The sequence below is a fragment of the Bacteroidia bacterium genome (assembly GCA_033391075.1).
Classification (GTDB): Bacteria; Bacteroidota; Bacteroidia; order J057; family J057; genus JAWPMV01.
Window position 1 is genome coordinate 519,040 of the sequence record JAWPMV010000001.1, and the last position, 57,671, is coordinate 576,710.

The window sequence follows — 57,671 nt, forward strand, 5'->3', positions numbered from 1 at the left end:
GGACTTTGTGGTAAAGCTTCCATTGAGGCGATACGAGATTTGCATTGCGAATTCATTCCCCTGAAAAAAAACTGGATAAAGTCGGATTTGATTCATAGTCTGGGGGAAAAAGTACAAGAAAAACAACAAATTTTTAGCCATACAGGAGGCCTGCATGCAGCAGCCTTTTTCAATGAAGCCGGAGAATTCTTACGCTTGCGAGAAGATGTCGGGAGGCACAATGCCCTGGACAAACTTATCGGAGCAGAATTCTATGAAGGAAAATTACCAGCAGAGGACAAAATTCTTTTTCTTAGTGGAAGGATCAGTTTTGAGCTGGTACAAAAAGCCCTGGCAGCGGGCATAGCTTTGATCGTAGCAGTAGGTGCTCCTTCAAGCCTGGCTGTCGAATTGGCGGAGGAAAGTGGGATCAGTCTGATCGGTTTCGCCCGTCAACATCGATTCAATATTTATACACATTCTCAAAGACTACATCTATAAATGGCAATGGACCCAAAAGCCAATTCCTCAAAAAACAAAAAGACGATTGCCCAACCCCCCGAAAAACTGACGGGAATCAAGATCAAAAATCCCAAAAAAGTAGCAGGTGGGAGAGGGGCAATCAATAGTACGGTAAAGCATGTAGTGGAAGAAATGGGCCTCGCAAGAGGAACCAATGCTTTGCTAAAAATGAATCAGTTTACCGGCTTCGATTGTCCGGGCTGTGCCTGGCCTGATCCGGATGACAAACGTTCGGTTTTGGGAGAGTACTGTGAGAATGGAGCCAAAGCCCTGGCAGAAGAAGCTACCTTGAAACGAGTGGATCCCATTTTCTTCGCGGAAAATTCCATCGAGGATTTAGGGAAATGGTCAGATTATGAACTGGGGAAAAGTGGTCGCATCACCTATCCCATGTTTTTGGAGAAAGGAGCCACGCATTATCAACCCATCAATTGGTCCAAAGCTTTCCAACTGATTGGAGATAAACTGAAATCTCTGGCTTCCCCTGATGAAGCTATTTTTTATACCTCCGGACGTACGAGTAATGAAGCGGCTTTCCTCTATCAACTCTTTGTCCGCATGTACGGCACCAATAATCTACCCGATTGTTCTAATATGTGCCATGAGTCCAGCGGAGTAGCTTTGGGCGAGACTCTGGGAATCGGAAAAGGTTCGGTAACCCTGGAAGATATCCATGAAGCGGAAGTAATCATGGTCGTAGGGCAGAATCCCGGTACCAATCATCCGCGCATGATGACTGCCTTGCAGAAGTGTAAAAAGAATGGAGGTAAGATCATTACGGTCAATCCCCTTCCAGAAACAGGCTTGATGCGTTTCAAGCATCCTCAGTCTCCGGGAGATTTGCTGGGGAGTGGAACTCAGCTCACGGATGTATTTCTCCAACTAAAAGTAAATGCTGATGTGGCATTGGCAAAAGCCATGATGCTCATGCTCTTCAAAAAAGAAGAGGAGCACTCCGGGGATGTGTTTGACTGGAACTTTATCATTGGGAAAAGTTCGGGTTTTGAAGACTTTAAGAAAGATCTGCATAAGCAGGATTTAGATAAACTGATCGCTGAGACGGGGATAGAGAAAGCAAAGATTGAGGAAGCGGTCGAACTCCTGGCCCACAATAAAAAGATCATTATTTGCTGGGCAATGGGATTGACGCAGCATGAAAATGGGGTCGAAAATATCCGCGAATACGTCAATATTCTTTTGCTGAAAGGAAGCATTGGCAAAAAAGGATCAGGTACTTGCCCGGTCCGTGGACATAGCAATGTACAGGGAGATAGAACTATGGGAATTTGGGAAGCCCCGAAAGAGGCTTTTCTCGATAAACTCAAAGCCCACTTCAATTTCGAACCGCCTCGTCATCACGGTTATGCTGTGGTACCCGCAATCGAAGCCATGCATAAAGGCAAAGCCAAAGTATTCTTTGCTATGGGAGGGAATTTCATTTCCGCTAGCCCTGATACTGAATACACGGCTGAGGCTTTGAAGAAATGCGAGCTTACGGTCCATGTTTCTACCAAACTCAACCGAAGCCACCTCATCCATGGAGAACAGGCCCTGATTCTTCCCTGTATTGCTCGTTCAGAGTTAGACAAGCAGGAAAAAGGCAAACAGTTTGTTACCATAGAGAATTCCATGGGCGTGGTACAGATGTCCAAAGGGAGTTTAGCTCCTGCTTCTGAATCTCTTTTGAGTGAACCTGCCATTGTTGCTGGTTTGGCGAAAGCTACCTTTAAGGAGGAAGGAAAATGGGACGAGTGGGTTGCTAATTATGACAATATCAGAGACCTGATTGAAGCCTGTATTCCAGGATTTGAGAAGTATAATAAACGCGTTCGCAAAAAAGGAGGATTTTACCTACCAAATGGAGCGCGTGAAGGAAAATTCAACACTTCTGACGGCAAGGCCCAATTTTCCGTAAATAAAATCCCTGAGAATAAATTGCAGCAAGGAGAGTACATCATGTTTACCGTCAGGAGCCACGATCAATACAATACCACGATTTATGGCTTAGATGATCGTTATCGTGGCATTTATTCTGAACGGAGAGTGGTCTTGATGAATGTGGAAGATATGAACCATGCCCTTTTGTCAAAAGGGGAAGAGGTCGATCTCATCAATACGCATGGAGGAGTAAGGCGAGTGGCTGAGAAATTTCTGGTTGTACCTTTTGACACGCCCCAAGGCTGCGTAGCTACCTATTTTCCGGAAGCCAATGTGCTGGTACCTATTGATAGCTATGCCCATCGGAGCAAAACACCTGCATCTAAAAAGGTGATTATTCAGATTGAGAAGCGAAAGTAAGAGCTTGTCTTTTCGTGGCGTATTGAAATACAGCATTCCTCAGCGCGATAAGCCCTCTTTCATGTCAATTTCTAAATGAGCAGGCTTGACTCATGCCTCATAATCTTATTTCATGAAAATCCTCCTCGCTCCCGATAAATTTAAAGGTTCTCTATCTGCCGAAGAGGTATGCAGGGCTTTGGAAAAAGGACTCAAAAAAGTCCGACCAGAAGTAGAAATTATCGCTCGTCCCTTAGCCGATGGGGGAGATGGTTCGCTGGATATTCTCAGGCATTATTTTGAATTGCAAAGCCATACTTGCCAAGTTCAGGATCCTTTAGGCCGAACAATTACAGCCGATTATACTATGGCAAAAGGGGTGGCTTATATTGAAATGTCCAAAGCTTCAGGTTTGGTATTGCTTAAACCGGAAGAAAGGACTGCAATGAAAACTTCTTCTTTCGGGACAGGACAGTTGATTTGGGATGCTCTGAAAAAAGGAGCCAAAGAAATCTATTTATTTATCGGTGGAAGTGCGACCAATGATGGAGGGACGGGTATTGCAAAAGCTTTGGGTTATCGTTTCTTGGATAAGGCAGGAGAAGAATTGGATGCACTAGGTGAAAATCTCATTCATATAGATCAGATAGAGGATAATCAGGTTTTAAGGGGATTGAAAGAGGTCTTGGTGAAAGTAATCTGCGACGTTAACAATCCCTTTTCTGGGCCTCAGGGTGCCGCTTATGTGTATGCGGCCCAAAAAGGTGCGAGTTTGGAAGAAATCGATTTTCTGGATAGTGGACTGAAGCATTTAGCGGAAAAGCTGTCTGAACGAGGCTATGTGGATATCAATTCCATCCCTGGTGCTGGAGCTGCCGGAGGTGTGGGAGGAGGAGCGATTGCTTTTCTGGATGCAAAACTCATCTCTGGTATTGAGATGTTTTTGGAGATTAGCGATTTGGAGAAATGGGTGAAAGAAAGTGATCTGATCATAACGGGTGAAGGCAAGATGGACGCGCAGACGGAGCATGGGAAAGTAGTGAGTGGAGTGAGTGAATTAGCGCAGCTTTATGGCAAAGCTATCTTAGGCGTATGCGGAGTCGCAGATGAGGGAGTAGCTGAAAAATTAAAACTGAATCAAGTATATACCATCATAAGTCGCTCCCAGTCTATTGAGGAAGCGATGAATAAGGCTGCCGAAAAATTGGAAGAGATTGGCGAACTGATCCTTAGTAGGTCTGAATAATCCGAATGATTTCCTCTGCCACTTCATTTGTATGGGCTTTCCCGCCTAAATCCCTGGTTAGAACTTTGCCTTCAGCCGTCACTTGTTCGATGGCTTTCAAGACCTGAGCTGCTGCTTCCTTTTCCCCTAAATGATCCAACATCATCACGCCCGTCCAAATGCAGGCGATGGGATTGGCGATCTTCTTCCCGGCTATATCTGGTGCACTGCCGTGTACGGGCTCAAACATGGAAGGAAATTCCCGCTCTGGATTGATATTGGCGCCCGGTGCTATCCCCATTCCTCCAACAACAGCCGGACCCAAATCAGAAAGAATGTCTCCAAAGAGATTGCTGGCTACCACTACATCAAGCCAATCCGGATGCTGGACAAAATGGGCACAAAGAATATCTATATGGTATTGACTCCTTTCCACTTCAGGAAAACTTTGCCCTATATCTGCAAAGCGCTCATCCCAATAAGGCATCGTATGAATGATTCCATTGGATTTCGTTGCACTGGTCAGTCTTTTATTTCTGCTTTGGGCTAAATTGAAGGCAAATTTCATCACCCTGTCAACCCCTACCTTGGTAAAAATACTTTCCTGAATGACGATTTCTCTCTCTGTCCCTTCCTGAAACCTGCCTCCCATAGAGGAATATTCGCCTTCATTATTTTCCCTTACAATATAAAAATCGATTTCCCCGGGGCTTTTAAGGGGAGATTCTACCCCTTTAAGGAGTTTTACCGGACGAAGATTGATGTATTGTTGAAAGCCTCTCCGAATCGGAATCAATAAACCCCAAAGGGAAACATGGTCAGCTACCCCCGGATAACCCACCGCACCTAAGAATATACTATCGCTATCTCTCAATCTGTCTAGGCCATCCTCAGGCATCATCTTGCCATGTTTGAGGAAATGCTCGCAGGAATAATCATAATGGGTGTAAGAAAATGCGAAACCAAACCTGGCAGCTATGGCATCTAATACCTGGGTCGATGCAGGGATTACTTCTTTGCCGATTCCGTCTCCAGGTACTACTGCGATTTTGTAGGTATTCATGTTTTGTATGTTAATCTTTCTGTATGCCTTTCCCTTTTTAGAAAAGTGGGGCAAAAATCGGAACGAGAAGAGCAGCCCAACTCACATTCCGTCCCCTTGGTTCTCCTTCTATCTCCATCTTGCAAATTTGATGGCAATTTATGTCAGCTAAAAAAATCAAGTATGGCTTTCAAAGTCTCCTCAGCTGCTTCTTCAGGCAGATAATGACCGCAAGGAATTCCAAAACCCTGAACGTCATCTGCCCATTTTTCCCATTCTGCTACGACATCATACTTTTGTCCAACAAAACCTTTTTCTCCCCAGAGACAAAGCATCGGACAGTCAATTTTATTTCCCTTGTCTAAATCTATCTGATCATGTTCCAGGTCTATGTTGGCTGAAGCTCGATAATCTTCACAACTTGCATGGATAGTTTCAGGAGTCAGGCATCTCAGGTATTCATTGAGGGCTTCTTCGGTAAATGCTCCAGTATCTCTTCCCCATTGCCCAAATTTCTTTTTAAGAAACCAAACTGGATCAGCTCCTATCATCTTTTCAGGCAAATCATAGGGCTGGATCAGGAAAAACCAATGGTAATAAGCCTGGGCAAATTCCATGTCGGTGGTTTTGTACATGCTATAGGTCGGAGCGATGTCCATCACAATTAGTTTCTCAACTTTGCCGGGATGATCCAAAACCAGTCGGTGGGAAACTCTGCTTCCTCTATCATGCGAGGCCAGCAGAAAAGAGGAAAATCCCAATCTTTCCATCAACTCTACCTGATCCGCGGCCATTTTTCGTTTGGAGTAAGGACTATGCCTCTCGTCTGTTTCAGGTTTTCCACTATCTCCATAACCACGCAGATCACTGACGATGACGGTATATTTTTCTGCTAGCTTCGGAGCAATCTTATGCCACATGACATGGGATTGGGGATAGCCATGCAAGAGGAGGAGTGGAGGTCCCGATCCTTTTTTTACAAAATGAATTGCTGTCTCCTGGAGTTGTATAGTTTCGGCTTGAAATCCTTCGAACATTGATTTAGGATAAACCCTAAATTTCGAAGAATCTATGAGAGTTCAAAAGATTTGTTTAATACTGGCCGGTACGCAGCATAACTAATGTACAGGCAAAATTTACTTCAACTCCCGCTTCCTCCAATTCCCTCGCAAATGCTACATTTTCTGCTCCGGGATTAAAGATTACCCTGCGAGGATTCAGGCTTTTGATCCAGTCTTTGTATTCTTCCTGATTTCGTGCATTCAGGTATAGCGTAATCGTATCCACCTCCTCAGAAGAGATTTTACTTTTGTCTGTCAGGATTTCTACATCCCGTACAAAATCTTCTTTTTTTCCAAGTGCCAGGACTTTTTGCTCGATATCTCTCAGCATATGGATAGCCCTATTAGAATATCGATAAGGATTGGCAGATGCACCGAGTACCAGCGTTTGTTCTTTCATTGGGACGAAATTGCAAAAAAACGAAAAAAAAATTGGACGCTTGGGGGACAATTTTTCCCCAAAAGCGCATATTCCTTACTTCCTCAAGCCTGCTGCCAGGGGAGAGTCAGGTGTTCCCTTTGGTTTTCTGTTTTGAAGTTCAGGCATGGAAAATGTTTCAATTTGAGGGAGTACGTAGTTGGCAAAAAGCTTGCATTCGTCTGCATGGGGATAGCCTGAAAAAATAAAACCACGAATTCCCATATCCATATAGCGATTGATTTTGGCCAATACCTGATCGGGATTCCCAACAATTGCTCCCCCGCAACCAGATCTCGCTCTTCCAATTCCAGTCCAAAGCTGATCTTCAACAAAGCCATCATCATCTGCGATTTCCCTCATGGCAGACTGACGGGAAACGCCATATGACTTTGCATCGAGGGCTCTTTCTCTGATTTCTTTGCCTCGCTCATCATCTACATGACTCATCAGTTTTTTTGCTGCTGCTTTTGCCTCTGCTTCTGTTTCACGAACGATGACATGGATGCGCAAGCCAAAATCAACTTTACGCCCATATCCTGCTGCCTTGCTACTCATATTTTGCATGAGTCCCATAAGTTTTTCTTCCGTTTCCGGCCACATCAGGTACATATCGCAGTGTTCAGCGCAGAGATCAACTGCTGGAGGGGAATAGCCGCCAAAGTAGAGCAGGGGACCTCCATTTTGCTGATAGGTTTTAACAGGAGCCGTATTGTCAAGTTGGATATTGTAAAATTCGCCTTTGAAGTCGATATAATCCTGGGTCCAGCCTTGTTTGAGGATTTCGATTACTTCTCTTGATCGTTGATATCTGGCCTCAGAACTTAAATCTGTCCCGGGGAGGTTGGAGGAAATGATATTGATGGTCAATCTACCTTTGAGGATATGGTCCAAAGTTGCGATGGCCCTCCCTAGCATGGGGGGATGCACTTCTCCACAGCGAATAGCTGTTAGGATATTTATTTGAGAAGTGAGGGGGGCAACTGCTGAGGCAAAGGTCAGGGTATCCTGGCCGACCTGATAGGAGGAAGGACAAAGGATATTTCTATATCCTAGTCGATCTGCTGTCAATAGAACGTTTGAGGTATTGGACCAATCACTTTTGTATCGCAGATCATGTTTTCCGAGAAATTCATCATCGCCATTGCAGAGAGGGGCAAACCAGGCAACTTCGGCGCCTTTTACATTTTGTGAACGAATTTGAAAGGTAGTATTGTCCATTTTGTTTTTTTGATAGTCTTATGAGATTTTGCCAATTTTTACAGAAAAATTGGCGCAAAAACCGGCAAGATGTTAAACCAGCTGCACTTTCTGCCCCGATCACCAAATCTTGCGTGCCAGCGCCCTAAGGAACTTCTTCGCCTCGGGAAGCCTGAAGGAGTTCGTACCAATCTTCTCGACTAAGCTTGAGGTTAGCCGCTTTGGCTGCATGTTGTATGCGTTCAATTTTACTACTGCCTACGATGGGCACAATGCCGGAAGGATGTCTGAATAACCAGGCCAGTAAGATTTGGTCTATGCTGGCTGCATATTTTTCTCCTAGTTGGGCGGCGGTTTTTCTGATTCTTTGTACGCGGGGGTCATCTGTAGCAGAAAAAATGCTTCCCCCACCGAAGGGAGACCAGGCTGTAGGGGCTATGTTATGTTTGATACATTGATCCAGACTCCCATCAACCAGGGCATTGAGGTGGAGCAAGGATACCTCAATCTGGTTGGTTGCGAGGGGTGTGTAGGAATGTAAAAGGTCGAATTGTGAAGGGGTAAAGTTGGAGACCCCAAAGGCTTTAATTTTTCCCGCTTTCTTTAAGTCTTCTACTGCCTCGGCTATTTCCGCCGGATCCATGAGGTAATCAGGACGATGGATGAGGTATAAATCCAGGCAATCTACTCCTAGTTCCCTGAGGGAGTTTTCAGCAGAAGTAATGATATGTGCCTTACTGGAATCATAGGATTTGATCTTATGGGAGGGACGATTGTCAGATAGCATTTTGATCCCGCATTTGGTCGTCAGACGAATTTTTGATTTAAGATCCGGACGTCTTTTGACCACTCTTCCAAAACGCGCTTCTTCTGTGTAATGCCCATAGATATCCGCATGATCAAAATCCTGTAAGCCTAAATCCAAACACTGATCGATATATTTTTCCAAATCATCAGTTGACATATTGACTCCCCACACGCCTAGCCGCATTACGCCGACAATGATGGGAGAAAATTCTATCTGTGTATCTGTTTTTTGCATAAAGAGGAGGGTAGATAGCGATTATTTGAGGCAATAAAGATAAGAAAATACTGAAAATGTAAACGTTTACATTTAAATTGTGGAAAGAAAATATGTAGAGATAAATCTGGGCTATTTAACTTGAAAAAGTTCAAAAAAGCCTTGAGCTAAGGATGGAGACAGAACAGGATCTATAACTAAATGGACTACTCATGATTGACTTGCTAATTGTCATTGTTTATTTCGGAGCGATATTTTATGCGGCTATTTCTGCCAGGGCAGGGGAGGAGGTTACGGTAGAACAGTATTTTCTCAGTTCCCGAAATCTACGCTGGCCTTCGATTGCCTTATCTTCGATTGCAACCAATATCAATGGCTATCAGTTTTTGGGTATGATGGGTTCTGCCTATCTCTATGGGCTTGCGCAGGCAAGCCTGGAGATCAATGCAGTGCAGGGGATATTAATGGCGGCTTTCATTTTTGTGCCGCTCTTTCTTCGGGAGAAAGTGATTACAGTAACTCAGTACATAAAAAAACGGCTGGGAAGAACAGTTGCTCTGGCTTATTCCGCTGCGAACCTGCTCATCTTTTCTACCATTACATTAGGAGCTGCCCTTTTTTGGGGAGCATATGCTGCGGACCTGGTTTTTGCGGAATATTTATCCGTGATCAGCGAGGACAGGATTACGCGTATTTCTGTAATGATCCTAGGTCTGGGCATATTTTCAGCCGTTTATACCTATTTGGGAGGATTAGGGGCAGTGGTAAAAACAGATATCATTCAGTTTAGCATTCTCCTGACGGGAGGCTTTGTAGTACTTTTTGTGTCCATTTATCATTTAGGGGGATGGGGAGAGTTGTATAATAAAACCCCCGAACTCATGCATCTGTATTTACCCGCCGATCATGAAAAACTCCCCTGGATTCATATGTTCGGTCTTTTTCTTCTCAATATCAATTACTGGTGTGCAAATCAGACCATTATGCAGCGTTCATTGGCAGCAAAGAATCTAAGAGAAGCACAAATCGGTTTGATGGTTGGAGGTCTGATGAAATATGTAATGGCAGTCCTGATTGTTGTTCCGGGAATAGCCTTATATGGAATCCTGGGGCCTGAAGGATTGTCAGAACCTGACATGGCTTTCCCCTACCTCGTCAAAACTTATTTACCGATAGGAGTTAAAGGGCTGATCTTATGTGCGCTTTTTGCCTCCCTCATGAGTACGGTAGACTCGACCTTCAATTCTTTGGCGACCCTTTGGTCCATCGATATTTACAAAGAATATATTCGAAAAGACGCGAATGACGCACAAATCGTGAAGGCGGGAAAGCAGACCATCCTCGTCACCCTTATCACAGGCATTACGATGGGTTTGGTTTTGCTGTATGTAAAATTCGAGAATCCTGAAGCAGCTTTCACTCATACCCTCAATGAGCTCAGATATTATATCAATTGTGGAATTGTTGTCCTGATTTGTACGGCTGCCTTTCTGGCATTTCCCAATCATAAAGTTACCCTTGCGGCCTTTTTCTCTACGATTCCTTTACACATCATCCTGATCAATGTCTACCCAGATATGAATTATTTCGTCAGAGCTATGTGGGTGATCCTGATTGCCTTTGCGATATCTGTTGCAGGTGCTTTGTTCAATGGAGGGTTCCGAGATTGGAAAGAATTGATTCAATACGATTCTCCTGAAATAGCCAAAGTTGGGCTGGGCTTATTGCTTTCATTGGTGTCTTTACACATTATTTTCGCCTAAATCATTGTGGCTAATCTCAAAGACATAGCAAAAGCATGCGGCCTATCTGTAGCTACCGTATCGAGGGTATTTAATGAACCTCAGAAGGTAAGCCCCAAGACCAGAGCCCTGGTTTTGGAAACGGCTGAAAAACTCAATTTTAGCCTGAATCAAGTAGCCTCAGCCCTGAGGAGTGGAAAAAGCAAGAGTATTGGCGTACTGCTTCCTTTTATCAATAATCATGTTTTCGCTTCTGCAATTAAGGCTATGGAGGAAGTCTTTCGTGCGGCAGCTTATAGTCTCATCATTTCTCAGTCTCATGAGTCCTTAGAAAAGGAGGAAGAGGCCCTTGAGAATTTCAGAAGATTGCAATTGGATGGTGTATTGCTTTCCATTTCCAAAGAACGAGAACGAATGGGGAAATGGGATACACTGAAAAACTTCCCCGCTCCCTTATTGCTTTTTGATCGAAACATTGCCAATGATGAAATTCCAAGTGTTCATATTGATAATATTCTGGCTGCCTATACGGCGACTATGCACCTAATTGAACAAGGATGTACTTCTTTGTTGCATTTGGGGGGCAATGAATCTCTGACGATTTTTCAGGAAAGATTAGAGGGCTTCGAAAAAGCAGTCCAGTCAGAAAAAAATGTCAAAGGATCATTGATCAGAGACTTTGATCCCAGAAGTGAAGAAAGCAATAGGGTTTTCAGGAAATTGCTAGGTCGAAATTCCGGCATAGATGCTATTCTTGCCCATGGAGATATTGCTGCTTTACATGCGATTCAGCTTTTACAGGAACTGGGGAAAAAAATTCCGGAAGATGTGGCAGTAGTCGGTTTTGGGAACAGTCGGTTTTGCTCTTATATCAGTCCGGGCCTGAGTTCAGTCGATCAGGCAAATGAGGCGCTTGGAAAATTGGCAGCTCAGAAACTGCTGGCCCAGTTAGAGGGGAGGACAGAACGAATGGATTCTCATGTTCTGACTGCCGAATTGGTCGTGAGGGGGTCGTCTTTGCGGGAATCCTACCGCCACTAGCCTCGTTTCTCTCAAGAAGGAAACGGTGGGCATCTGGCATTCTATCACTCCTTGCTTTGCGGTTTTAGCCAGACCTTAGGTCATGTATTATTTGTTTCAATCAAAAGAGAAGATCCCTCGGCGCGCAGGAGCCTTAGCACATCCAATCCTCGTGATGACACGGTAGTTTATGGCTTTGTGGGCACTCCATTGTTCCGCAGGTCAAGAGAGTGTGGGCCTGAGGCGGAGGGTACAAAAAAAAGCCAGTAGCTATGCTACCGGCCTTTCTCATCGAGATTAAATCTCTGTATCTATTCTTCTGATTCCTCAGAAGCTTTTTCTTCGGCAGCTTTCTTGCTGCTTGATTTCTTCTTCTTGGTATTCACCAGGATTTTATCATCCTTTTCATTGTAGTCAACGAAGAGGGTATCTCCTTCATTGGTACGACCTTCAAGGATCTCATCAGCGATAGGATCTTCCAGATACTTCTGGAGAGCACGCTGTAGGGGACGAGCACCAAACTGCTTATCAAAGCCTTTGTGGGCGATGAATTTCTTGGCTTCGTCGCTGAGTGAAATCTTGTATCCTCTCTCCTCGATGCGACGGAATACACGGGTCAACTGCAGGTCGATGATCTGCATGATGTGATCCATCTCAAGCGAACGGAATACGATGATATCATCCAGGCGGTTGATGAATTCGAGTCGGAACTTCTTGGCGATAGCCTTGGCGAAGTTTCCTTCGATTTCCTCATACGTTTGCTTCTGCTTGCGGCTGGCAGTGATACTCACTCTTCCACTCGCATCATAGGCATTCTCTTTGGAACCTTCATTGGTGGTCATGATGATGACAGTGTTTTTGAAGTCGATTTTACGACCCAAACCATCAGTCAAGATACCATCATCCAATACCTGGAGAAGGATGTTCTGAATATCAGGGTGAGCTTTTTCCATCTCGTCCAGCAATACTACGGAGTAAGGCTTACGACGAACACGCTCAGTCAATTGACCCCCTTCTTCATATCCCACGTATCCGGGAGGCGCTCCGATCAAGCGAGAAACAGTAAATTTCTCCATGTATTCACTCATATCCAGACGGATGAGTGCTTCCTCAGAGTCGAACATAGCGCGAGCCAGAGCTTTTGCCAATTCTGTTTTACCAACACCCGTCTGTCCAGCAAAGATGAAGGAACCGATCGGCTTATTAGGATCTTTCAATCCCAGACGAGAGCGGCGAATCGCTTTGGTAAGCTTTTCGATTGCTTCGTCCTGACCAATGATCACATTTTTGAGATCTGGCTCCATGAGCTTGAGTTTTTCCAACTCTCCGGCTGCTACTTTAGTAACAGGTACACCGGTCATCATGGAAACTACAGAAGCTACATCTTCCTCAGCTACGGTATATCTTTTATTTTTCGTCTCTTCTTCCCATTCGATTTTTGCATGCTCCAATTCTTCGAGCAGGCGTTTCTCCTGATCTCTCAATTGAGCAGCTTCTTCGTATCGCTGGCTTTTGACGACTTTATTTTTGGTTTCTTTCACCTCCTCAATTCTTGCTTCCAAATCCAGGATGCTTTGAGGTACGTGAATATTGGTGATGTGAACGCGGCTACCTGCTTCATCCAAAACGTCAATCGCTTTGTCTGGGAAGAAACGGTCAGATATATATCTGTCGCTCAACTTCACACAAGCCTGAATAGCTTCTTCTGTATAGTTCACATTGTGGTGATCTTCATACTTGGACTTGATGTTGTCCAGAATGATGAGGGTTTCGTCTACAGAAGTAGGTTCAACGATCACCTTTTGGAAACGACGCTCCAAGGCACCATCTTTTTCAATGTGCTGGCGATACTCATCCAGCGTAGTTGCTCCGATACATTGAATCTCTCCCCTTGCAAGTGCAGGTTTGAAGATATTGGAAGCATCCAGAGAGCCAGAAGCACCACCTGCTCCCACTATGGTATGCAACTCATCAATGAAAAGAATGACATCCGGAGATTTTTCCAGCTCAGCCATAACGGCTTTCATTCTTTCTTCAAACTGGCCTCTATATTTGGTACCTGCAACGAGGGAGGCAATATCCAGGGTAACTACGCGCTTGTTATAAAGTACGCGACTTACTTTGCGTTGGATGATCCTCAGTGCGAGTCCTTCAGCTATAGCTGTTTTACCTACACCGGGCTCACCGATCAGCACGGGATTATTTTTCTTACGGCGACTCAGAATCTGAGCAACACGTTCTATTTCTTTTTCACGACCTACAATAGGGTCGAGTTTGTTGTCTTCTGCTGCTTTGGTCAGGTCTCTGCCAAAGTTGTCAAGAACAGGGGTTTTTGATTTGCTTGTTTTACGAGGCCGATCTCCGGGTGTACTCATTTCAGACGATTCAGGTGGTTCAGATGAAATTGACATATGCGGACTTTGTCCTTCTTCCTTTTGCTCCAATTCGCCCCTAACGATATCGTAGGAAACTCCAAATCGGGAAAGGATTTGTGCGGCAACATTATTTTCTTCCCGCAAAATTGATAATAAAAGATGCTCGGTACCGATTAGGGCACTCTTGAGCAATTTCGCTTCGAGTCGCGTAATTTTAAGAACTTTCTCCGCTTGTCTGGTTAAAGGTAGATTCTTTAAGTCGATAGCAGTGATGGTTCCTTTTACGGCATTTTCGATCGAGCGTTTAAGTTGGGATAGGTCTACACCCAGACTCACCAATATTTTGATAGCGAGTCCTTCTCCTTCACGGACCAGGCCTAATAGAAGATGTTCGGGTCCGATATAATCGTGCCCAAGACGTATAGCCTCCTCCCTGCTATAGGATATTACATCCTTTACTCTATCTGAGAAATTTGATTCCATAAATAATTTAAGCTCCTTTCAGAAGTCTCATTCCGAATAATAACAAAGCTGTATTCGTGCCAAGATCAGATTGTCTGTCAATCTGTCAGCAGGGTACTAACATAAACGCAAGGGACAATGTTCAGGTTGCACCTGAATCAACTTGCGAAGTACTTCACATAAATTGCCGATCCAGCGGCGATAAACATGAGGTTAATCAGTGCAAGGGGAAGGAATTTTTTCCAACCGATATCCATGAGCTGATTGTATTTAAAGCGAGGGAGTGTCCATCTTACCCATACAAAGACAAATACGAAGAAGACGGTTTTTGAAGCAAACCATAATGAGCCCCAACCTAACTGGTAAATCGGATCCCATTCGGCTACACCGAGCAGACCTTCAAATGGTCCAAGGTAACCTCCTACAAATAGGGTGGTGATCAGCATGGAAGCAACGATCACGTGTAGGTACTCTGCTACAAAGAACAGAGCAAATTTCATCGAACTGTATTCTGTATGGAAACCACCGACCAATTCTTGTTCTGCTTCAACCAGATCAAAAGGTGCACGGTTGGCTTCTGCGAATGCACATACTACGAAAAGTAAAAAACCGAGAGGATTTCTAAAGATGTTCCAAATCCCTCTTTGAGCTTCTACTATTGCTCCTGGTTTCAGGAATTCAGTGCCATCATAGCTAACGTTTGTCAGGATGATTACACTCACTACTGAAAGTCCCATGGCCAGTTCATAGCTAACCATCTGGGCTGATGCTCTCAATCCTCCTAATAAGGCGTATTTACTATTTGAGGCCCATCCAGCTAGTGTAACTCCATATACGGCAATCGAAGCAATAGCGAGAATATAGAGAATCCCAATATTTACATCTGCAATTACCAGGAAGCCATTGGTTCCTTCGGTGAATTCTGTTTGCCCATAAGCAAAAGGAATTACTGCCATCGTGATCAGGGCAATTACTACTGAGATCACAGGTGCCAGGAAGTGAATCAATTTGTCTGCACTGTCAGGAACAATGTCCTCTTTGAGAAGGAGCTTGATCACATCGGCAAGTGGCTGGAGGAGTCCTAGTGGACCTACTCGATTAGGGCCTACCCTTTGCTGAATCCAGGAAGCTACCTTTCGTTCCAGATAAACAGTGTAGGCGGCGGCCGTCAATAAAATAAAGAGGGCCAGGCCTATTAACATTAGTGAGTAAATAACAAACGAGGAGTCCATTCAGCTAAGATATATTATCTTGCTAAAATAAGGAAGTCTTTGAGAGCGTCAAATTTAATTTTGTTTACTTATCATGTACCAGACCGCTGTGGTAACAAAATTTCGCAGAAATGGGATCTTTTCCAGTAATTTTGCCTGTTTGCGCGGTTTCAATCCAAATTTATAGCGGTAGATCGGATTGAAAAGATAGAAACGGGATTGCTCTATCCTAAACTCAGTTTTTCGAATGATTCGTTCAAACCGTTCAATAGATATTCCGGTTGATTTGATATCCATGAGTTCATCGAAAACTACTTGGGGTTCTCCAAAGAGTTTCAATACTCCTTTATATAAAGGACGGGGGAGCAAATGGTACCAGGGAAGAAATCCCAGAATCTTACTTTTACAAATTTGCTGATGACCTCCAAAGGGCATATACCAGGGAGGGAAACCAAAAAATATCTGGCCATTCTCTGTAAGGAATTGTCGGAGGTAAGGGATGAATTTTTCCTGCTCGGGAATATGCTCTATGGTATCCTTAAGCAAAATGAGGTCAAAGCTGTTTTGGTACTTTTCTCTAAAGCTGTCATCATAGACATTTTGAGCAATAAAGTCAGCTTTCCCTGCCAGGATTTCCGATTCCATAAATTGCTTTGCCCGTTTGACTCGACTTTCACTCAAATCCACCCCTAGACAAAAAGCTCCTTTCTCACAAAATGGCCGGAGTACGCCCCCTTCTCCACAACCGATTTCCATCACTCGCATTCCGTCTGAGATCTTCAGGCTTTCCTCTACAAAAGGAAGCACATAGGTACGTGCATTTTCTACCTGTTGATCGAAACGTGCCTGGAGATTGGAATGCTGAACGAGTGCCATAAATGTCTAGCTATTTTCAGATGGGCGGCAATTTACAAAAATAAGTTGCTCTAAAAGTTCAGGCCCGACAATTTTTATATTGTCGGGCCTGAGTTTTCTTTACTCAAGAAAATTATCTTTGGACTCTGATTCCTTCCGGAATAAAGGAGATCTCATAAAATTTGTCCAGCAAGGCATTGTTGCGGATGAATTTCTTGTGATTAGCTCTCCAGCCTACCAATTGTGGAAGCTCCTGCGTATAAGCTCTGTTTTGATAGAGTCTTTTTGCGCGATTAGGATTGGCAGCCATCCAGCGGAGGTTTTTGTGCAATGCCAGCATCACGACAGGATTTTTCTGCATCCAAAAACCATCTTTCAATAGTTTCTCTACCATTTCTTCTTCTTCATACATCCATACGAGGTTTTCAAATAGTTGAACTACCAGTTGAGGATTTCTTTTTAGAAAGGCCAGATCAGCTCTGGGAAGAATGGGATATTGTTGCATGAGGCCGCGCAATTGACGACGCTCTGTATTGTATCTAAAGAGGTATTCAGATTTCCTTCTGCTAAACATTTCGCTGAAGCTCAATAGACCGTCCTGATTGGCATCACTCAATTGATAGTATCTATCATTGAGGAAATACACGAATTCAGAGCCAAATGTTTTCATCTCTTTTTTATCCAGCAAAGCATCATCATTCTTGTCGGCAAGAATGAAGCGTTGCTCAAGAAACCAGTTGTCGATCTTTTCATTGATCTGCCGTTCCTGTGCGAAAGATATGTTAAGGGTGAAAACCGTTGCCAGCAAGGAGAGTAAGCAGTTGCAAATTTGTTTTTTCATTTACTACAGATTGCTATAAAGGCGAAATTGACAATTCCTGTTTAAAGAATAAATCCAGTTGTATACAATTTCTTGCATAGTTTAGGAGACATATAAGGAACGGGGGGGAAACAGGATTTGCATCTTTGCGCTTTTGTTTATCTAATGAGCAGAAAACTTAGTATTTGTACTTTATTTCATCTTACTAACGCTGAAATTAGTCGAATATGTAGATTGGAGGGCTTAATATTTTCCCAACGGTGAATAATCATGTTTTAATAGATGGAAAGAAGTCCTAAATGCCCAGAAATTTGGGGTGAAATGGAAAGCTGCATGCTTGGAAGGGCTTTTTTGATGAAAGGAAAAAGAGAAATAAATCCAGAATTGGAATAAACTATTTCTCTAACACTTTGATTATTAGGATTATCCGCAATTTATCCCCTATCCGAATACTTGTATGTTTGTACGACTATTTAGTTTCCTTTCCTGAAGGAAAATATGCTATTTGTTTTCATCAAACAGCCCACCACCCAAATTACAGTTTCATAAATCGTAAAAGATAAACTGTAATTATATATGATTAAATTCTTTTCCCTTTCTTACAGGGAAGCCAAGTCAAGCAAAGGAATTGGTATTGTTTTGCCTGTACTTTTGCTGACTCTATTTAGCTTTTCTTTTCAAACCACAGTTCTTGCTCAAAATGTACCCGTTTACGCCTATTACCAACCAGCAGAATTCGGAGATGGCGATGAAATCTCCATTCATGTAAAGTTAGGCAGTACCAACAATCAGGTCTTTTTCGCCCAGGCCCTTCAATTCAAAATCTCCTACGATCTTTTTGAAATCAGTCCTGAATCCGAAATGGTGCAGGAAGCAGGATTTCTATCCTGGTTTGGGGGAGATGGGTATTATAGTGGAACCCAGTATGTAGATCATGCCAATAAGCAGATCGTCGTGAATATGTTCAGGACGAATGGTCAGCCGATGTCTGGATTTGGCTATACAACGCGATTGAGTGGGATCATCGTAGAAATGGAAGAGATCATGGGCAAAACCAATCTCCAGCCGGGCGCTATTGAAGTAGCGATTATGGAGGATGTGAAAACTCGCCTGGGCATCAATTGGTCATTTTCAAGTGAAAACGATCAGATTTTATTGAGAAACTCTGGTGAGTCAGTGATCGAGGAGGTGAAAGTTTTCAATCTTGCCGGTCAGCTGGTTGCTGGAGGACAGGGCTCATTTGAACAAATTTCAACTTCATCTTTGAGTCCTCAGGCTTATGTCCTGCATGTCAGAACTAATCAGGGAAGTTTCTCTGAGAAGATTCTGCTCAAATAAACAAATAGATAGTCTTTATTATAAAAGTGGCACACAGAATTTTGTGTGCCACTTTATTTTATGTTCTTCTTATAATTTTCTCAATTCCTTTTTAAGGATCTTACCGGTTGCAGACATCGGTAAGGCGTCGATAAATTCGATCACTCTTGGATATTTGTATGCAGCGATATTGGCTTTGGTAAAAGCCATGAGTTCCTCTTCAGAAATAGAGGCTCCTTCCTTTAATACTACATAGGCCTTGATTTCTTCCCCCATTTCATCATGCGGAATGCCGATCACGGCACATAGAGACACCGCCTCATTCTTCATCATTACCTCTTCAACTTCTCTTGGATATACATTCAAGCCTCCCCGGATGATCATATCTTTGGTACGATCCACGATGTAGTAGAATCCGTCCTCGTCTTTAATAGCTACATCTCCTGAGTGCAACCATCCACCAGCCAGCGTTTTTGCATTGGCTTCGGGCTTTTTATAATAGCCTTTCATGACATTGTGCCCCCGGTAAAGCAGCTCTCCTTTTTCGCCTAATGGCACCTCCTTTCCATCATCATCTACCAACTTTACTTCAACCCCCCAAACCGGAGTACCTATAGACCCTGGTTTACGGCCAATATTGAGATGGTTAAAAGTTACCACGGGTGAACCTTCAGACATGCCGTAGCCTTCTATGATGGGCACATCCATACGCGCTTCGAAGTCTTCCAGGACCTGTACGGGCAGAGAGGCTCCCCCAGAAGCACAAATCCGGAGCTTCTCGGAGATTTTCTTATAGTCGAACTTAGGTTCAGTATAATTGAGAAGTCCCCAATACATAGTCGGCACACCTGCAAAAATGGAAATTTCATGTTTTTGCATCAGGCCAAAGACTGCCTCAGCATCAAACCGTGGCAGGAGTACCATACTGGCACCTTTATATATACCTGCATTCATCAATACCGTCATCGCAAAAATGTGAAAGAGCGGCAAGACGATCAGGACATTGTCATCATTGTGAATATCTACCAGATCAGCTGATAGAATGCCATTGAGCATGAGGTTGGAGTGAGTAAGCTCAGCCCCTTTGGGTCTGCCAGTGGTACCGGAAGTATAGATAATTACAGCGGTATCTTCAGCACTGGTTTCTACGGTTTCAAAAGTTGGAGGCTGATTGGCCATGAGCATACCCATGGTTTGAGTGCCTTCTATGGGAGAAGGATCAGTGGGTTTGGGGGTGATCATGAAAAAATGCTCGCATTGAGGAGCTTCCTGAAAACCTGCATATCCCATTTCTCCCATGGGCAAATCTGCTGTACCTACAAAACAGAAATATGCTTTTGCATCACTATCACTCAGGTGATAAGCTATTTCATCCTTTTTAAGCAATACACTTAGGGGAACTACTGCGGCGCCAGCCTTTAGTATACCAAAGTAAATGATCGGAAAATAGGGCAAGTTAAAACAGCTTAGGGCAACTTTATCACCCTTTTTGATGCCTTTCGCTTTTAACCCATTGGCTACCTGATTCGCTGCTCCATTTATTTGAGCATAGTTCATCGTGGTATCCATAAAGGTGAAGGCATCTTTAGAAGCATAGCGACTCGCACTATCTTCAAGAATCACAGAGAGATTTAGCATAATTATTCGCTTTTGTCAGTAGTCTTTTGATTTGCTCTAAAATAAACATCTGTCTTTGCATTTCAAGATTTTCTGAAAACATATTCAAAATTTATGTCATGGGACATTTTGGAGATTATTTCCGTTCTTTGAATAAGCAATTCATATCCATGCAAAACAGATATACTCTATTAATCCTACTTTTCTGCATTTTGTTTTCGGGGAATGCAGCTTCACTTTATGCTCATGCAGCATTTAAGCCCGGATATTATGTCAAAACTGCCCAGGACACCGTTTGGGGCCTTGTAAAAGTTAGCTCCCGGGAAGAGTTTGAGAAAACATGCTCATTTAAAGGCAGTCTTTCTGATGCTGTTCAGGTTCTCAGTCCGGAAGATATCAGTGCATATGGCATCACGGGTACAAAAATCTTCAGAAGTCAAAAGGTCAATGACTCGACCGATTATCGCGTCTTTATGGAGTTATTGCAGAATGGACGGGTGAACCTCTATCGCTATACGGATCGTTTCTTCCTTGAATACGATCAAAATCAAAAATTTGAAGAACTCAAATCAACGGAGCTTACCTATAATAGGGGCTATCGAGTGTATAAAGAAACCAAGCACGAATATGCCGATGTCCTGAAGGAAGCTATGGCAGACTGTCCCAATGTCGCCTATCCTATTTCCAGTGGCAGGAGGCGCTTGTTGATTCGAGAGAGAGATTTGATGAAAGTGGTAGAAGACTATCACAATTGTTTTAGAGAAAGGGCCAAACGACCCGATCCCCGTGAAAGCTCAGAATTGAGGGTGGGTTTTATGGTAGGTTTCAATGTAAGCCGTATTAATTTTTCTCCCAGATCTCCCTTCAATTCGGTCAATGAGTTTGATGATAATAGTATTTACTCTCTCGTAAATACTGATTATGAGTCTTCTATGGCTCCGGCTTTTGGATTTAGCCTGGACCTGGAGTTCCCAAGGAATAGATCCGGGATCGGATTTCGGGGAGAATTCATGTACTATCCTACACGCTTCAATGGTAATAATGAGTTTTTTATTCCTTTCAATACCCAAAGCAATATTCGCGATGAACTGGAAATACGCCTGCATAGAATCTCTTTTCCATTAGGGCTGAAAAAGCGACTGGGAAATGAAAGCAGTCCTTTTTATATGATAGTGGGTATTTCGCCACTATTTAATGTCGGTCGAAATTTTGTAATCTTTCGGGAAACAGAGCCGCTCAACAATCCCAGTGGATTTAATACCACAAACAACATATGGAGTACCAATGACTTTGAGTTGACTATGTGGGGAAAATTTGGTTTTACTTTATGGGGAGGACAGGGCAATGAAAAAATGAATTTTGAGCTCCGTCTGGAACATGCCAGCCGCAACGATAATCTTTTCGGAGGTTTTGCCTCCGTGAGTCGAAATCGATATCAGACTCAGAGCCTCTCGGCCATGTTCAATTATCTTTTCTGATTAAAGATTCAGCCAATAGGTCAATTTTGCGACGATCCCACGATTTCTTACACTAAACTGACTGAATGGGTCGGTCAGGTAGTTGTCGGTATACACCAGAAAGAAATCTGAGACAGGTGCAAATCTCCACTGAAATCTGGCATTGATGTTCAGGTTGTCGATCTGATTGTTGTATTGGATGAAAGTGGTCAGGAAGAGGTTTTTGGAGAATGTCAGATCAATTCTGGGGCCGACCAACCAAAGATCTTTTGCCACAAAAGGAGCTGCCAGGTCAATATGGTTATAGGAAAATGCCAGAGCTACAGAACCATAGGGCTGAAAACGAACCCCCATTTGTCCATCCAGACCTGCCCTGAAGCCATTAAAAAATTGTCCCACGGTCGGCTGGATCTGGTAATTGAAAACCTTTCGCTGATCGGAGGTATAGCTGGCAGATATGGCAAAGTAATCATAAGTGTTACCTGCCGGAAGGAAAATTCCATCTTCCTGAAGCCGTGTCGGATCAAAATCATTGAATAGGAAAACCCGGTCGTAAGAAAGTTCTACCGCTCCTCGGGCTGTATTTTTAAAATTCAATTCCCAACTCACTTCTGAACCGCGATCTGCCAGGGTCCAGGGCGCAAGCAAGGTATCTCCGTCATTGCCTACTTTGATGATCTCCCGATAATCCACATTGATGCTATGATTGCTCAATGGGCCTGTAGCTGGATAGAAGAACAATTCAAATTCCGGGCTCCAGAGGAAATAGTCTCTACGAGGAACAAAGCCTACCTCTGCTTCATATCCTTCTCCCACATAGCTAAATGCTGCCTCCAATCGATAATCTCTTCTCAGGTACTCAACCTGAGTGAAGTGCATAAATTTATCTTTCTTATCACCCGGAGTAAAGGCCTGATGCTGGGCTACTTTTCCACTCCATCGATTATTGGCAGATCCTATTCTGTATTCTAAACCGGCAACGCGATTGTAATTATTGAAACTGCCTCCTGCTTCGGAAGGATTAACCGCATCTTTATTGACAAAAATAAAGGAGAGGTTAGATCGGTTAAAGACCTGTTGTTGTAAAGCAGCTACCGTATAGTTAAATCCCGGCAAACCACTGGCTTCCTGGCTGGCGGTCTGCATATTGAGAACTCCAATTCTGAGTTTATCATTTACTGCACCGCTTAAACGGGCTCCATAAAGAATTGGGTTCTGAAAATTCTGTCCGGTAGCAGTGTCGATCCCAACTCCAATTCTTCGGGAGAAGAATGGATTTACTCTCCGGTTGCCAAAGCTGCTGAAGAGGTCCGCATTCTCCAGAAAAAACTGTCGTCTCTCGGGAAAAAATATCTCAAAACGATCGAGATTGGTAACCTGTTGATCGACCTCCACTTGTGAAAAGTCCGGATTGATTGTCAGGTCAAGATTGAGGGCAGAGGTTACACCTATCTTTGCATCTCCTCCAAAATTACCGGTAAAATCAGCACCATCCTGCTCTATATCTGTAAAATCCCGGGAAGCTCCTCCAATCAGGTAGGGAATCAAGCTGATGTTGGGTCCTGATTTCTTCAGGGGTTGATCCCATTTCATCTTGCCCATAAAGCCCAGGTCCATAATGATCTGGTTTCTGGGGATACGTGTCCAGGTTGAAATTTCCCCGTCATGCGTGTCAAATCGGTAGCTATTGAAACGCCACTCATCAGAGCCTTCTTTGAAACGCAGGGTTTTGAAAGGAATGGCCATTTCAGCTACCCAGTAGCCTTCATGAATTTTAGATTCACCAAACCATTTGTTGTCCCAGGATTCGAGAAAATCCCCAAATTGTCTACCTCCATTTGAAATGATGGCTTCTCTTCTTACTCCATATGGATTTATCCCAAAAAGGAAGGCATTGGTTCTGTCGCTATAGGTATCAAAAAGTACGCTGATATTATCAGTCCCAAAGAAGTCAAAATCTCTTTTCAGGGAGTTGATGATATGATTATCTGCTTTCGCATAGCACTTGATTCCTACATAGAGGTTTTCCTCATCATAGACCATATAGATCTCTGTAGGTGCCTGTGCGCCGGAAGTATCAGCTGGAAATTGTTGGAAAAAATTGCGGGCAGGAACTCCTTGTCTCCAGGAGGCTTCATTGAGATTCCCATCCAGTACAATTTCGTCCTGGGCTTCTACTACTTTTATCTCAGGCTGGATCAGATTTAACCTGGATTGTGGGGATTGGGCAGAAAGAAAATATAGCCCCAGTAATAGGATCGATAGCGTTAGAAGAGCCTTCTTTTTCATAATGTGTGCAAAGATAATATTGAACTGATAGAGCGAAAAGTTGTTTGCCCGACAGAAAGTATCGGCTGTCGATTAGATAATGCCTTTGTCGATTAGCGTTTCTTACTTTCTTGCTGGGTGGAAAATTCTATTATCTTGTATTTAGCCTTTAACCCAAAGACTATGTATAAAACCTTAACCTTCTCTCTCGTATTCTTCCTGTTTTTTTCTTCAGCTATGATAGGCCAGGAAGAAAAAAGCGATCCGGACCTCGCCACATTTGAACTCTCTGACATGCTGAAGAAGCTGGATGAAAGTGGTAGACCCTGGACGCCCGTTATGCAAGGGCAAAATGTGCTCACGGGAGTCTATCGCCTCAAAGCCGGTACTGAAGACAAACAAAGCCCGCATGCTACGGATGAAGTCTATTATGCCGTATCCGGCAAAGCAAAATTTCGAGTAGGTGAAGAAGTGGTGGAGGTAAAAGCGGGAAGTATCCTATTTGTCAAAGCAGAGGCGAGCCATCAATTCTTTGATATCGAAGAGGATTTGGTGTTAGTGGTTTTCTTTGATAAATAAAACAAAATGTGCGCTCGTGTTCTGGTTACTTTCTAAGAAAGTAAACCCGAACACCAGAACACATGAACACTGCGTTAAAACCCTTCTTCAAAATCTCCTCCCTCATTGCCTCCGCTACGTCCGCGGCGACGATCTTTTTTCTGATTGAGGCGGTAGGAGAAGGTGAAATACATCTGACGACGCGCTCTCCACTGTCCTTCATTGTAGATATAAAAGTTATCCCCGAAGGATTCGGATTTGTAGCGCATGGTATTGAAGAGGTCGCTCATGCGGAAGCTGATGGTAGCTTTTTTCTCCAGAATATCCTTATTGATACCAAAATCAGTGAAGAGGATGGCTTTCCTTTGCCCCTGAGCGGTATTTTGAGGTCCGCGGTAGTTCACCATGAACTGGATATTGAGATCTCTTTTCAAAGAGAAGCGGGTATTGAATCTGCTACTGTAGGAAAAGAAGGTATTGTTTGCATCAAATCCCAAATTGCCTCCATTAAGGGTTGCATAGAAAGCATTGGCATTCCAGGTGATGTCCACCCATTTAGCGGGACGATAGGTCCAGGAAACTTCTGCTCCCCAATCATCACGACTATTCAGGTTTTGTGGACGAGAGATATTTACTCCATCATCAGTGAGGGTATTGATTCGGCTGATAACTCCTTCTGAATGTCTATAGTAAAGGCTGCTGCTCAGGGTGCTTTTTTTCCAATACTTGATGTTTCCAATCTCAAAGGCATCTGCAAATTCCGGATCCAGATCGGGATTTCCACTTCTCACACTAAGGGGATTGCTGAAGGTGAAAAATGGATTGAGGTAGCGGAAACGAGGTCTTCTCAATCTCCGGCTGTAGCTGATCTGAATATTGTTGCCTTCTGCCAATTCATAGCTCAGGAAGGCAGAGGGAAAGAAGTTGCCATAATTCTTTTCATTCTTCTCATTGGTATCTCTGAGTAGGGTGCCAATGTCAGTATATTCATACCGCATACCTCCCTGATAACTGAATTTGCCCAACTTATCTCCTATGGTTGCATAGACGGCATGGATGGCCTCGTCGTAGACAAAGTCATTGCTGAGATTTTCTAGCAGTTCCCAACTTTGGCTCTCATTGTCAAATTCCTCTACCTGGTAGTCATTTTCTATCTTACGAATGCTGCCTCTATAGCCGAGTTCTATTTTTCCCTCCTTTTTGAAAGGCTGGGTATAGTCAATTCGTAATGAACCATCTTTTTGAGCTTCCTCATTACCGATTAGCTGCTCAAGGATGGTTTGAGGAATGATTTCACCCAATGGATCATAGTCCTCCTGGATAGCATCCATGTTTTCAGCTTCTACCTCATCTTCATAGACAAAATCGATGGTCAGTTTTTGGCCCTCTCTTGCAAATTTTTGTTCGAAAGTAAGGTTGTAGTCAATGCTCGTGTCGTCCTCAGCTTCTTCATTTAGCCTTAAAGTAGACCCGATAAGAGAGGAAGTATTATCAAAGCGTGTATAATCTATATTGCTGCTATTAAAGCCGTCCCCCTTTCTCAAAACTACCGAACCGGTCAAGGTAGCATTGGGATTCAGGTTGTAATCCATCCCGAATCTCAGGTTACCCGAATAGCCTCCACGGAAACTCTTCTGATTCTGATTTAACTGGCTGGATAATTCACCGAAATCATCATAAAGGATTCTTCTCTCCAGAGAGGTTCGTGGGGTGTTTCTGTATCTTCCACCCAGACTTCCAAAGAAATTTACTTTTTCTCTTCGGTGGTTGAGGTTGATAGAAAGGTTGTGGGCATCCGGAATTCCATATGTTCCATTAAAGGAACCATTCCAGCCGTTTCTACGATCTTTCTTTAAAATAATATTCAGGATACCCGATGAACCTTCTGCTTGATACCGTGCTGATGGATTGGTAATGATTTCTACTTTTTCTATCATGTCTGCGCTCAACTGCTTTAGCGCATCAGGGCCAGCTAAACTGGAGGGTTTGCCATTTACCAGAATTCGTACTCCTTCATTTCCTCTAAGACTCACATTTCCATCTATATCAACTGAGACGGAAGGAATATTATCCAGGAGATCAGATGCAGAGCCTCCCAGGTTTGCCAGGTCTTTTCCAACATTGAAAATCTTTTTATCCAGGGCAAACTCCATATTGCTCTTTTCCACTACGATATCTATTTCATCGAGGGTAGTGGTTTTTACCGCTAGTTGGATGATGGGGATTTTTTGGAACGGTCTATCTTCACTCAGAATGATATTGGGGATGTAAACCGTTTCAAATCCAATAAAACTGGCTTTGAGGATGTATTCTCCCGGACCTGCAGTCAGTTCGAAACTGCCTTTAGCATTAGTTACGGTTCCACTTACTTGGCTGGAGTCTTTGGATTGTAACAACAGAAGAGTAACATATTCCATTTGCTGAGTTGTTTCAGCATGGATGACTTTCCCTACAATTTTGAGACTCGGAGATTTGGGAGCTCCACTTCTTCCCCCTCTTTGGGCAAAGAGAGATTGAGAAAAAAGTAGGCTTCCCAACAAAAGGATGCTTAAAGAGTGTCTTAGGGGCAGCTTGATAAATCTCATAAGGGTGAGATGATGACGTGTGTTATTTATTCTTTCTATCTAAGGCAAGATTGCCTTGTTTTCTTATAGAAATTAGACCGCAAATACCGTCATTTCATTCCACTAATTAAGTTGAATCATCTAGAGAATCCTGCATTTGGAAGATAATAAATAAGAGGTGGTTATTTCATGGCTTTCCTTCTTATTCCTCAATATCTTTTTTCTCGTGTAAATCTTTAGGTATGCTAAAGAAAAATTTACTGCCTTTGCCTTGCGTAGATTCCACCCAGATTTTGCCTTGATGCTGTTCAACAATCTTTTTCACCATGGCCAGACCTATACCAGTACCTTCATAATCGGTATCTCCATGCAATCGTTGGAAGAGCATGAAAATCTTGGATTTGTATTTATCGTTTATACCGATTCCATTATCCTTGACCATAAAGATCCAGGCTTTCTCCTCCTCTGTTACAGAGATCATAATGCGAGGAGCCTTATCTGGCTTTGAGAATTTCAGGGCATTGGTAATGAGGTTTTGCAGGAGCCTTCTGAATTTGGGGCTGTCTGCTATAATTACTTCTGGTATGTTTTTAAGTTGGAAACGCGCTTTCTTTTCCTGAATAGTTGAGGAAAGTTCATTGATAACCTCTCTGATAAGTGGTTTTACCACCAGAGGTCTTGGGTCGAGCTTTTTGGTATTTACCCGAGAATATTCAAGTAGATCATTGATGAGGCGTTCCATGTTTTTGGAGGCGCCTATGACAAAATTCAGAAGTTCTGTTTCCTGGGGCTTGAGTTTGGCTCTCACCCGCTTTTCAAATAGCTGACTAAAGCTAATAATTGTCCGCAGAGGTGCTTTCAAATCATGAGAAGCCAGGTAGGCGAAGTTCTCAAGACTCATATTGGATTCGATGTATTTTTCCAATTCCTCATTCTTTTGATTGAGGTCAATGATCTGGCGATTGATCAATTGTCTCTGCTTATTCTTTTCGGTTACATTCAGGCCGAGCATAATTGCACCAATAATTTTATTGTGCTTGTCTCGTACGGGCGTACCGGATATTTCGTAGTGTACTTCTCCAAATTGAGAGTCCAATAAATCAAAGCCACTATAGCTATTGCCAGAGAGGACATCTTGTATGACGCCTGCGTACTTTCTCGAAAATTCCCGGGGAAGGGTACGTTGGAGATAATCCATGATCTCTTCCTTATAAGCAATAGAGCCTATGTCGGCCATATTGTAAAATTCTTTGTTAAAGATTATGGGTTTCATATTGGCATCGATAACAAAGATGGGATCGGGGATAGAACTAATGATGGCATTGAGGGTAGCTTCCCGTTGGATTCGTTCCCGCTCAGCTACTTTCAAATCTGTAATATCTGTTGCGACTCCCAGCATACCCGTTATCTCCCAATTTTCATTGTAGATGGGTTTCTTGATGGTCTGGAAATACCGTCTTTCTCCTTTAGCATTTACAAGAAGCTCCTCTTTTCTGTCTATGGTTTTTCCTTCCTTTAGCACAGAAATATCGTCCTCATAGCTTTGTCGGTTTTCCTCTGTATAAAAGATATGTTCATCATATTTCCCGATGAGCTCCTCCGAACTTCGTCCCATGTTTTGGGCCATTGCCCGATTTGCGAGGGTAAACTTTCCTTCTTCATCCTTGGCAAAAATATAGTGAGGATTCAGATCGGTGATTTGCCTGAGGAAATCATTGCTTTTCCACAAAGCCTGTTTAAAGTCCAGGGTACCTTTGTTTATATAAATAACCACCAGGAATATGGCACAAATGGAGATAAAGCCGACCAACAATGAATAACCAAAGACATCCTCCGTAAGGGGATTGGGTTGAACTTTGGACAAGAGAGAATAAACCCCATAGGTGAGCGGAAAGAGAACATAATTTAGCAATCGTTGTCTGCTATTCTCTGCCTGATAATAAGCATTTAGAAATACAGCTACAATGGATGCAAATGCAGTATCAATGGGCCCCAGATAAAGAGGAAGAAGCGCAATTGAAAAATAAAAACAAACCGATAACCAATACATCGGAAATTCTATTCCCTTTGAATGAGAGAAACGAATAAATATAATTAAGCATAAAAGCGTACCGTGGATGATAGCGGGTAATGGTCCTGACCAAATATACTGGTGGATAATGATGGGAGGATAGAAAATGAATATCAGGGTAAACAACTGTTTCTTATACATATTTACCTGATCCCTTTCCAGCTTCGAGAAACTCAAAATTCGATCTGTTTCTTTATCTCTAACCCTTTTATATAAGACGATCAATACCAAAAGAAGAATAAGGGAGAAGGTCATCATCCCAAATCCAAGGACTTTATTTCTGGAGAAGAAATCCTGAACCTCATTGACTTTGGCTAAGGAAGCTCTGTTTTCCTCTTTCTGTTTTTTTAGTTCCTCCCTGAGTTTTTCAATCAGATCGTTTCGAATTTCTCTTTTTGTTTCAAATTCTGATTTTCTTAGAGAGTGTAATTTCTGGTATTTATAAGCTTGTTTATAATCTTCTTTCGCATAATATATCTCTGCCAATTGCTGTAAAGCCTCAAGTTCTTCTTCAAAAATATGGGCATTTTTGGCTAGTTCCCGTATCTGAAAACCGAGCTGAACGGCCTGATCAAATTTGTTCTCGTCCTTCAGGGTAAGCATTTTGGTCAGATAAGCAGATGCCAGGATCATCTGATTCTTGGATTCCTCAGCCAGTTTTATCGCCTGGGAAGAAGCTTGTAAAGACTTTTTATTGTCTTTTTGGGCAAAATAGATCTGCGCCAGACCATTATATGCAGAGGCTCCAATATATGGGAAGAGTTGTTTTTTGGTGGATAAAATGACCGATTTCCTCAGATAATGAATAGCCGAATCATAGGCCATCTCTTCTTTATATACTACTCCTAGATCGGTATAAGCGAAAGCTTTGATTCGACTGATATTATTCTTTTCAGCAAGCTTCAATGCCTTGATAAGATATGGTTTGGCATCCTTGAAGTCTTTATTTCTTATGTAAACACTGGAAATATTTCCCAAGCCCAGGGTGGCTATCAAGGGGTTCTGCAAACTATCCCCCAGCCTAATTACCTTCTCATAATTGAGAATAGCATGATAACTATCGCCCATCGATTCGAAGGCATTTCCCATTCCATTGAGGGCGAAGGCATAGGTGGTATCCTTTAAGGCTTCTCCTGCCGCCAATGATCGATCAAAGGCTTCAATGGCAGCCTGATGCTTTCCTTTCAAAAACTTACCGGTCCCATTCATAAAGGACAAGTAAGCAATAGAGGAAGCCTCATCGATCCTCCTCGCAACCAGTAATCCCTGATTGGAGTAGTCGATCATCTTGTTCGCATCTTTATAGCGGACAAGCTGTACAAGGTCCAGATAAACTTTGAGTCTTTCTGAATCGGAATCTGTGTTTTTCAGTTGAATGAGAAGGTGGTTTTCCAGCTCTTTATTCAAACTGTCCGGACCCTGGGCGTTTAAAAAAATTGAATTACAAAGGAGCAGAAGGTAAAGGCATAGCTTACGCTTAACAGATGAGGGCATACTTATTCATTCTGACAATAATGAGGGTAAGTACAAGAATGAAATTGGACTTAGTTTAGCATGGTAAAAGGTAAGAACGACTTGTGTTTTCTGAAAGATATTTGGGTTGAAAGGTAAAAATATCGTTATGTTGTCAAAAAAATTAAGGATTAAAATCTTTTTAAAAAAATATTTTCTGCAGGAAATAATAAATTTCGGACAGGAATCAAAATTTTACCTGCCTCCCGACCAGTCCCATTCGGATTCCTACATAAGCAGAAATTGATCTTCTGGGCAAAGGCTGATCTTCTAAAACTTCCCTTCTATACCTTAGCGATCCTTCCAGATAATTGTCAGACTGCCCCAATTGATAACTGATCTGGCCATAGGCCATCGTAACTGCGAGCTGATTTCCCTGTCCAACCTCATTTCCAAATTCAGCAGGCCAATTGATAAAGGGACGATTTACCTCTCCTCCATAATTGAAATCATCTGTGGAAGGGTCCAATCCTTTTTGCAAATAGGAATAAACAAATTGAAGGCTCCATTTGGGATATGGGCGGTATCTGAAAATGAGGTGATAGTCATAAAGATTGGCTCCGGCAGCATGTCCGAGATGCTGCGCAAAGTGGGCATAATTCGAACTGCTATTAAAGTGCTGATAGGTGAAGGGCCTCATGCGATTGTATTCTGCTTGAAAATCAAGGCCTTTAATCCCCGCCACATCTATGTATTTCAGGCCCAATTGATAGCCCCATTTATTTCCAATAAATCCACTCCCTTCATCCCTTCGCCCAAAATTGAAATCATCCAGCAATAATTGACTATAGAATTGAAAACGCCGGAGGAAATTGTATTTCAGGTGCATACCCAGAAAGGAATTATCCGGGCTTCCCAGGCTTTGTTCCGCTGATCTATAAAATATAAGTGGGTTCAGATAGCTCAATTCAAATCCGCGTCTTCCATTTGCCAGCCAGGGATTGTAAATAATGGATTCAAAAAGACCTATGCTGAAGCGTGAATTGGGATGGTATTGGAGCGTATGGTAAACCCCGTACTTTTTGGGGTAAATGCCTTCGGTATCATTTCTGTTACGGATAAAATCAGTCATTTGGGTAAAATGATTGATATACTCCAGTTTCCAGATTTTTGTATGCAAAGTCAGGAAGAAATAATCCGCTGCATAATCCGATAATTGTAAGCTTTGGTAACCATCACCCCAGAAGGCGCGGTCTTTTCCCAATTTTACGCGGATAGCAGAAATAGGGCGAAAGGTGATGTAGCCTCTTGAACTCAAATAATCCAGGCCATTTTCATTTCCAAATCTTTTCACCAAAGCCTCTCCATATAAGACCTGGCTTTCCTGATAGCGATCAAAAATGAATTGCGGCATACGGGCAATGTTGTCAAAAACTTCGGTATAAAAGCCGATTTTGCCCATTATTGAACCTCTGATCGAGAGCCCTCGTGAATTATAATAAATGGGAAGGTTCTCAAATTCCCCATTTGTATAGTTGTGATTATCGACACCTCCCTGAACAAAGAGGGAAGGATTGATGAAGAGCTGGAGGTCTTTGCCCGAATAGCTGTAAAGATCTCTCCCATTTTTATAAAAAGTGTTCCAAATGCCTTTGTTCTTTCGCTGAGAGATGGGTCTATCATCAGCAAGTACCCTCATTTGCTGCAACCATTGCACTTCCAGTTTGCTCCAGCCTTCAAACTTCACCCTATCCAAATAGGCAGTTATCATATCCCTTCCATAGGGTTTGTGGAAACTGGAAAGACTGGTATCTGCCAGGCCTTTTATATCCAGGCGATCCAGGTAAGGATAGAGCTCGTGGTTGAGTAAAATGTCTGTGTCTTGTGCAGGTCCTTTTATGCCTGCGAAAGCCAGTAGCAGGAGTACTGCCAGAATTCTCTTCATAGCGGAATAACGGGAAAAATTATGTATAGGCAAAGGCTTTTGTATCTTTGCCGCCAATCAGGCTATGAGAAAGAAGCGAATCATTATTTCCGTAATTAATGACCTGGTAGGCGACCAGCGGATCATTCGTATTGCCTCTGCTCTTCAAGCCCATGATTTCGAAGTGGAGGTAGTAGGACGAAAGCTGCCGGATTCTCTGGAAGTTGGGAAACTGCCTTACAAGACACATCGAATGCGTCTATTCTTTCAGAAGGGAAAATTCTTTTACCTGGAGTACAATATTCGCCTCTTTTTCCTATTGCTATTTCGGAAAGTAGACATCCTCAATTCAAATGACCTCGATACCCTTCTGGCCAATTTTCTCATTTCCCGACTGAGGGGAAAGAAGCTGGTCTATGATAGCCACGAATATTTTACGGAAGTACCCGAATTGATCCATCGGCCGACTACCCGCAAAGCATGGCTTAGGCTAGAGCAATGGATTTTTCCCAAATTACAGAATGTCTATACCGTGAATGCCTCTATCGCAGGCATGTATAAGGAAAAATATGGAGTCAAGGTGGATGTCGTAAGAAATCTGCCTACCCATAAAGAAGTCGGGGAAAAAGGCGATAAACGCATCCTTATTTATCAGGGAGCACTCAATGTTGCACGAGGCATCGAACTGATGATCGATAGCATGGAGTATCTTCCGGAATACGAGCTTTGGATCGTGGGAAAAGGAGATATCGAAGAAGAGTTGAAAGCGAGGGCTAAAGCATTGGATAAAGGCGGGAAGGTTAAATTTAAAGGCTTTGTCCGGCCAGATGAACTGGGAACACTCACCCGACAAGCCGGTCTGGGCTTGAGTCTGGAGGAAGATCGGGGCCTTAGTTATCGTTACTCCTCACCCAATAAGATCTATGACTACCTTCAGGCATCCTTGCCAGTACTCGTTTCTGATTTGCCGGAAATGGCAGCTTTGGTGCGAAACTATGGAGTAGGGGAAGTTTTGGAGAAAGAAGAAAGGAAAGTAAAAAAGCTAGCAGAACGGATTAGAGGGATATGCGAAGGAGATACCTATGACAGCTATCGGGAAAAGAGCATAGCAGCCGCCCGGGAATTGAACTGGGAGAAAGAACAAATTCATTTGATCAACCATTACAAAAAAGAGATATGATCCTCGTAACAGGTGCCGCCGGATTTATTGGGAGCTATGTTGCCTCAGGCCTATATAAAGCAGGATATCGCGAGCTGATATTGTCGGATGACTTTAGCAGAGAGGCTCAGAAAGCCAATTATGCTTCTCTATCGGATCAGCTATTTATAGACAGAAAGGATTTGATTGGGAAATTGGATGAGCTGGGGAATAAAATCAGCTATGTGATTCATCTGGGGGCAAGAACAGATACGGCAGAACAGGATTGGGGTATTTTTCAGGAATTGAACCTTAGCTTCTCAAAAGCAATTTGGGATTTCTGCGTAAAAAATGATATTCCTCTTATCTATGCTTCTAGTGCTGCGACCTATGGAGATGGAAGTTTGGGTTTTTCTGATCAGCTTGATCTCATTCCCCAACTAAAACCCCTCAATCCCTATGGCCAAAGTAAACAGGATTTTGATCTTTGGGCCTTGAATCAGGAGGAGAAGCCCCCACGTTGGGCCGGACTGAAATTTTTCAATGTCTATGGTCCCAATGAATACCACAAAGGCAGAATGGCAAGCGTGATCCTGCATGCCCACAAGCAAATCCTTGAGACCGGAAAACTCAGGTTGTTTCGTTCCCATAAAGAAGGATATGCTGATGGGGAACAAAAACGGGACTTTATCTATGTGAAGGATATACTCGATGTGATTCTCTTCTTGATGAAGCAAGAGCAGCTTGCTGATATATTTAATCTGGGATGTGGTCAAGCCCGAACCTTCAATGACCTGGCTTCCGCAATTTTTCGCGCCATGGAAAAAGAAAGACTTCTGGAATATTTTGACACGCCTATAGATATCCGGGATTCTTATCAATATTTTACCCAGGCCGATATGAGCAAACTGAAAAAAGCTGGATATGATAAAGCCTTCACCAGGCTAGAAGAGGGCGTTTTTGATTATGTCAGGTACTTTTTGACGGAAAAAAACTACTTCTGATCGATGATAATTTCCTATTGGTATATTTCATGGGACAAACCGCGTGAATAATCCAACCGTCTGTACAACAAATCTTTTGAATATTGCGTTGATATAAGTAACTTGGATACCCTAAAATTACCTATATTATAAGTATGGATTTTCTCAAGCTGCTTCTAAATTTCAGCCTCATGCTGTCGCTTTTGGTAGCTCCATGCTTCGTTCTTATGGCATTCTGGTACCGGAAAAGATTATCCGATACGATTATGCTCTGGAGAAAACCTGAGATGGTAATCATTACTATCGTCTTTTCGGTTGCCTCTCTTATCCTGTTTCTGGTAGGCATCTCAAGTGTCTTTACCTATTTCGATCTCAACCTTTTCGACAATGTGCATAATAGTACACCGGAAAGTAAAGAGAAGTTTAAACAGCTAAGTTTGATCTGCGGTTTGCTGTTACTGGCACTGCTGGCAACATACGTTTCCATACGTATGCTCCTGGTCCGCGTGGTCACACAGAAAGGCATCGTGAAGAATGATCGTTTTTTCCGGATCCCCGATTTCAGGAATATTGTCCCCTGGGAGAATATCTCTGATTATTATCTGGTTTCTGACTACCCGAATGTGATCTTTACGCTCATCATTCAGGAAAATGCGATGAAATATTCACGCATCTCTATTCCCGTGCCTGTTTATGTGCGGGAGGAGTTCGAGGAGTTGCTGGAAGGGAAGATGAATGACAACAAAGATCTGGAAGAAGCGGATATCAGTCCTCATCGCTTTTCTGAAAATTAAACCCCTGCGTCTCCTACATCTAGGTCTGTGCTTCAGTTAGATTCTGGAGCAGAATTAGTATATTTGAGGGAATGCATGAATCACCTTTTAAAAAAGGATTATTCTGGCTAATCCTAGGCTTGCTCTTTTTACTGTTCGGTACAGCACTCTATCTGTACGATCAGGACCACACAGATTATAAGATCCTTTCTGAAGTTGAAACCCAGCTTCAGCGGGACTTTAATTCCTGTCTGGCCTACTTCTCTGGTGATTCTATTGAAGGAAGAGATAGTAAAGAATTTTGTCCCTCCTGTGAGCTCATTTATGATGAAACAGGAAAACTTTATTCCTGGAGCAATTACAAAATGCTCCCCGCCCAGAGTTTTATCAATCGCATCAAAGACTTTCCTAAAGATCCGATTCTGAATCTCGGATCACGCCGATATTTCCAAACACAAAGAAATCTGGGAGATAGTACAGAAGTACTCTTTTTCCCTTTACATATTCCCTATCGGGTTTTCAACTCTAATCTGGTTCCCTATTTCTTTCTAGGTAGTTACAAAAGCTATTTCTATGGAAATGGAAATGAGAAATACCTCAAAGATCTGATCATCAATTTTGGGAATGAAGATTTGGGCGCAGACATCCGAATCCGAGATCCGGAAGGAAATATCATCTATACGCTGAGCAATGTGCCAACCATTGTCTTTCGTTCATTCATTCGGTATTCGGTCCTGGCGCTTATCATTCTCGGAGCCATATTTCTGGCCGTTTATCTGCGAATTTATGCCCTGAATCGAAATCATTATCGATATTTTATCAATGTATCCCTTTTCGTAGGGATCATCCTGATTCGGGCACTGATGTTCTTCCTGGGCTTGCCGGGAGATTACTGGGACCTCGATCTCTTCTCACCGGATATCCTGGCATTTGATCCTTTCTTTGCACCCTCACTGGGGGAACTTACGATCAATATCTTCACGATATTTGCCCTGGCCTGGATTCTATATGTGCATCTGTTTCGCCTCTCCAATCTCCTGTACCGAAAAATAGTACAGCGTCATGTACTGGCATGGGTGTGTATGCTCTGTACACTCTTCCTGAGTTCGTATATCCTGTATGAATACATCTCTCTCTTCTCGACCCTGAACACCAACTCACAGGTCGAGATTGACTTTACCAATCTGCTGCAAGCCAACATCTTTTCTTTCCTCATTCTATTGAATGTGGGGATTCTCTTGTTGTCAGGAGGCTTGATGATCATCGTTTTGCTAAAGTTAAATGTCTTTTATGGCAGGAGATATGGCTTCAATGTTTTTTACATAGCCATTCACCTGCTGGCGATCATAGTATTTAATCTATACCTCCACCAGAATACAGAATGGGGATGGGGAATAGCCCTGTCAGCTTCCTTGCTTATCATAGTCCTGGGGATTACGGTCATCCGGAAACCTTTCGACGAATTTCTTCACCAGGATGTACAAAACTACCTCCTGGTTACCCTTGCATTTACAGTCCTGGTTTCGCACAACGTATTTCTTGGACAGAATGATAATCGCGATAATAAAGCCAGTCGCATTGCACAGGAATTCAATAGCCGAAGGGTATCAACCATTGCGACATTTTCTCAGCTAAAGAGTAATACCGAAGAAACGACGGAATGGATACTCTCCAATTGGAATAAACAATACTCTGATGTAAGTAGCTTTAAGAGCTGGTTCCTGAGTGAGTATTTGAGGAATAAATTCAAAGACTTCGAACAAAATCTTTACCTCTTTGACGAAAACGGGAGACAATTTGATCCTGAGAAAGGCAAAGAGCCGATTACCAATCCTTTTCTGGGAGTGCCTATCGAAGACCTGGGGGATAGCATAGCAGAAGACCTGTTTCAGATTCCGAACTCTGAAAATCGATATATAGACATTTATGTAGGGAGATTGGAGATGCTGTTGGGGAAAGACTCTGCCAGTTTGCAGCCTGTTGTATTCTCCATTGAATTGATCCCAACCCAGCGAGAAACAGATGGTCTGTATCCTTCCCTTACCCTGGATGAGGAAGCCTATGAGGAAATCCAGATGATCAATTCCTATGATCATGCCATCTATCGGGATGAGTATTTACATTATAAAAGAGGGCAATCTGCCTTTCCCGTCAATTTCAGTAAGAAAAGTTCTGAATTGGAAGAGCCTGAGCTAATTTCCTCAGGACAAATGGAATTGATAAAAGATGTAGGGCCAAACAAATTTGTCGTAATCCGATACAAGGACCTGGATCTTTTTGAGATGACCTCCATTTTCTCCTTTATCTTTTATTTTTACATCCTAGCAGCTTTATTGCTGATTTCTATACCTACAGTTGTTCTTAGGTCTTTGCATTCTCCTCAACTGAGGAAGAAGCCGCCTTTAAGATCAAAAATCCGCTATGGACTTTTTGTGATCAGCTTGTTGCCCATGCTGATCATTATGTTGCTGCTTTCAAGCTTTATCCGGGATCGATACTACGATGATGCCAGAGAAGAGTTGAGACGAGAAGCAGAAAGAGTAGCCAATTCTCTAAAGGATGAATATACCATTCTGAATGAGGATCCATATCGGAGGATCACCTTGCTAAGGTCATTTAGTGATCAGGTGAAGGCTATGGGGGAGGTGAGTGAAAATGATATCACCGTTTACGATAATGATGGAAAGAGTGTAGCGACTACCCAGCCGCTTATCTTTAACTCCAACATCAATACGGACTTGATGAATGATGTGGCGCTTCGAAGGCTATCGGCGGGGAAAGAGTCAGATCTGGTAGTAGAAGAAGAAATCGGTACGCTAAGTTACCTTTCCGCGTATTGGCCCATCCTGCAAAACAATGAGGTTCCGATTGGATACATCAATGTACCTTATCTAGCAAATCAGGCTCAACTGGACGAACAGGTCTTTAGTTTCCTGGCATATCTTGCAAATATTTACCTCCTGGTATTCCTCCTGATCAATGTGGTATCTGTGATTGTCTCAAGTACGATCACCAAGCCTCTGGCTATGGTACAACAGCGTTTGTCCAATACAAACCTGGGAGCAGAAAACGAATTGATTGACTGGGAATCAGACGATGAGATCGGTGAGATTGTGCGCGCTTACAATCAGATGGTATCTCAATTGGAGGAATCGGAAGAAAAGCTGACCCAATCAGAACGGGAATTGGCCTGGAGACAGATGGCGCGTCAGGTGGCACATGAGATTAAGAATCCCCTGACTCCGATGAAGCTGAATATTCAGCATTTGAATCGGGCCTTTGATGAAAGAGGGCCTCGCCTTCAAAAAATGTTCCCCAAGGTCATGAAGACCTTGTTGGCTCAAATCGACTCATTGGTACGTATTGCAAATTCATTCTCAGAATTTGCCAAAATGCCCGAACCCGTAAATTCCCGCATCCTCGTCAATGATGTATTGCATGAGGTAGTCGATCTATATACGCAATCCGAAGAAGCCATTTGGCTCATAGACATACCACAGGACGACTTTTGGTCCTTTGCCGACCGCGAACAGTTATCCCGCTGCTTCACTAATATTATCAAAAATGCCCTGCAGGCAGTAAACGAAAACGGGATTATCCACGTTTCCATGAAGATCAATGGTGATCACGCCTTGATTGAGATTAAGGATAATGGAAAAGGAATGACCGAGGAAGTACAAAAACGCATCTTCGAACCCAGCTTCTCAACCAAGTCCTCCGGGATGGGATTGGGACTGGCTATCGTGAAGCGTATCATTGAAAGTGCCAATGGTACCATCACCTTTGAAAGCGAAGAAAGCGTAGGAACTACCTTCCGCATTATACTGCCTGAAGTTCGCATTGAAAACATGGTTACCATTACAGAAGGTGCTGCTTAGAAATTAGGCGGGATTGTTTTTGAATTGCTGGCAAAAAGAAGGAAAATCCCTTACCCAATAATTCCGCTCAGAAGCACGTTGAATAGCAGAAGGATATCGCATGGGTGGATTAAAAGAACTGACAACCCACATGCTGGCTCATTCTAATAGATGCAAAAGTCTTTTCCTGAGCATCTTATTGATTCTTTGTGCCCAAAGTGGATTGCAAGCTCAAACTCAATGGCAGCGCGATACCTTACAACTCACTCCCGGAGATACCACCTTTCTTAGCCAGAAATTTCTTGTCCCTTTCTCCCAATCTCTCCTTCGAATTTCCGGCGATACCCTTAGTACAGAGACCTATCAAATCGAATATGCGGGTGGCTGGATCAGGCTGGCACTGGACCAGAATGCCGGAACTTATATCCTGGCCTATCGCTATTTTTCCAAAGGCCTAAGGCCTAGTATTTCATTCAGGAATATTCGCATCACCCAGGATACAAGTAAGGAAGATGAGATGGTGGATGCTTTTTTTGAAGAAGAGGTAGAAAGCAATAATATATTTTGGGAGACGGATCGCATTCGAAAGAGTGGAAGTCTTTCTCGAGGATTGACCGTAGGAAATAATCGAGGTCTCTCCGTCAATTCCGGCTTGCGTTTGCAATTGGAAGGAGACCTGGGAGATGGACTCAAAATCGTAGGAGCCATTACAGATGAAAATCTGCCTATACAACCCGATGGGACAACCCAGCAGATCTCGGATTTCGACAGGGTTTTTGTGAAGCTGATGAAAGATGGAGCTTCGGCCACTATCGGAGATTATGAGGTGGATAGGAGAAATACCCGTTTCGCCAATGTCTATAGAAATTCTTTGGGAATGCAATTGGCTTTTGAAGGAGAAAAGACCAAAGCCCGCATAAGTGGGGCAGTCGCAAAAGGCAAGTTCCACACCAATAGTTTTATGGGAATAGATGGGGTTTCAGGACCTTATCGTTTGACAGGCCAAAATGGAGAACGCTTCTTCATTGTCCTTGCGGGTAGTGAACGTGTATACCTCAATGGGAAGTTGATGAAGCGGGGAAGTAGCCTGGACTACATAATAAATTATAATACGGCTGAGGTAACCTTTATGCCGCGCCATGTGATTACCAATATCACCAGGATCGTCATTGATTTTGAATACAATGACCAATACTATAATCGATCTCTGGTAGTAGCGGATGTAGAGCAAAAATTGGCGAAAGATCGAATAAACCTACGCTTTTCCTACAGCCGGGACGCAGATAATCCCAATGCTCCATTTAACAATACTCCGGCCTATGACAGGGCTCGCAGAACCCTGGCCCAGCTGGGAGATGCAGAAGGACAAGCCTTTACTAATGGAGTAGATTCGGTAGGCTTTGATACGGTGGGTATTCGATATGTTCGGCGGGATACGATGATCCGGGGAATTAATTATGAACGATATATCCGAACCACCAATGCACAGGATACCGTATATCGCCTGAGTGGAAGTTTTGTAGGCCAGGGCAATGGTTTCTATATCCGTGACAATCGCGTCGCAGGAGGAGCCAATGTGTATATCTGGCAGCCTCCGGATAGCCTGGGAAATCCTACAGGTGATTTTGACCTACTACGGACCTGGGTCTTGCCTCGAAGCTTGCAAGTATTTGATGTGGGCCTGGATGTGAAATTGACAGATAAACTGAAGCTTTATTCTGAAATGGCCATCAGCCAGGAAGACAAAAATAGGCTTTCGTTTCTGGATGATGAGGACAATACCGATATCGCCAATAAGACAGGCATTTTATGGGAAGGAATCAAGCTAAGTGATTCTCTGAGCCTCGACATTGATCTGAGTCATCAATATATAGGGGAAAGATATAATAATCTTGATCGGCTCTATCAGGCTGAGTACGGCCGAATTTGGGATTTGGAATTGAATGAGCTAAGGGAGGAGAATGAGCAAATTCTGGCTTCCAGCATCCGTTTCAATTGTCAACGGAAGTGGGAGTTTCGAGCGGAGAATGGATTGAGAAATGCAGGAGCGGGAAATCAGACGCTCAGACAGGTCTACGAGATCCAGAGTTTTATGCCCAAATTTCTGCAGGGCAATTACAAATTCACCCTGATCGAAAATAACAATAGCAGGCTCAATAGAGATTCGCGTTGGATGCGGCAGGAGGGAAATATCTATGCTCCCTTAGGAAAGATTCAGCCTGGGGTGGAAATATGGATAGAGGATAAAGAAAGAACTGTATCGGATAGCCTGAATCAGAATTCATTCTCCTTTGTAGACTTGAAGCCTTATCTCCGAACCTTCAACAGCAAGAAGTTCGATATGCTGACTTCTTTCAACTATCGAAAGGATCGGGGATATGCTAAAGGAGGCATCATGGATAAATCTTTGGCCTATACCTATTTCCTTCAGGCCAATTACCGACCCAGTACTGCTTTTAGCCTAAGTACGATTAGTTCCTATAGAACTTTGGAAGTCCTGGATTCGGTCTTTCTTGCTCCAGGTCTGGAAAATTCTCAGGTTTTGAGTACCAAACTGGAAGGAAATATCTCTCCACTCAATCGACTTCTCAGCAGCAATTTTGTCTATGAGGTTAGTTCAGAGAGATTAGCGCAACGGGAAGTGCGATATATAGAAGTGGTTCCCGGTCAGGGGCAATATGTCTGGCTGGATTCTTTATTCAATAATGATGGAATACAGGATTTTGAGGAATTTCAGTTAGCCAATAATCCCCTGGTCGCTGACTTTATCCGGGTAATCGTTCCCACAAGAGAATTGTTTCCGACTACCCGCCTCAGTTTCAATGGAAATATGATCTGGTCCTTTAAAAAGGTCATAGATAAATCTGCTACAGGCCTGGGGAATTTAATCCGAAATACCCGCCTGCTTACCAATTTCCGCATCACCCAGAGCAAATCACGCAATATGGACTTTGCTTCTTACCTCATTGATTTTTTTGATCCATTTTCTGATACTTCTTTGTTGGATGCAAACTATAATTTGAGACAAGACATCAGTTTTTATCAAAACAATCCGGTCGGCGATCTTCGTTTCTCCTATTTCGATACGCGGGCGAAGCTTTTCCTCAGTACAGGCGATGAGTTTAGAGGCTTTCGTTATGGTCGGGCCGCGCAACGCCTGAATTTGGGAGAAGCCAAGAGTTTGGAAGTGGATAGTAGATTGGGGATTAAATTTGTGGAGGCCGAATCCTTCCCTTCGCGTAATTATGATATCTATTTCTGGGAAACAAATCCCAAGGTGAATTTCCAACTCAATAGAAAGTATCGTTTATCTGCGGGCTATGCCTATCGATTTGGTCGAAATACCAATTTGAATCAGGAAGTGGATGCGCAGGTCAATATCCATAAGCTGATCTTTGATGCGAAACTCAACCTCAAAGACCGAAACAATATCCTGACGAAACTGGAACTGGTGAGTATGGGAGAAACGGGAAATCCGGGTTTTTCGGCTCAATATGAATTGCGAGAAGGCTTGCAACCGGGACTCAATGCCATTTGGCAGGTCTTTACCACCTACTACATCCTCAACAATGTAGAGCTAAGTATTACCTACGACGGTCGTGCTTCTACCACTGTTCCCATCATCCACACAGGCCGGGTACAGGTGAGGGCTTTCTTTTAGTAGAGCATCATTTCTCAACAAATGTTGATGAAAATGTAAAACAATTCTGTTTGCTTTATGAGCAAATATTAATGGCTGATCTTATGGAAGAACACTATAAACTCTCCGATTCTGAATTTCTCCAACAATTTAAAGATTGCAGTTTAGCTCCGGCTGTCTTTAGTCATGAGGCCCATTTGCGATTGGCCTGGTTAAACATTTATCAGGAAGGCATGGAAAAGGCAGAGAAAGGCATTCAGGATCAAATTGAGAATTTTGTGGCCCATGTCGGAGCCAAAGATAAGTATCACAAGACCCTGACAATAGTTGCTATCAAAGCAGTTGGGCATTTTATGGAAAAATCTGCCACAGATAATTTCTCAGATTTTCTGGCAGAAAATCTCCAATTGAAGAAAGATTTCAAATCCCTTATCAACAGCCATTACAGTTTTGACATTTTCAGTTCGAAAGAAGCGAAGACAAGCTATATCAAACCGGATCTTGTGCCCTTTGATGTATAAAATTCTTAAGTGCCAATAGCTATGAGTCCCGTTTTAGGTCATTTCGAGGCTTGGATAGGGGAGGGATTATGACGAAAGAGAGCTCAATAGACGTTCTCTCAGTGCTGCAAGCCAGGCGCGATTCAAGCTTCGAGATGAGCGGAGGCCAAGCTTTAATCCAGGCTAAAATCAAGAAATAAAAAATGGAGAAGTGTCAATGCTTACAAAAGCTACACTTCTCCATTCCTTGTTCTTTGCTCTTACATCTGCCTTCCCACTAATTCGTCCTGCCGGGATAGACCTCCAGCGCCTTTTTCAAAGCAGCGACTGCTTTTACCAGATCAGATTCTTGCAAGACATAAGCCATACGAACCTCGTCTTTTCCTCTACCTGCTGTTGAATAAAAGCCAGAACCCGGAGCCATCATAACTGTAGCGCCCTCGTGGCTAAATTCCTCTAACATCCACTGGCAAAATTTCTCAGAATCATCTATGGGCAAACGAACCATCGCATAAAAAGCACCATTTACCTCAGGCACATAAACGCCTTCGATTTTTCTCAAGTGCTCAAGCAGGGTATTTCTTCTGGCTACATATTCTACTACCACTTCCTCATAAAAGCTGGGAGGCAGGTCGTACATGGCTGCAGCACCTATTTGCCCTAAGGCAGGTGAGCACAGACGGGCCTGACAAAATTTCAAGGCTGCATTTCTAAAGCTTTTGTTTCGAGACACAATGCATCCAATACGAGCACCACATGCAGAGAAACGCTTGGAAACGGAATCTGTAACGATGGCATTTTCTTCCAGACCTTCAAGACCCAAAATAGAGTGATGCTTTAGATTGTCGTAAGCAAATTCACGATAAACCTCATCTGCAATCAGGTAGAGATTGTGCTTTTTGACAATTTCTCCCAATTTTTCCAGAGATTCTTTGGGATACATCACGCCGGTAGGATTTCCGGGATTGCAGATCAGGATGCCTTTGGTTCTTTCTGTAATCAGGGCTTCAAAAGCTTCCATAGGAGGAAGCGAAAAATTGTCTTCTATATCCGTTTGAATCGGGACTATATTGATATCCGAGAAAACAGAGAAGCCATTATAATTGGCATAGAAAGGCTCTGGCACAATCAATTCATCACCGGGATTGAAGCAGGTGCTGAATACAAAACTCAGGGCTTCCGAAGCTCCCGTGGTAACTAAAACCTCTTGATCATTGATCGGATAGCCCAATCGGCTATAATAGCTGGCAATTTTCTCCCTGAGGGGCAGAATGCCTTCCGAATGAGTATAGGCAAGTACTTCTGGATTGGCTTGCTCTATGGCTTCGAAAAAGGAACGCGGAGTTTTTATGTCCGGCTGTCCAATATTCAAATGATAAACGTGGGTGCCTCTGCTTTTGGCTGCATCAGCATAAGGTACAAGCTTCCGGATGGGAGAAGCTGGAATTTCTTTGGCTCGGGTGGAAAGTTGGGGCATTTTATTCAAATTTTTTTGATCCGAATTTTGCCGCCAAAGGTACGAAAACCCCCTAGGTTAAAAAGCGATTGGATAGATTTTTTTAGCCTGTAAAACGCTTTCCTATTTTACCAGAGTCTCGAAAGTCTCCAGGATACGGTCCAAATCTGAGAGCATGGAATGGCTATAAATCCTACCTTTAGGCATCGTTTTTATAGAAACTCCCTCTTTACAATTGGAGAGACAAGCAGATTGCTTGGCAATTACACTTTGATCCAGTCCCCGCTTTTTCAGCTCTGATTGAATTTCAGCAAGTAATTCATCTCCACCTTTGTCGCTGCAACAGCCACCACCACACATCTTAGCCTTATGGCTAGTGCATACTAAAATATAATTTTTCACTTAGTCTCTTTGATATATATGAAATTCAATATATAAACTTTCATCCAATAATTTTGTTTTATATTTAAGATGAAAAATTGCAATTCCTGTAATTTTTCTGTGATACAACAGGAAGAATGAAAAAATACCTTTCTCTCATAAAGTTTGCACATACCATTTTTGCGCTCCCATTTGCCCTATTGGGGCTTTTTCTGGGCTTTCAATTTATGCAGGCCAATAATATGGAACCAGATAAACCTTACTGGCAATCTCTTTTACTGGTGGTATTATGTATGATTTTCGCCAGAAGTGCTGCAATGGCTTTCAATCGTTATTCGGACAGAGACATAGATGCCAAGAATGATCGTACCCAAACCCGTGAGATTCCGGCAGGGATCATAACCCCGCAGAATGCACTTTTGTTTGTGGGATTGAATTCGATTTTTTTCGTCCTTACTACCTGGTTTATCAATCCTCTTTGTTTCTATCTCTCTCCAGTAGCCTTGATGGTTGTTTTGGGCTATTCCATGACGAAGAGATTTACAGCGCTTTGCCACTTGATTTTAGGCCTGGGACTTGCATTGGCACCTGTGGGAGCCTTTTTAGCAGTAACGGCTCAATTTCAATGGGAACCCATCATTTTGGGAATAGCGGTGCTGAGCTGGGTAAGTGGATTTGATATCATTTATGCTTTGCAGGATGAAGAATTTGACCGTCAGCATGCGCTCAATAGCATACCCGCCTGGCTAGGTAAGAATAAAGCACTCCTGGTGAGTACTTTTCTGCATTTCTTCTGTGCTTCGATGATCATACTTTTTGGCATTATGACTAGTGCAGGATGGTTGTTCTGGGTGGGCGCCCTTGCCTTTCTTTTTCTCCTCGGCTATCAGCACCATTTGGTCAAACCCAATGACCTTTCTAAAGTGGATTTAGCCTTTTTTACTACCAATGGGATCGCTTCTGTGATCTTTGCAAGTTTTGCCATAGGGGAACTTCTGATTCGCTAAAAGCGTCATTAATTAGACCTTTTTCGGAGAAAGTAGCATATTTATTTAGTCTGGTTTGAGATTTGTACCCAAATCTTGCGTATACCTAAAATATATGCGCAATTGGCTTTTTTCTTTTGCGTGATTAAGTGTATTTTGGAAATAGATAATAAATTATATTCTGGCTGTATTATCCAGATTGAGCAATAAATTCTTTTGATCCTATGTTCGGGAATGTGAGTCGCCTTTTATGTTGTTTGATCTTCCTTTGTGTGTGTATTTCTGCGGGGGGAAATCCTGATGCCGAATCAGGGGTAGAAGATTGGGTGGAGACAAAACTCTCCGATATGACGCTGGAAGAGAAAATCGGCCAGCTTTTCATGGTTACCACCTATTCCAATCAGGACGAAAAAGATTATAAATATATCGAGTCTCTGATCTTGCGCCATAAAATTGGTGGCCTGATCTTCATGCAAGGGAGTCCGGATAAACAGGTAGAGTTGATCAATCGCTATCAATCCCTGTCAGACATTCCTTTGATGATTTCGATGGATGCCGAATGGGGCCTTTCCATGCGTCTAAAACAAACCCGCGCATATCCCCGCAACATGACCCTGGGAGCAATCAAGAATGATTCTTTACTCTACCTGATGGGAAAGCAAATGGCCAAGGAAATGCGTAGGGTAGGGGTGCATGTAAACTTTGCTCCGGTAGTAGATGTAAATAATAATGCCAATAATCCGGTTATCAATTTCCGATCCTTTGGAGAGAATCGTTATCGGGTGGCAAGGAAGGGCATCATGATTTCAAATGGGATGCAGGATGAAGGCGTAATTGCCTGTGCGAAACATTTTCCCGGGCATGGAGATACAGAAGTGGACTCCCATTATGATTTACCTATCATCAATCATAGCCTCCAAAGACTGGATTCTATAGAGTTATACCCTTTCAGTAAATTGATCAATTCCGGAGTGAAATCAGTCATGGTTTCTCATTTGTATATACCCAGTCTTGATACGAGCAAAAATGTAGGAGCTTCCCTTTCGCCCAAAATCATCAAAGGCCTGCTCAGAGAGAAAATGGGCTATGATGGTCTGGTCTTTACAGACGCCCTGAATATGAAAGGGGTTACCAAATATTATCCTACGGGAGAGGTTTCTCTGAAAGCCTTAATGGCAGGAAATGATTTTTTACTTTCACCTGTGGATGTTCCTAAAGCCATTCGGACCATTGGGATAGCAGTGAGCAGTGGAAAAATTACGGAAGCGGAGTTGGATGTACATGTCGCTCGAATTCTCAAAGCAAAAAAAGAGTTGGGACTGACTCAGGCGAAACCTATTTCCCGAAAAAACCTGATCGATGATCTCAATACTTCTGAAGCAAAAATTCTCAGAAAGAAATTATATGAAGCTGCGATTACCATTGCCAGAAATGAAGGTGGGGTATTGCCATTGCAAAGATTAGAAGGAAAAAAGATTGCATACGTACAGATTGGAGGAAAGCGTGGAAACTCCTTTGACAATGGTCTGAAAAAATATGCAGAAATCAGTCCTTTTTATATTTCCGCTGCCGCAAGTTCTGCCGAGCAGCAACGTTTGATGAATGTATTGGAGGAATTCAATACCGTGATCATTGGTGTGCGGAATATGAGTCAGCGAGCTTCTCGCAATTTTGGGGTAAGTCGGGGCGCGCAAGATTTGGTAAGAGAAATCTCAAACTCAGGAAAGACCAGTATCGTTACCGTTTTTGGCAATCCTTATGCACTCAAAAACTTCGGAAGTGAAAATGCTACCGTTGTCGCCTATGAACAAAGCAGTGAAACAGGCCAGGCAGCAGCTGCAGCTATTTTCGGGGGAATAAAAGTAAGCGGACGATTGCCGGTTACGGCATCCAATCGTTTTAAAGAAGGTCAGGGGTTTGAAATCAAAAATCCTACCCGCTTTGGTTTTTCCAGCCCGGAGGAACAGGGAATGGATAGCAGATACTTCCCCAAAATAGATTCTATCGCTCAGCACTATATTAAAAGAGGAGCCATGCCGGGTTGTGCGATTCTGGTAATGCGAGGTTCAGATGTGGTATATGAAAAAGCCTTTGGGAGAATGGAATATGGTAGTCGCTCCGAGACAATAGATCCCTATCTCCATACCTATGATTTAGCCTCAGTTACAAAAATTGCAGCGACGACCTTGAGTATCATGAAATTGGTTGAGCAAGGGAAACTGGATTTGGATAAACCTATTGTACAGTATTTACCTGATTTGAAAGGCTCCAATAAGGAAAAACTCACCATTCGAAGACTTTTACAGCATAATGCAGGTTTACCGAGTTGGGCTCCTTTATATAAAGAGACTTTTTCCAATCCTGCAAAGAAAACCCTGGACCGGAAATTCTATACTTCAGTTCCTCCCAGATCAGGAGGAAGTCAGATATCTACTCGTCTGTATGCTACCGATTTTCTTGCTCCCTGGCTCTGGAAAAAACTGGAGGACCTGGAGGTGAGAAATACACGCTCGGTTCGCTATAGCGATATTGGATTGATTTATTTGGCAAAAATTGTCGAGAAGGTTAGTGGGAAAAGCCTGGATCAGTTTGCTGCGCAAGAATTTTATGAGCCATTGGGGATGAATAAAACCCTCTTCAATCCCGGTAGCCAACACAAGGGATCCTATTGTCCACCAACCGAAATCGATAATTATTTCCGGAATTCCTTGATCAAGGGCCATGTGCACGATCCTACTGCAGCTATGATGGGAGGAGTAGCCGGTCATGCAGGTCTTTTTTCAAATGTATATGATATGGGCAAGCTGATGTTGATGATGAAAAATGGAGGAGTTTATGGAGGTCAGCAATTTCTGAGGAAAGGCACCATATCTGAGTTTACCAAAAAACAACTGAATTATAGTCGTAAGGGCCTGGGTTGGGATAAACCCGAAATGCGCCCAAATCGAACCAATCCTGTTTCAGAAAATACTTCGGAAAGATCCTTTGGGCATACCGGCTTTACAGGCACAAGTGTTTGGGTTGATCCACGCTACGATCTGGTATTTGTCTTCCTTTCCAATAGAACTTATCCCTACGCCCATCAACGGAAACTTTTGATGCGGGACAATGTAAGGGTAATAATTATGGACCAGCTGTACGAATCCATTTTTGCATATAAAGCAGAAAAAGGAAGCCGACCCCTCTTTTTCATAGGGCCGGCTACACTCAATTAATGTTTATATTTTTTATCTACGCGCTCTCATAAAAATGGAGAGGTAGTAGATTAAATAGGCCAATTGTGTCAAAGCGGCAACAACATAGGTCATAGCAGCCCACCTCAGGCCCTGTACGGCCTTCTCATGTTCTTCTCCCTGTGTCAATCCAGTATCTTCCAACCAGGCCAGCGCTCTTTTGCTGGCATCAAATTCTACAGGCAGGGTAATAAGGCTGAATAGGGTAGAGGCTGCAAAGAGCACCAAACCTACTGTTGCCACTAATCCCCCTATCTGCATGGCTCCCTGCATCATTCCGATTCCTATAGCAATTGCCAAAGGACCAAAGCGGGAAGAAATGCTCACTACAGGTACAATCGCAGAACGGAATTTGAGGAAAGTATAAGAGGTAGCATGTTGAACCGCATGTCCAACCTCATGGGCGGCTACTGCTGCGGCAGTTACATTTCTTTCATCATAAACGGCCTGGCTAAGGTTGACGGTTTTATTAGCAGGATTGTAATGGTCTGTCAACATGCCTCGGGTAGAAATCACCTGCACATCATGGATCCCATTATCTCGCAACATTCGTTCGGCAATTTCTTTTCCAGATAATCCTGATCGGGTTTGTACCCGCGAAATCTTTTTCATGACCGATTGGAATCTTTGCCTTACCAGCCAGCTGATCAGCGTAACCAATCCGCCTATAAGTATGAATGAATTCATTTGCTATGTTTTTTCTTTTTGATCCCAATCAATTTACAAAGTCACCTTCTTTTAGCCATAAATAAGTCGAATAATTCCCAATCCCGGATCATTGTAGGCAGGAAGATGGGGAATTTAGGATTTGGCAAAAATGAAGGAGTGTGCTAAAGTATAGTAATTTGTATATTCGTATTTATTGGGCCTTTTTGCTTTCAAATTTTCATTTTTTTGCAAACATTTGAGTTAAATAAGAAATATTTAAGTTTTTCGTAAAAAAATTGAAAGACTTCTTAATTAATATTTTTGTTTATTTTGTTTAACATATGTATTGATATAGGAAGTTTTTATTAAACAAAACAAATTTTTTGTTTAATTTTTTGGAATTTTAAATGAAATGCGGGATTTAGGATTATTTTGCTAAATTAGGCCACGAATATTTGATACTACTTAACGCAGCTTCTTCAAGTATGGCTCGAAATATCTTTGGATCCACCAAAGTTGCCTCTCAAGGCAACCTGTACCACTACTACCTCCCGAAAGGAATTGTTAATCTACAAATTACTCACTCTCCTACTGGATTTTCTGTAGAATTGGCGAGTCCCTCTGTTGACTTACTTCCTGATCCGGATCACAATTACTTTCTCCGCTACACACCCAATGCATTTACACATGATGAAATCCAGGTGAGCTTTAGCCCTCAGGGTTTCCTCAAACATGTAAAAACAAGTATTGAGGATCAAAGAGGAGAATTTATATCTAAAGTCACGGATTTGGCTAGTTCTATAGCCCAGGTAGCAGTTGCACCTGTGAGTACGAGGTCTGTAGATACGATAATTTTGCATAGTGGTCCCTTTGATCCCTTTAATGAGGCTGAGGTAAAGGAGCTACAAGCAAAAATGAAGGAAGTAGACAAGAGTTCCAGTTTCGAGATCAAGGAATTGGGAGCTGTTGAGCAAGGACCTCAGGATGGTGGACAGAGCGCAGAAGGAGGTTTGGGTATTTATTATCGTCCCCTCAGCACCTTTAGTATGACACTGAATGGGAGCAAAGGAAATAGCAGAACTTTATTACGGCTGCCGCATCCTCATAGGGTACATTTTATAGAGATTCCTATTGCTGCCTGGGTGAAAACAGATTTTGAGATCCAGTTTGAAGAAGGAGGCTATCCCTCAAATATTCACATATCTAAACCGAGTACAGCCCTGGCGATGATCCAGGTTCCTATAAATATAGTGGCAGCGATACTTCGCTTGCCAGGAGAACTTTTCAAATTCCGTATTGATCTTAATTCCGCCAAACAAAATTCCCTGATCAGAGAGCAGGAGTTGCGGGAACAAATGGTAGAATTAGAAAAGAGGCAGGATCAATTTGCTGCAGCACAAAGAGTTGAGGCGGGAACCGCAAGCCGAGGACTTTTTGACTGGGTATTTAGAAAGAAAGAAAGTGCAGCTCCAGCTCCTGCGGCACCATCCGGAAATGTAAGCCTGCCTTCTGATCTGGATGATCAAATGAAGAAAATGAGACAAGATATAGATGTGATTCGCCGCAGGGTGAATAGCATGGATAAATAGCCTTTTAAAGGTGCTAGTTCTTTAACAAAAAAATCCTTCCCGAAACAGGAAGGATCTCTTTGGAAAATGCTGTAGGGGAAGGATTCGAACCTTCACGAGGAGGTTAGTCTACCGAAGCAGATTTATTCCAAGTCCCCACCCCCGAGACAAGAGGGCATGGCTGCCAATTTCATCACCCTACAGTATGTGATTTTTGCAAAATCTGGAAAAGAACTGTCTTTTATTCCTTTGCTTAATGGTACACTACAAAGGTAAAGGACCTTAAATAAAAATCAAAATTTTTTAACAAAAACTTATTATTTTTGTAAATATTTAAAAATTTGATCCAATTTTTTAACAAAACATTAAAATCGATAGATAAAAATGCCCGCGAATTTAGAAATTGATAAACTTGACTTGCAGATTTTATCCATTTTGATGCAGAATGCGCAGACACCTTATACAGAAATTGCAAATCGCCTGGCTGTTTCTGGAGGAACCGTGCATGTCCGCATGAAAAAATTACTGAAAGAGGGCATCGTAAAAGGTTCACACCTGGAAATAGATGCCAGTAAACTGGGGTATGACATTTGTGCCTTTGTTGGGATGTTTCTGGAGAAAGGTTCCTTATATAATCGTATCGTCAAACAGCTACAGGAAATCCCGGAAATAACGGAGATTCACTATACGACAGGTCGCTACGGTATTTTCCTGAAAATCGTAAGTCAGAATACCCGGGAACTCCGCAGTATTCTCAATGATAAGGTGCAGCCCATAGAAGGGATCCAGCGTACCGAAACCTTTATCTCCCTGGAAGAAAGTATGAAGAGGCCAATCAAGATCTTTAGAGAGGACGAAGCCTGATCCTTTATTTCTCCCTGATCTTATGTAATTTTGGCCCTTTATTTAGTCCGCCTTTAAGCAGGCTAAGCTAAGCATTGATCTTTCTTTCCAAATTATCATGCGCATAGATATTATTTCTTGTGTTCCTCAGTTGTTGACGAGTCCCTTATCGCATAGCATTTTGCAAAGGGCTCAGGATAAGGGATTGTTGGAAGTACATGTACACGATCTGCGGGATTATTCAGAAAATAAGCATAGGCAGGTAGATGACTATCCGTTTGGAGGGGGCGCGGGCATGGTATTGCAGGTGGAGCCAGTCGCCAATTGTATTAGAGCCTTGCAGAAAGAACGTAGGTATGATGAGGTAATATTTCTCACGCCAGATGGGGAAACCTTTAAGCAGACACATGCCAACCAACTCTCAATGAAAGAGAATCTCATACTCTTGGCTGGCCATTATAAAGGATTGGATCAGCGAGCAAGGGACCTTTTTGTTAGCCGGGAAATCTCTATTGGAGACTATGTGTTGTCAGGAGGAGAGCTTCCGGCACTGGTTTTGACAGATGCAATAGGACGATTATTGCCAGGAGTATTAGGGGATGAATGTTCGGCTTTGTCCGACTCATTTCAGGATGATATACTGGATGCGCCCGTCTACACCCGGCCTGCCAGCTTCGAAGGACATGAGGTACCAGAAATTTTGCGTTCTGGGCATCGGGCAAAAATCGCCGAATGGAGAGAAGAACAGGCCTATTTAAAGACAAAAAAGCGGAGACCAGATTTACTTGAATAAAAAAGTGGAAAGATGTTTGGTCGAATGAGAATAAAGTTCTAATTTTGCCCTCCGTCAAAATAAAAAAGACATGGAAGAGCTTATTAGCCTCGTGCAGGCCCCACATAAGAAAGAAGATATTCCTGAGTTCAAATCAGGTGATACATTAAGTGTATACGTACGGATTCGTGAAGGGGATAAAGAGCGTGTTCAGCTCTTTAAAGGAGTATGTATCCAGAGAAAAGGAGAAGGTGCTACTGAAACCTTTACTGTCAGAAAAATTTCTGGTGGAATTGGAGTAGAGAGAATCTTCCCGGTTCATTCTCCGAGTCTCGACAGGATCGAAGTACTTAGAAGAGGAAAGGTTCGTAGAGCCAGACTTTTCTACTTAAGAGATAAGATCGGTAAGCGCGCCAGGATCAAGGAGTTGAAGAAGTAAATTCTTCGCTCGGAATGAGCCTTTCGCAGGTATTTTTCAGGGATAAAAAACTTTGAAAAAATATTCGCCCAAGGCTTTGTATTCTGTGCTTACTTTTCTACCTTTGCAAGACTTTTTTGCGAAGGTCGTTTTTTGAAGAAAAATTTGCCGGTATAGCTCAGTTGGCCAGAGCAGCTGATTTGTAATCAGCGGGTCGGCGGTTCGAATCCGTCTACCGGCTCAGATAAAATCGAAATTATCTGGCTATCAATGAGTTAGCGCTGGTTTTGATTTCTGGGGAGATACCGAAGCGGTCAAACGGGGCAGACTGTAAATCTGTTGGCTCAGCCTTCGTAGGTTCGAATCCTGCTCTCCCCACCGGTTCTTTACATATTAAGATTTTTAGAGAGTGGTTCTTTTTCGGAAGAACTTACCTCTGAGAACTAATCAAATTAAGCGGGAGTAGCTCAGTTGGTAGAGCATTAGCCTTCCAAGCTAAGGGTCGCGGGTTCGAATCTCGTCTCCCGCTCAATGTAAGTTCGATTACTGGATGGAACTGTCAAAGAGCATAACGCTTATTTATCCAAAACGAACTTCTTTGCCAATGTAGCTCAGCTGGTAGAGCACTTCCATGGTAAGGAAGGGGTCACCGGTTCGAGTCCGGTCATTGGCTCACTCTATTATTTATTACGAGACAAATATTTTTAGAAACATTTAAAGATGGCAAAGGAAACATTCCAACGTACCAAGCCGCACGTGAACATTGGCACAATCGGGCACGTGGATCACGGCAAAACCACGCTCACCGCTGCTATTACCACCGTGCTTGCAAAAGCCGGTAATGTTGAGGTGAAAAGCTTTGACGAGATTGACAACGCTCCTGAAGAAAAAGAGCGTGGTATTACTATTAATACCTCTCACGTAGAGTATGAGACTGTAAATCGTCACTATGCGCACGTTGACTGTCCTGGTCACGCCGACTATGTGAAAAACATGGTAACTGGTGCTGCTCAGATGGACGGTGCGATATTGGTTGTTGCCGCGACGGATGGTCCTATGCCTCAAACTCGTGAGCACATCCTGCTTGCTCGTCAGGTTGGTGTACCTCAGCTGGTTGTATTCATGAACAAAGTTGACCTCGTTGACGACGAAGAGTTGTTGGAGCTGGTTGAACTTGAGATTCGTGATCTCTTGAGCGCTTACGATTTCGCAGGTGATGATATTCCTGTAATTCAGGGTTCTGCTTTGGGTGGTCTTGACGGACAGCCTGAGTGGGAAGCTAAAATCCTTGAGTTGATGGAAAATGTTGATAGCTTTATCCCAACTCCTAAAAGGGATACTGAAAAAGACTTCCTGATGCCTGTAGAGGACGTGTTCTCTATCACAGGTCGTGGTACTGTTGCAACGGGTCGTATCGAAACCGGTGTAATCAACAGTGGTGATCCTGTAGACATCATTGGTCTTGATGCAGAGAAGCTTTCTTCTACTGTTACTGGTGTGGAGATGTTCCGTAAGATCCTCGACAGAGGAGAAGCTGGTGATAACGTAGGATTGTTGCTTCGTGGTATTGAGAAAACTTCCATCAAGCGTGGAATGGTTATCATTAAGCCTGGTTCTGTAACTCCTCATAGCAAGTTCAAAGCTGAGGTTTACGTACTGAGCAAAGACGAAGGTGGTCGCCACACTCCATTCTTTACCAACTACCGTCCTCAGTTCTACTTCCGTACAACTGACGTAACTGGAGTAGTTTCTCTTGGTGATGGAGTTGATATGGTAATGCCTGGTGATAACACTACAGTAACTGTAGAGCTTATCTACCCAGTTGCAATGACTAAAGGTCTTCGTTTCGCGATTCGTGAAGGTGGTCGTACCATCGGTGCGGGTCAGGTTACTGAGATCCTCGAATAAGATAAATTCATTTCCGGACTCCCTTTTGGGGAGTTCGGAAAATACTTTATATAAATCACACATTGATTCGCAAATTCATTTGCGATATATGTGTTTAAAAACGGGTGTAGCTCAATTGGTAGAGCGACGGTCTCCAAAACCGTAGGCTGAGGGTTCAAGTCCTTCCGCCCGTGCAAATAAACTGTTATGGAAAGATTAAGGGAAGGGTTTAAAGAGTATTTAGATGAACTGCTGTATAAAGTGCAGTGGCCTTCTTTAGACGAATTGCAAAGTAGTACCGTTACTGTACTCATTACCTCTCTTCTGATTGCATTGGCGATCTTCATTATGGATTTGGCCTTTCAGAATGGTATGTCCATCGTTTATAGTTTTTCTAACTAAAAAACCAAAGAAGAGATGGCAAAAGAGTGGTATGTACTGCGCGCAATAAGCGGTAAAGAAAAAAAGGTAAAGCAATACCTGGAAAGTGAAATTGATCGCCTGGAACTAGGCGAAGTCATTCCTCAGGTGCTTATCCCTACTGAAAAAGTTTTCGAGATGCGCAACGGAAAGAAGAAACTCCGTGAGCGCACTTTTTTGCCAGGGTATATCCTGTTGGAATGTGATCTCTCAGCAGAAATCATTTCAATGATGAAGGAAATACCCAATGTTATTGGCTTCCTTGGAGGCAGAAAAGGGGGAGATCCTGAACCCTTGAGGGTTGAAGAAGTGAACAAGATTCTGGGTAAGGTGGATGAGATGAATGAGAAAGGAGAAGTGCCCGAGGAACCATTCATCAAAGGTGAACCTGTGAAAGTAATGGCTGGTCCATTCAACGGATTTACAGGCGTCATTGATGAGATTTATGAAGATAAGAAGAAACTGAAAGTGGTTGTAAAGATCTTTGGTCGTAACACACCTATAGAGCTAAACTACTTCCAGGTAGAAAAAGAATATTAATGGTTGAATTCTTGAATTCTTGAATGACCGTAAGGTTGCTTCCCATTCTTATACAATTCCTGAATTCGATAAACTCAACTTTCAATCATTTAATTAGATGGCTAAGCAGATAGAGACCTATGTGAAGCTGCAGGTAAGGGGTGGCCAAGCCAGCCCGGCTCCTCCCATTGGTCCAGCACTTGGTTCAAAAGGATTGAACATCATGGAGTTCTGTAAGCGTTTCAACGCTGTATCGCAGGACAAAATGGGTCAGGTCCTTCCAGTGGTGATCACTGTTTACGTAGATAAGTCATTTGATTTTGTAGTAAAAACACCTCCAGCGGCTGTATTGTTGTTGGAAGCTGCAAAACTCAAAAAAGGTTCACCTGAACCCAACCGTAACAAGGTGGGTAAGGTTAGCTGGGATGACTGTAAACGGATCGCAGAAACCAAAATGCAGGATTTGAATGCCTTTACTATTGAATCAGGCATGAGGATGATAGCAGGAACAGCAAGAAGCATGGGTCTAACCGTCCAGGGAACACCACCCTGGGAAGAAAATCAGGAATAATCATGGCGCTTACAAAAAATCATAAAAAAGCACTCGAGGCTGTAGATGCTGAAAAGTATTACAACCTTGAAGAAGCTGCCGATCTCGTGAAGAAGGTAGCTTATGCTAAATTTGACGAGTCCGTCGAGCTGCACTGTCGTTTAGGGGTTGACCCCAGACAGGCAAATCAGATGGTTCGGGGCGTCGCGACCCTGCCACATGGAACCGGTAAGGAAGTAACTGTATTGGTACTGACTACCCCTGACAAAGAGGCTGAGGCCACTGAAGCAGGAGCTGACTTTGTAGGTTTGGATGAATACATCCAAAAAATTCAAGGAGGCTGGACAGATGTGGATGTAATCATTTGTTCTCCGGACGTTATGGCCAAAGTTGGTAGACTCGGACGTGTATTGGGACCTAGAGGATTGATGCCTAACCCCAAAAGCGGTACCGTAACACCAAATGTTGGCAATGCAGTGAAAGAAGTGAAAGCTGGTAAAATTGACTTCAAAGTTGATAAGACCGGAATTATTCACGTGTCAGTAGGTAAAGTTTCCTTTACTCCTGAGCAGATATATCAAAATACGCTGGAAATGCTCCAGACTCTTGAGCGTCTGAAACCATCAGGAATCAAAGGGATT

Annotated in this window: 41 protein-coding genes and 5 tRNA genes (2 of these 46 only partly in view); 30 read left to right on the top strand and 16 right to left on the bottom strand. The window is 43.0% G+C overall.

The window, feature by feature from the left end; all coding sequences use genetic code 11:
- The 3 genes from fdhD to R8P61_02020 form a co-directional block, all read left to right on the top strand.
- Positions 1-480, top strand: partial view of a formate dehydrogenase accessory sulfurtransferase FdhD gene (gene fdhD / locus R8P61_02010; protein ID MDW3645821.1) — the 3' portion only. The gene continues 387 nt to the left of window position 1, outside the view; only the last 480 of its 867 coding nucleotides appear in the window; its start codon lies off the left edge, out of view; its stop codon occupies positions 478-480.
- Positions 481-2,799 (top strand): FdhF/YdeP family oxidoreductase, encoded by a 2,319-nt coding sequence (locus tag R8P61_02015; protein MDW3645822.1) that lies wholly within the window; start codon positions 481-483, stop codon positions 2,797-2,799. It begins immediately after the preceding gene.
- 112 nt (positions 2,800-2,911) lie between these two features.
- A complete protein-coding gene (locus R8P61_02020; GenBank protein ID MDW3645823.1) occupies positions 2,912-4,024 on the top strand; it encodes a glycerate kinase in 1,113 nt (370 codons plus the stop codon).
- On the opposite strand, the gene R8P61_02025 is transcribed toward R8P61_02020, so the two are convergent.
- The 5 genes from R8P61_02025 to R8P61_02045 form a co-directional block, all read right to left on the bottom strand.
- Complete coding sequence (locus R8P61_02025) at positions 4,008-5,066, bottom strand: tartrate dehydrogenase (protein ID MDW3645824.1); 1,059 nt, start codon at positions 5,064-5,066, stop codon at positions 4,008-4,010. The genes R8P61_02020 and R8P61_02025 overlap by 17 nt on opposite strands.
- A gap of 143 nt (positions 5,067-5,209) precedes the next feature.
- Positions 5,210-6,082: an alpha/beta hydrolase gene (locus R8P61_02030; protein ID MDW3645825.1), complete on the bottom strand. Its 873-nt coding sequence runs from the start codon at positions 6,080-6,082 to the stop codon at positions 5,210-5,212.
- A 55-nt stretch (positions 6,083-6,137) separates the two neighbouring features.
- A complete protein-coding gene (locus R8P61_02035) occupies positions 6,138-6,506 on the bottom strand; it encodes a CoA-binding protein (GenBank protein ID MDW3645826.1) in 369 nt (122 codons plus the stop codon).
- Positions 6,507-6,581: 75 nt separating this feature from the next.
- On the bottom strand, positions 6,582-7,745 hold the full coding sequence (locus R8P61_02040; GenBank protein ID MDW3645827.1) for an LLM class flavin-dependent oxidoreductase: 1,164 nt from the start codon (positions 7,743-7,745) through the stop codon (positions 6,582-6,584).
- Between the two features lie 124 nt (positions 7,746-7,869).
- Positions 7,870-8,766, bottom strand: a complete 897-nt coding sequence (locus R8P61_02045; GenBank protein ID MDW3645828.1) for an aldo/keto reductase — start codon at positions 8,764-8,766, stop codon at positions 7,870-7,872.
- Between the two features lie 191 nt (positions 8,767-8,957).
- Here R8P61_02045 and R8P61_02050 point away from each other — a divergent pair, with 191 nt between their 5' ends.
- Together R8P61_02050 and R8P61_02055 are read left to right on the top strand one after the other, a co-directional pair.
- Positions 8,958-10,508 (top strand): sodium/solute symporter, encoded by a 1,551-nt coding sequence (locus tag R8P61_02050; protein MDW3645829.1) that lies wholly within the window; start codon positions 8,958-8,960, stop codon positions 10,506-10,508.
- Between the two features lie 6 nt (positions 10,509-10,514).
- Complete coding sequence (locus tag R8P61_02055; protein ID MDW3645830.1) at positions 10,515-11,528, top strand: LacI family DNA-binding transcriptional regulator; 1,014 nt, start codon at positions 10,515-10,517, stop codon at positions 11,526-11,528.
- A 290-nt stretch (positions 11,529-11,818) separates the two neighbouring features.
- On the opposite strand, the gene R8P61_02060 is transcribed toward R8P61_02055, so the two are convergent.
- The 4 genes from R8P61_02060 to R8P61_02075 form a co-directional block, all read right to left on the bottom strand.
- Positions 11,819-14,365, bottom strand: coding sequence for an ATP-dependent Clp protease ATP-binding subunit (locus R8P61_02060; GenBank protein ID MDW3645831.1), 2,547 nt, complete (start codon positions 14,363-14,365; stop codon positions 11,819-11,821).
- A 137-nt stretch (positions 14,366-14,502) separates the two neighbouring features.
- Positions 14,503-15,576 carry an NADH-quinone oxidoreductase subunit NuoH gene (nuoH, locus tag R8P61_02065; protein ID MDW3645832.1) on the bottom strand — a complete coding sequence of 358 codons (1,074 nt, stop codon included), beginning with the start codon at positions 15,574-15,576 and terminating at the stop codon, positions 14,503-14,505.
- Positions 15,577-15,630: 54 nt separating this feature from the next.
- A complete protein-coding gene (locus tag R8P61_02070; protein MDW3645833.1) occupies positions 15,631-16,431 on the bottom strand; it encodes a class I SAM-dependent methyltransferase in 801 nt (266 codons plus the stop codon).
- 112 nt (positions 16,432-16,543) lie between these two features.
- Complete coding sequence (locus R8P61_02075) at positions 16,544-17,251, bottom strand: hypothetical protein (protein MDW3645834.1); 708 nt, start codon at positions 17,249-17,251, stop codon at positions 16,544-16,546.
- Positions 17,252-17,806: 555 nt separating this feature from the next.
- Here R8P61_02075 and R8P61_02080 point away from each other — a divergent pair.
- On the top strand, positions 17,807-18,568 hold the full coding sequence (locus R8P61_02080) for a T9SS type A sorting domain-containing protein (protein MDW3645835.1): 762 nt from the start codon (positions 17,807-17,809) through the stop codon (positions 18,566-18,568).
- Between the two features lie 69 nt (positions 18,569-18,637).
- Here R8P61_02080 and R8P61_02085 read toward each other — a convergent pair whose 3' ends face one another.
- Positions 18,638-20,185, bottom strand: coding sequence for a long-chain fatty acid--CoA ligase (locus R8P61_02085; GenBank protein MDW3645836.1), 1,548 nt, complete (start codon positions 20,183-20,185; stop codon positions 18,638-18,640).
- Between the two features lie 98 nt (positions 20,186-20,283).
- Between R8P61_02085 and R8P61_02090 the strand changes: the two genes are divergently transcribed.
- Entirely contained in the window at positions 20,284-21,642 is a 1,359-nt protein-coding gene (locus R8P61_02090) for an outer membrane beta-barrel protein (protein ID MDW3645837.1), read from the top strand.
- On the opposite strand, the gene R8P61_02095 is transcribed toward R8P61_02090, so the two are convergent.
- Positions 21,643-23,910 carry a DUF5916 domain-containing protein gene (locus R8P61_02095; protein ID MDW3645838.1) on the bottom strand — a complete coding sequence of 756 codons (2,268 nt, stop codon included), beginning with the start codon at positions 23,908-23,910 and terminating at the stop codon, positions 21,643-21,645. It abuts the gene before it with no gap.
- Positions 23,911-24,072: 162 nt separating this feature from the next.
- Between R8P61_02095 and R8P61_02100 the strand changes: the two genes are divergently transcribed.
- On the top strand, positions 24,073-24,468 hold the full coding sequence (locus tag R8P61_02100) for a cupin domain-containing protein (GenBank protein MDW3645839.1): 396 nt from the start codon (positions 24,073-24,075) through the stop codon (positions 24,466-24,468).
- Positions 24,469-24,542: 74 nt separating this feature from the next.
- On the opposite strand, the gene R8P61_02105 is transcribed toward R8P61_02100, so the two are convergent.
- From R8P61_02105 to R8P61_02115, 3 genes are all read right to left on the bottom strand, one after another.
- The gene (locus R8P61_02105) at positions 24,543-27,032 is read right to left on the bottom strand and encodes a TonB-dependent receptor (GenBank protein MDW3645840.1); all 2,490 of its coding nucleotides are present in this window, start codon (positions 27,030-27,032) and stop codon (positions 24,543-24,545) included.
- A gap of 181 nt (positions 27,033-27,213) precedes the next feature.
- Entirely contained in the window at positions 27,214-30,576 is a 3,363-nt protein-coding gene (locus R8P61_02110; protein MDW3645841.1) for an ATP-binding protein, read from the bottom strand.
- A gap of 205 nt (positions 30,577-30,781) precedes the next feature.
- A complete protein-coding gene (locus R8P61_02115; GenBank protein ID MDW3645842.1) occupies positions 30,782-32,479 on the bottom strand; it encodes a hypothetical protein in 1,698 nt (565 codons plus the stop codon).
- A 64-nt stretch (positions 32,480-32,543) separates the two neighbouring features.
- Between R8P61_02115 and R8P61_02120 the strand changes: the two genes are divergently transcribed.
- The 6 genes from R8P61_02120 (at position 32,544) to R8P61_02145 (ending at position 43,370) form a co-directional block, all read left to right on the top strand.
- Positions 32,544-33,638 (top strand): glycosyltransferase, encoded by a 1,095-nt coding sequence (locus R8P61_02120; protein MDW3645843.1) that lies wholly within the window; start codon positions 32,544-32,546, stop codon positions 33,636-33,638.
- Positions 33,635-34,600: an ADP-glyceromanno-heptose 6-epimerase gene (rfaD, locus tag R8P61_02125; protein ID MDW3645844.1), complete on the top strand. Its 966-nt coding sequence runs from the start codon at positions 33,635-33,637 to the stop codon at positions 34,598-34,600. Before R8P61_02120 ends, rfaD begins: the two co-directional genes overlap by 4 nt.
- Before the next feature lie 206 nt (positions 34,601-34,806).
- Positions 34,807-35,373 (top strand): hypothetical protein, encoded by a 567-nt coding sequence (locus R8P61_02130; protein ID MDW3645845.1) that lies wholly within the window; start codon positions 34,807-34,809, stop codon positions 35,371-35,373.
- 119 nt (positions 35,374-35,492) lie between these two features.
- Positions 35,493-39,230, top strand: a complete 3,738-nt coding sequence (locus R8P61_02135; protein ID MDW3645846.1) for an ATP-binding protein — start codon at positions 35,493-35,495, stop codon at positions 39,228-39,230.
- Between the two features lie 100 nt (positions 39,231-39,330).
- Positions 39,331-42,870, top strand: a complete 3,540-nt coding sequence (locus tag R8P61_02140; GenBank protein MDW3645847.1) for a hypothetical protein — start codon at positions 39,331-39,333, stop codon at positions 42,868-42,870.
- A gap of 83 nt (positions 42,871-42,953) precedes the next feature.
- Positions 42,954-43,370 (top strand): hypothetical protein, encoded by a 417-nt coding sequence (locus R8P61_02145; GenBank protein MDW3645848.1) that lies wholly within the window; start codon positions 42,954-42,956, stop codon positions 43,368-43,370.
- Positions 43,371-43,626: 256 nt separating this feature from the next.
- Here R8P61_02145 and R8P61_02150 read toward each other — a convergent pair whose 3' ends face one another.
- Positions 43,627-44,826 carry a pyridoxal phosphate-dependent aminotransferase gene (locus R8P61_02150; GenBank protein MDW3645849.1) on the bottom strand — a complete coding sequence of 400 codons (1,200 nt, stop codon included), beginning with the start codon at positions 44,824-44,826 and terminating at the stop codon, positions 43,627-43,629.
- Between the two features lie 497 nt (positions 44,827-45,323).
- On the opposite strand from R8P61_02150, the gene R8P61_02155 reads away from it, so the two are divergent.
- Positions 45,324-46,193 (top strand): UbiA-like polyprenyltransferase, encoded by an 870-nt coding sequence (locus R8P61_02155; protein MDW3645850.1) that lies wholly within the window; start codon positions 45,324-45,326, stop codon positions 46,191-46,193.
- A 215-nt stretch (positions 46,194-46,408) separates the two neighbouring features.
- Positions 46,409-49,387 carry a glycoside hydrolase family 3 N-terminal domain-containing protein gene (locus tag R8P61_02160; GenBank protein MDW3645851.1) on the top strand — a complete coding sequence of 993 codons (2,979 nt, stop codon included), beginning with the start codon at positions 46,409-46,411 and terminating at the stop codon, positions 49,385-49,387.
- A gap of 12 nt (positions 49,388-49,399) precedes the next feature.
- On the opposite strand, the gene R8P61_02165 is transcribed toward R8P61_02160, so the two are convergent.
- Entirely contained in the window at positions 49,400-50,092 is a 693-nt protein-coding gene (locus tag R8P61_02165) for a zinc metallopeptidase (protein MDW3645852.1), read from the bottom strand.
- 416 nt (positions 50,093-50,508) lie between these two features.
- On the opposite strand from R8P61_02165, the gene R8P61_02170 reads away from it, so the two are divergent.
- From R8P61_02170 to rplA, 14 genes are all read left to right on the top strand, one after another.
- On the top strand, positions 50,509-51,642 hold the full coding sequence (locus R8P61_02170) for a hypothetical protein (protein MDW3645853.1): 1,134 nt from the start codon (positions 50,509-50,511) through the stop codon (positions 51,640-51,642).
- A 363-nt stretch (positions 51,643-52,005) separates the two neighbouring features.
- Positions 52,006-52,485 carry an Lrp/AsnC ligand binding domain-containing protein gene (locus R8P61_02175; GenBank protein MDW3645854.1) on the top strand — a complete coding sequence of 160 codons (480 nt, stop codon included), beginning with the start codon at positions 52,006-52,008 and terminating at the stop codon, positions 52,483-52,485.
- Positions 52,486-52,582: 97 nt separating this feature from the next.
- Entirely contained in the window at positions 52,583-53,257 is a 675-nt protein-coding gene (trmD, locus tag R8P61_02180; protein ID MDW3645855.1) for a tRNA (guanosine(37)-N1)-methyltransferase TrmD, read from the top strand.
- 70 nt (positions 53,258-53,327) lie between these two features.
- Positions 53,328-53,675, top strand: coding sequence for a 50S ribosomal protein L19 (gene rplS, locus R8P61_02185; protein MDW3645856.1), 348 nt, complete (start codon positions 53,328-53,330; stop codon positions 53,673-53,675).
- Positions 53,676-53,821: 146 nt separating this feature from the next.
- A tRNA-Thr gene (locus tag R8P61_02190) sits at positions 53,822-53,895 on the top strand.
- A 55-nt stretch (positions 53,896-53,950) separates the two neighbouring features.
- Positions 53,951-54,032 (top strand) — tRNA-Tyr (locus R8P61_02195).
- A 78-nt stretch (positions 54,033-54,110) separates the two neighbouring features.
- Positions 54,111-54,183: transfer RNA gene (locus R8P61_02200), tRNA-Gly, on the top strand.
- 71 nt (positions 54,184-54,254) lie between these two features.
- Positions 54,255-54,327 (top strand) — tRNA-Thr (locus R8P61_02205).
- A gap of 47 nt (positions 54,328-54,374) precedes the next feature.
- Positions 54,375-55,562 carry an elongation factor Tu gene (tuf, locus tag R8P61_02210; GenBank protein MDW3645857.1) on the top strand — a complete coding sequence of 396 codons (1,188 nt, stop codon included), beginning with the start codon at positions 54,375-54,377 and terminating at the stop codon, positions 55,560-55,562.
- Positions 55,563-55,662: 100 nt separating this feature from the next.
- A tRNA-Trp gene (locus tag R8P61_02215) sits at positions 55,663-55,735 on the top strand.
- Between the two features lie 13 nt (positions 55,736-55,748).
- Positions 55,749-55,943: a preprotein translocase subunit SecE gene (gene secE / locus R8P61_02220; protein ID MDW3645858.1), complete on the top strand. Its 195-nt coding sequence runs from the start codon at positions 55,749-55,751 to the stop codon at positions 55,941-55,943.
- Between the two features lie 15 nt (positions 55,944-55,958).
- On the top strand, positions 55,959-56,501 hold the full coding sequence (gene nusG, locus R8P61_02225) for a transcription termination/antitermination protein NusG (protein MDW3645859.1): 543 nt from the start codon (positions 55,959-55,961) through the stop codon (positions 56,499-56,501).
- Between the two features lie 97 nt (positions 56,502-56,598).
- On the top strand, positions 56,599-57,051 hold the full coding sequence (rplK, locus tag R8P61_02230) for a 50S ribosomal protein L11 (protein ID MDW3645860.1): 453 nt from the start codon (positions 56,599-56,601) through the stop codon (positions 57,049-57,051).
- Positions 57,051-57,671, top strand: partial view of a 50S ribosomal protein L1 gene (rplA, locus tag R8P61_02235; protein MDW3645861.1) — the 5' portion only. The gene runs 78 nt beyond the window's last position; only the first 621 of its 699 coding nucleotides appear in the window; it begins with the start codon at positions 57,051-57,053; its stop codon lies beyond the right edge, outside the window. The genes rplK and rplA overlap by 1 nt, the downstream gene beginning before the upstream one ends.

Excerpts from the sequence above, each read along its gene's own strand:
- nuoH (MDW3645832.1), bottom strand. The coding sequence starts at position 15,576 with ATGGACTCCTCGTTTGTTATTTACTCACTAATGTTAATAGGCCTGGCC.
- trmD (MDW3645855.1), top strand. The coding sequence starts at position 52,583 with ATGCGCATAGATATTATTTCTTGTGTTCCTCAGTTGTTGACGAGTCCC.
- R8P61_02040 (MDW3645827.1), bottom strand. The coding sequence starts at position 7,745 with ATGGACAATACTACCTTTCAAATTCGTTCACAAAATGTAAAAGGCGCC.
- rfaD (MDW3645844.1), top strand. The coding sequence starts at position 33,635 with ATGATCCTCGTAACAGGTGCCGCCGGATTTATTGGGAGCTATGTTGCC.
- R8P61_02155 (MDW3645850.1), top strand. The coding sequence starts at position 45,324 with ATGAAAAAATACCTTTCTCTCATAAAGTTTGCACATACCATTTTTGCG.
- R8P61_02095 (MDW3645838.1), bottom strand. The coding sequence starts at position 23,910 with ATGAAAAAGAAGGCTCTTCTAACGCTATCGATCCTATTACTGGGGCTA.
- R8P61_02060 (MDW3645831.1), bottom strand. The coding sequence starts at position 14,365 with ATGGAATCAAATTTCTCAGATAGAGTAAAGGATGTAATATCCTATAGC.
- R8P61_02115 (MDW3645842.1), bottom strand. The coding sequence starts at position 32,479 with ATGAAGAGAATTCTGGCAGTACTCCTGCTACTGGCTTTCGCAGGCATA.
- R8P61_02105 (MDW3645840.1), bottom strand. The coding sequence starts at position 27,032 with ATGAGATTTATCAAGCTGCCCCTAAGACACTCTTTAAGCATCCTTTTG.
- R8P61_02150 (MDW3645849.1), bottom strand. The coding sequence starts at position 44,826 with ATGCCCCAACTTTCCACCCGAGCCAAAGAAATTCCAGCTTCTCCCATC.
- R8P61_02090 (MDW3645837.1), top strand. The coding sequence starts at position 20,284 with ATGGGACATTTTGGAGATTATTTCCGTTCTTTGAATAAGCAATTCATA.
- tuf (MDW3645857.1), top strand. The coding sequence starts at position 54,375 with ATGGCAAAGGAAACATTCCAACGTACCAAGCCGCACGTGAACATTGGC.
- R8P61_02085 (MDW3645836.1), bottom strand. The coding sequence starts at position 20,185 with ATGCTAAATCTCTCTGTGATTCTTGAAGATAGTGCGAGTCGCTATGCT.
- secE (MDW3645858.1), top strand. The coding sequence starts at position 55,749 with ATGGAAAGATTAAGGGAAGGGTTTAAAGAGTATTTAGATGAACTGCTG.
- R8P61_02130 (MDW3645845.1), top strand. The coding sequence starts at position 34,807 with ATGGCATTCTGGTACCGGAAAAGATTATCCGATACGATTATGCTCTGG.
- R8P61_02110 (MDW3645841.1), bottom strand. The coding sequence starts at position 30,576 with ATGCCCTCATCTGTTAAGCGTAAGCTATGCCTTTACCTTCTGCTCCTT.
- R8P61_02015 (MDW3645822.1), top strand. The coding sequence starts at position 481 with ATGGCAATGGACCCAAAAGCCAATTCCTCAAAAAACAAAAAGACGATT.
- rplS (MDW3645856.1), top strand. The coding sequence starts at position 53,328 with ATGGAAGAGCTTATTAGCCTCGTGCAGGCCCCACATAAGAAAGAAGAT.
- R8P61_02145 (MDW3645848.1), top strand. The coding sequence starts at position 42,954 with ATGGAAGAACACTATAAACTCTCCGATTCTGAATTTCTCCAACAATTT.
- R8P61_02045 (MDW3645828.1), bottom strand. The coding sequence starts at position 8,766 with ATGCAAAAAACAGATACACAGATAGAATTTTCTCCCATCATTGTCGGC.
- R8P61_02140 (MDW3645847.1), top strand. The coding sequence starts at position 39,331 with ATGGGTGGATTAAAAGAACTGACAACCCACATGCTGGCTCATTCTAAT.
- R8P61_02075 (MDW3645834.1), bottom strand. The coding sequence starts at position 17,251 with ATGAAAAAACAAATTTGCAACTGCTTACTCTCCTTGCTGGCAACGGTT.
- R8P61_02020 (MDW3645823.1), top strand. The coding sequence starts at position 2,912 with ATGAAAATCCTCCTCGCTCCCGATAAATTTAAAGGTTCTCTATCTGCC.
- R8P61_02080 (MDW3645835.1), top strand. The coding sequence starts at position 17,807 with ATGATTAAATTCTTTTCCCTTTCTTACAGGGAAGCCAAGTCAAGCAAA.
- R8P61_02100 (MDW3645839.1), top strand. The coding sequence starts at position 24,073 with ATGTATAAAACCTTAACCTTCTCTCTCGTATTCTTCCTGTTTTTTTCT.
- R8P61_02175 (MDW3645854.1), top strand. The coding sequence starts at position 52,006 with ATGCCCGCGAATTTAGAAATTGATAAACTTGACTTGCAGATTTTATCC.
- R8P61_02030 (MDW3645825.1), bottom strand. The coding sequence starts at position 6,082 with ATGTTCGAAGGATTTCAAGCCGAAACTATACAACTCCAGGAGACAGCA.
- R8P61_02035 (MDW3645826.1), bottom strand. The coding sequence starts at position 6,506 with ATGAAAGAACAAACGCTGGTACTCGGTGCATCTGCCAATCCTTATCGA.
- nusG (MDW3645859.1), top strand. The coding sequence starts at position 55,959 with ATGGCAAAAGAGTGGTATGTACTGCGCGCAATAAGCGGTAAAGAAAAA.
- R8P61_02165 (MDW3645852.1), bottom strand. The coding sequence starts at position 50,092 with ATGAATTCATTCATACTTATAGGCGGATTGGTTACGCTGATCAGCTGG.
- R8P61_02070 (MDW3645833.1), bottom strand. The coding sequence starts at position 16,431 with ATGGCACTCGTTCAGCATTCCAATCTCCAGGCACGTTTCGATCAACAG.
- rplK (MDW3645860.1), top strand. The coding sequence starts at position 56,599 with ATGGCTAAGCAGATAGAGACCTATGTGAAGCTGCAGGTAAGGGGTGGC.
- R8P61_02050 (MDW3645829.1), top strand. The coding sequence starts at position 8,958 with ATGATTGACTTGCTAATTGTCATTGTTTATTTCGGAGCGATATTTTAT.
- R8P61_02025 (MDW3645824.1), bottom strand. The coding sequence starts at position 5,066 with ATGAATACCTACAAAATCGCAGTAGTACCTGGAGACGGAATCGGCAAA.
- R8P61_02120 (MDW3645843.1), top strand. The coding sequence starts at position 32,544 with ATGAGAAAGAAGCGAATCATTATTTCCGTAATTAATGACCTGGTAGGC.